47 protein-coding genes (2 of these 47 running past the window's edge) are annotated in these 57,671 nt (G+C 69.7%); 20 read left to right on the forward strand and 27 right to left on the reverse strand.

The genetic code is table 11. The features are described 5' to 3' along the window. From FBZ89_RS04735 to FBZ89_RS04775, 9 genes are all read right to left on the reverse strand, one after another. Positions 1-117, reverse strand: partial view of a GspMb/PilO family protein gene (locus FBZ89_RS04735; protein ID WP_145748853.1) — the 5' portion only. 489 nt of this gene lie to the left of the window's left edge; only the first 117 of its 606 coding nucleotides appear in the window; its start codon is at positions 115-117; its stop codon lies beyond the left edge, outside the window. 1 nt (position 118) lies between these two features. Then, positions 119-1,141 carry a PilN domain-containing protein gene (locus FBZ89_RS04740; RefSeq protein ID WP_145748854.1) on the reverse strand — a complete coding sequence of 341 codons (1,023 nt, stop codon included), beginning with the start codon at positions 1,139-1,141 and terminating at the stop codon, positions 119-121. Beyond that, positions 1,142-1,849 carry a prepilin-type N-terminal cleavage/methylation domain-containing protein gene (locus tag FBZ89_RS04745; RefSeq protein ID WP_145748855.1) on the reverse strand — a complete coding sequence of 236 codons (708 nt, stop codon included), beginning with the start codon at positions 1,847-1,849 and terminating at the stop codon, positions 1,142-1,144. Beyond that, positions 1,846-2,412 carry a type II secretion system protein gene (locus FBZ89_RS04750; protein ID WP_186457200.1) on the reverse strand — a complete coding sequence of 189 codons (567 nt, stop codon included), beginning with the start codon at positions 2,410-2,412 and terminating at the stop codon, positions 1,846-1,848. The genes FBZ89_RS04745 and FBZ89_RS04750 overlap by 4 nt, the downstream gene beginning before the upstream one ends. A gap of 27 nt (positions 2,413-2,439) precedes the next feature. Then, the gene (locus FBZ89_RS04755) at positions 2,440-2,883 is read right to left on the reverse strand and encodes a prepilin-type N-terminal cleavage/methylation domain-containing protein (RefSeq protein WP_145748857.1); all 444 of its coding nucleotides are present in this window, start codon (positions 2,881-2,883) and stop codon (positions 2,440-2,442) included. Between the two features lie 3 nt (positions 2,884-2,886). Further along, positions 2,887-3,363, reverse strand: a complete 477-nt coding sequence (gene gspG, locus FBZ89_RS04760) for a type II secretion system major pseudopilin GspG (RefSeq protein WP_186457201.1) — start codon at positions 3,361-3,363, stop codon at positions 2,887-2,889. Then, positions 3,347-4,570, reverse strand: a complete 1,224-nt coding sequence (locus FBZ89_RS04765; protein ID WP_145748858.1) for a type II secretion system F family protein — start codon at positions 4,568-4,570, stop codon at positions 3,347-3,349. The genes gspG and FBZ89_RS04765 overlap by 17 nt, the downstream gene beginning before the upstream one ends. Positions 4,571-4,575: 5 nt before the next feature. Beyond that, the gene (locus FBZ89_RS04770) at positions 4,576-6,249 is read right to left on the reverse strand and encodes a GspE/PulE family protein (RefSeq protein WP_186457202.1); all 1,674 of its coding nucleotides are present in this window, start codon (positions 6,247-6,249) and stop codon (positions 4,576-4,578) included. 590 nt (positions 6,250-6,839) lie between these two features. Further along, positions 6,840-7,355 carry a hypothetical protein gene (locus FBZ89_RS04775; RefSeq protein ID WP_145748860.1) on the reverse strand — a complete coding sequence of 172 codons (516 nt, stop codon included), beginning with the start codon at positions 7,353-7,355 and terminating at the stop codon, positions 6,840-6,842. Between the two features lie 204 nt (positions 7,356-7,559). On the opposite strand from FBZ89_RS04775, the gene FBZ89_RS30690 reads away from it, so the two are divergent. From FBZ89_RS30690 to pyk, 11 genes are all read left to right on the forward strand, one after another. Next, positions 7,560-9,338, forward strand: a complete 1,779-nt coding sequence (locus FBZ89_RS30690; protein WP_186457203.1) for a hypothetical protein — start codon at positions 7,560-7,562, stop codon at positions 9,336-9,338. Between the two features lie 148 nt (positions 9,339-9,486). After that, a complete protein-coding gene (locus FBZ89_RS04785; RefSeq protein WP_145748861.1) occupies positions 9,487-9,948 on the forward strand; it encodes an ester cyclase in 462 nt (153 codons plus the stop codon). Continuing rightward, complete coding sequence (locus FBZ89_RS04790; protein ID WP_145748862.1) at positions 9,945-11,513, forward strand: MFS transporter; 1,569 nt, start codon at positions 9,945-9,947, stop codon at positions 11,511-11,513. The genes FBZ89_RS04785 and FBZ89_RS04790 overlap by 4 nt, the downstream gene beginning before the upstream one ends. Then, positions 11,510-12,619 carry an HlyD family secretion protein gene (locus FBZ89_RS31855; protein WP_145748863.1) on the forward strand — a complete coding sequence of 370 codons (1,110 nt, stop codon included), beginning with the start codon at positions 11,510-11,512 and terminating at the stop codon, positions 12,617-12,619. Before FBZ89_RS04790 ends, FBZ89_RS31855 begins: the two co-directional genes overlap by 4 nt. After that, positions 12,616-13,983 (forward strand): efflux transporter outer membrane subunit, encoded by a 1,368-nt coding sequence (locus FBZ89_RS04800; protein ID WP_145748864.1) that lies wholly within the window; start codon positions 12,616-12,618, stop codon positions 13,981-13,983. The genes FBZ89_RS31855 and FBZ89_RS04800 overlap by 4 nt, the downstream gene beginning before the upstream one ends. A gap of 364 nt (positions 13,984-14,347) precedes the next feature. Continuing rightward, positions 14,348-16,687 (forward strand): DUF3141 domain-containing protein, encoded by a 2,340-nt coding sequence (locus FBZ89_RS04805; RefSeq protein WP_145748865.1) that lies wholly within the window; start codon positions 14,348-14,350, stop codon positions 16,685-16,687. A gap of 27 nt (positions 16,688-16,714) precedes the next feature. Then, the gene (locus tag FBZ89_RS04810) at positions 16,715-17,194 is read left to right on the forward strand and encodes a MerR family transcriptional regulator (RefSeq protein ID WP_145748866.1); all 480 of its coding nucleotides are present in this window, start codon (positions 16,715-16,717) and stop codon (positions 17,192-17,194) included. A 44-nt stretch (positions 17,195-17,238) separates the two neighbouring features. After that, positions 17,239-18,222, forward strand: a complete 984-nt coding sequence (locus FBZ89_RS04815; protein ID WP_145748867.1) for a phosphate acetyltransferase — start codon at positions 17,239-17,241, stop codon at positions 18,220-18,222. A 4-nt stretch (positions 18,223-18,226) separates the two neighbouring features. Beyond that, entirely contained in the window at positions 18,227-19,456 is a 1,230-nt protein-coding gene (locus FBZ89_RS04820; protein WP_186457204.1) for an acetate/propionate family kinase, read from the forward strand. Next, positions 19,456-20,253: an enoyl-ACP reductase FabI gene (gene fabI, locus FBZ89_RS04825; RefSeq protein ID WP_145748868.1), complete on the forward strand. Its 798-nt coding sequence runs from the start codon at positions 19,456-19,458 to the stop codon at positions 20,251-20,253. Before FBZ89_RS04820 ends, fabI begins: the two co-directional genes overlap by 1 nt. Before the next feature lie 206 nt (positions 20,254-20,459). Further along, positions 20,460-21,878 (forward strand): pyruvate kinase, encoded by a 1,419-nt coding sequence (gene pyk / locus FBZ89_RS04830; protein WP_145748869.1) that lies wholly within the window; start codon positions 20,460-20,462, stop codon positions 21,876-21,878. 104 nt (positions 21,879-21,982) lie between these two features. On the opposite strand, the gene FBZ89_RS04835 is transcribed toward pyk, so the two are convergent. The 4 genes from FBZ89_RS04835 to FBZ89_RS04850 form a co-directional block, all read right to left on the reverse strand. Next, entirely contained in the window at positions 21,983-22,366 is a 384-nt protein-coding gene (locus FBZ89_RS04835; protein ID WP_145610327.1) for a VOC family protein, read from the reverse strand. Between the two features lie 133 nt (positions 22,367-22,499). Beyond that, positions 22,500-23,789 carry an MFS transporter gene (locus FBZ89_RS04840; protein ID WP_145748870.1) on the reverse strand — a complete coding sequence of 430 codons (1,290 nt, stop codon included), beginning with the start codon at positions 23,787-23,789 and terminating at the stop codon, positions 22,500-22,502. Further along, the gene (locus FBZ89_RS04845; protein WP_145748871.1) at positions 23,786-25,279 is read right to left on the reverse strand and encodes a M81 family metallopeptidase; all 1,494 of its coding nucleotides are present in this window, start codon (positions 25,277-25,279) and stop codon (positions 23,786-23,788) included. The genes FBZ89_RS04840 and FBZ89_RS04845 overlap by 4 nt, the downstream gene beginning before the upstream one ends. Beyond that, on the reverse strand, positions 25,279-26,925 hold the full coding sequence (locus FBZ89_RS04850) for a serine hydrolase domain-containing protein (protein ID WP_186457205.1): 1,647 nt from the start codon (positions 26,923-26,925) through the stop codon (positions 25,279-25,281). Before FBZ89_RS04850 ends, FBZ89_RS04845 begins: the two co-directional genes overlap by 1 nt. 264 nt (positions 26,926-27,189) lie before the next feature. On the opposite strand from FBZ89_RS04850, the gene FBZ89_RS04855 reads away from it, so the two are divergent. From FBZ89_RS04855 to FBZ89_RS04885, 7 genes are all read left to right on the forward strand, one after another. Beyond that, positions 27,190-28,344 (forward strand): NAD(P)/FAD-dependent oxidoreductase, encoded by a 1,155-nt coding sequence (locus FBZ89_RS04855; RefSeq protein ID WP_145748873.1) that lies wholly within the window; start codon positions 27,190-27,192, stop codon positions 28,342-28,344. 30 nt (positions 28,345-28,374) lie between these two features. Next, on the forward strand, positions 28,375-29,025 hold the full coding sequence (locus FBZ89_RS04860) for a helix-turn-helix domain-containing protein (protein ID WP_145748874.1): 651 nt from the start codon (positions 28,375-28,377) through the stop codon (positions 29,023-29,025). A gap of 72 nt (positions 29,026-29,097) precedes the next feature. After that, positions 29,098-30,636 (forward strand): cation:proton antiporter, encoded by a 1,539-nt coding sequence (locus FBZ89_RS04865; protein WP_145748875.1) that lies wholly within the window; start codon positions 29,098-29,100, stop codon positions 30,634-30,636. Between the two features lie 60 nt (positions 30,637-30,696). Beyond that, complete coding sequence (locus tag FBZ89_RS04870) at positions 30,697-31,605, forward strand: alpha/beta fold hydrolase (RefSeq protein WP_145748876.1); 909 nt, start codon at positions 30,697-30,699, stop codon at positions 31,603-31,605. A 133-nt stretch (positions 31,606-31,738) separates the two neighbouring features. Continuing rightward, positions 31,739-32,374 (forward strand): TetR/AcrR family transcriptional regulator, encoded by a 636-nt coding sequence (locus FBZ89_RS04875; protein WP_145748877.1) that lies wholly within the window; start codon positions 31,739-31,741, stop codon positions 32,372-32,374. A gap of 97 nt (positions 32,375-32,471) precedes the next feature. Then, positions 32,472-33,611, forward strand: a complete 1,140-nt coding sequence (locus tag FBZ89_RS04880) for an efflux RND transporter periplasmic adaptor subunit (RefSeq protein WP_145748878.1) — start codon at positions 32,472-32,474, stop codon at positions 33,609-33,611. Then, entirely contained in the window at positions 33,608-36,715 is a 3,108-nt protein-coding gene (locus FBZ89_RS04885) for an efflux RND transporter permease subunit (protein WP_145748879.1), read from the forward strand. Before FBZ89_RS04880 ends, FBZ89_RS04885 begins: the two co-directional genes overlap by 4 nt. A gap of 69 nt (positions 36,716-36,784) precedes the next feature. On the opposite strand, the gene FBZ89_RS04890 is transcribed toward FBZ89_RS04885, so the two are convergent. The 3 genes from FBZ89_RS04890 to FBZ89_RS04900 all read right to left on the reverse strand — a co-directional run bounded on the left by FBZ89_RS04890 (position 36,785) and on the right by FBZ89_RS04900 (position 42,278). Then, positions 36,785-38,887, reverse strand: a complete 2,103-nt coding sequence (locus tag FBZ89_RS04890; protein ID WP_246172039.1) for a S9 family peptidase — start codon at positions 38,885-38,887, stop codon at positions 36,785-36,787. Between the two features lie 225 nt (positions 38,888-39,112). Then, positions 39,113-41,086, reverse strand: coding sequence for a methyl-accepting chemotaxis protein (locus FBZ89_RS04895; protein ID WP_145748880.1), 1,974 nt, complete (start codon positions 41,084-41,086; stop codon positions 39,113-39,115). Between the two features lie 253 nt (positions 41,087-41,339). Continuing rightward, positions 41,340-42,278, reverse strand: a complete 939-nt coding sequence (locus FBZ89_RS04900; protein ID WP_145748881.1) for a GlxA family transcriptional regulator — start codon at positions 42,276-42,278, stop codon at positions 41,340-41,342. 107 nt (positions 42,279-42,385) lie between these two features. Between FBZ89_RS04900 and FBZ89_RS04905 the strand changes: the two genes are divergently transcribed. After that, positions 42,386-43,078 carry a DJ-1/PfpI family protein gene (locus FBZ89_RS04905; RefSeq protein WP_145748882.1) on the forward strand — a complete coding sequence of 231 codons (693 nt, stop codon included), beginning with the start codon at positions 42,386-42,388 and terminating at the stop codon, positions 43,076-43,078. Here the strand turns inward: FBZ89_RS04905 and FBZ89_RS04910 are convergent. The 9 genes from FBZ89_RS04910 to FBZ89_RS04950 all read right to left on the reverse strand — a co-directional run bounded on the left by FBZ89_RS04910 (position 43,075) and on the right by FBZ89_RS04950 (position 55,376). Then, positions 43,075-44,442, reverse strand: coding sequence for a sensor histidine kinase (locus tag FBZ89_RS04910; protein WP_145748883.1), 1,368 nt, complete (start codon positions 44,440-44,442; stop codon positions 43,075-43,077). The two genes, FBZ89_RS04905 and FBZ89_RS04910, sit on opposite strands and share 4 nt — an antisense overlap. Position 44,443: 1 nt before the next feature. Continuing rightward, positions 44,444-45,127, reverse strand: coding sequence for a response regulator transcription factor (locus FBZ89_RS04915; protein ID WP_145748884.1), 684 nt, complete (start codon positions 45,125-45,127; stop codon positions 44,444-44,446). A gap of 27 nt (positions 45,128-45,154) precedes the next feature. Beyond that, entirely contained in the window at positions 45,155-48,289 is a 3,135-nt protein-coding gene (locus FBZ89_RS04920) for a multidrug efflux RND transporter permease subunit (RefSeq protein WP_145748885.1), read from the reverse strand. Continuing rightward, entirely contained in the window at positions 48,286-49,494 is a 1,209-nt protein-coding gene (locus FBZ89_RS04925) for an efflux RND transporter periplasmic adaptor subunit (RefSeq protein ID WP_246172040.1), read from the reverse strand. Before FBZ89_RS04925 ends, FBZ89_RS04920 begins: the two co-directional genes overlap by 4 nt. 4 nt (positions 49,495-49,498) lie before the next feature. Next, positions 49,499-50,923 carry an efflux transporter outer membrane subunit gene (locus tag FBZ89_RS04930; protein ID WP_145748886.1) on the reverse strand — a complete coding sequence of 475 codons (1,425 nt, stop codon included), beginning with the start codon at positions 50,921-50,923 and terminating at the stop codon, positions 49,499-49,501. A 230-nt stretch (positions 50,924-51,153) separates the two neighbouring features. Further along, the gene (locus tag FBZ89_RS04935) at positions 51,154-52,086 is read right to left on the reverse strand and encodes a DUF2268 domain-containing putative Zn-dependent protease (RefSeq protein WP_145748887.1); all 933 of its coding nucleotides are present in this window, start codon (positions 52,084-52,086) and stop codon (positions 51,154-51,156) included. A gap of 89 nt (positions 52,087-52,175) precedes the next feature. After that, positions 52,176-53,144, reverse strand: a complete 969-nt coding sequence (locus FBZ89_RS04940) for a sugar phosphate isomerase/epimerase family protein (RefSeq protein ID WP_145748888.1) — start codon at positions 53,142-53,144, stop codon at positions 52,176-52,178. 22 nt (positions 53,145-53,166) lie between these two features. Continuing rightward, on the reverse strand, positions 53,167-54,222 hold the full coding sequence (locus tag FBZ89_RS04945; protein ID WP_145748889.1) for a sugar phosphate isomerase/epimerase family protein: 1,056 nt from the start codon (positions 54,220-54,222) through the stop codon (positions 53,167-53,169). Positions 54,223-54,248: 26 nt separating this feature from the next. Continuing rightward, positions 54,249-55,376, reverse strand: a complete 1,128-nt coding sequence (locus tag FBZ89_RS04950) for a Gfo/Idh/MocA family protein (RefSeq protein ID WP_145748890.1) — start codon at positions 55,374-55,376, stop codon at positions 54,249-54,251. Positions 55,377-55,517: 141 nt separating this feature from the next. On the opposite strand from FBZ89_RS04950, the gene FBZ89_RS04955 reads away from it, so the two are divergent. Further along, complete coding sequence (locus FBZ89_RS04955; RefSeq protein ID WP_145748891.1) at positions 55,518-56,525, forward strand: LacI family DNA-binding transcriptional regulator; 1,008 nt, start codon at positions 55,518-55,520, stop codon at positions 56,523-56,525. Here FBZ89_RS04955 and FBZ89_RS04960 read toward each other — a convergent pair. Both FBZ89_RS04960 and FBZ89_RS04965 read right to left on the reverse strand, forming a co-directional pair. Beyond that, a complete protein-coding gene (locus FBZ89_RS04960) occupies positions 56,522-57,010 on the reverse strand; it encodes a hypothetical protein (protein ID WP_145748892.1) in 489 nt (162 codons plus the stop codon). The genes FBZ89_RS04955 and FBZ89_RS04960 overlap by 4 nt on opposite strands. Beyond that, positions 57,007-57,671, reverse strand: partial view of an FAD:protein FMN transferase gene (locus FBZ89_RS04965; protein ID WP_145748893.1) — the 3' portion only. It continues 199 nt past the right edge of the window; the window shows 665 of its 864 coding nt (coding positions 200-864); its start codon lies off the right edge, out of view; the stop codon is at positions 57,007-57,009. The genes FBZ89_RS04960 and FBZ89_RS04965 overlap by 4 nt, the downstream gene beginning before the upstream one ends.

Genomic DNA, 57,671 nt, shown 5'->3' on the forward strand with positions numbered 1-57,671 from the left:
GGTGGCAGCCTCCTGCACCCCATCCACCAGGGGCGCCAGGTAGAGGTAGGGCGGCAGCGCCAGCAGGCACAGGGCGATGGCCAGCACAAACAGGGGGCGGGGGGCGGCGGCGGCCATCTCAGGGCCTCCCCACGGCGAGGCTGGTCGTCAGCGTGAAGTCGCGCACCGGGCCGCCGGACTGGCCGGCCACGGGCGCGGCCGGCGGGGCGGCATCGGCGGGGTCGGCGAAATGCGGATCGGTGAAGGGGCCGGCCGCCCGGACGCGGGCCAGCACGTCGGGCAGGTCGGATGCCCGGCCCTGCAGGGTCACCGCCTGGGGCGTCAGCGTCACGTCCTTCAGCCAGACGCTGTCGGGCAGGGCCAGCGCCAACTCGTCCAGCACTTGGCCCCGGCCCGGCTGGGCCAGCAGCACGGCGGTCGCGGGGGCGTCGGGGCTGAGGAACAGGATGCGGTCGCGCAGGTCCTGCGCGGCCCGCGCTTCCTTGGCCACCGCCGCCAGCTTCTGCTCCACGTTGGCGGTCTGCTGGTCCAGGATCCAGATGGCGACCGCGAAGGGAATGGGCAGGGCCAGCCAGAACAGGCCGGCGACCATGGCCATCCCCAAGGCCCGCCGGCGCACACGCAGGGTATTGAAGCGGAGGAATTCCGGCGCCCGTCCGCCGGCCACCGACGCGGTGACACCGGCCAAGGTCAGGCCCGCCGCCACCGCTGAGGCCAGCGCCGCCGACAGCACCGTCCGCCGCACCATGTAGACGCGGGCAATATAGGCGGATGCGGTCCCGCCCCCGTCGCCTGGCGGCACCATCACCACGTCCCAGGCCAGCAGATCGGGGCGCAAGGGCATGAAGCGATGGGCCTGCATCTCAACGAAGCCGCGCGCGTCGACGACGGCACCGCCCAGCCCGCCTTTGGGCAAGGGCACGTCCACCGTGTGCACGTCCGACGGATCCAGGACCAGGCGCACGGGAGAGTGCCCCGCCGGCGCGGTCACGCCGGCGCCGCCGGGCGGCACGAACACGACCGGCACCTCCAGCCCCAGCGGCTGGCGCCAGCGGCGCGGCAAGGCCGCGACGACACCGTCGGCCAATCCGTCCATGGCCAGCACGGCCAGGCGTTTCAGGCGGCTGGCCAGGGTGGGCATCTAGGCCCCCCCGGGGCGGCAGCCGCCCTGCACGGGATCGTAGGCGCACAGCACCCCACCCCGCACCAGCGGAGCGGCGATCATGGGCGGCCAGGGCGCTTCCCCCCCCGCCAGCGCCACGTCCAGCCGCACCAGGGCCGGGGCCCGGGTGGCATCCGTCCAACGGTCGGTCCAGGCGTGGGCCTGCGCATCGAAATAGGACCAGGCGATGCGGGTCGCGCCGCCGACCAGCACGCCGTCGCCCGGCGGCGGGCCGTCAGGGCGCAGGGGCGCCACCCGCAGGCGCAGGGCCAGATGGCCGGCCGGCCCCTCCACCGTCAGGGCGATGCGGTAGAGACCGCCCCGGCCCAAGCCGGCGGGCAGGGGCGCCAGCACGTCGAAATGCCGGGCATCGCGTTCCAGTGGCGGCATGTCCGCCCCGGCCGCGCCCAGGTCGCCAGGCGTCAGGGCGTTGGTCACCAGGAAGCGGGTGAAGTCATGCACCCGGCCCAGGTCGGCGGCGGCGCGCTGCAGGGCGCCGCTACGGTCGGCCATGCGGTTCATCAGGGGCAGGAGGCCCACGGCCGCCACAGCCAGCATGCCCAGCAGGGCCAAGGCCACCAGCGCCTCCACCAGGGTCATGCCCTGGCGGCCGTTGGGGCGGCCGTTGGGGCGGCCGTTGAAGCAGCCGCTGGGGATATTTAGGATCGGGCGGGCCGTCGCCGTCATCGCGTGTCGTCCACCACGGCCCGGCTGGTGACGACCGCCAATACGGGCCCCTCCGTTCCCCGCGCCGTCCCAGGCGCGCCGGTGATTGTGCCTGTAATTGTCTGGGGCGGCGGGGCCATGCCGCGGACTTCTACCCGATAGTCCCGGCCGCCGGTCGGGGAAACGGCCACCGGCACAATTTTGACACGATAGGGCAGGCTCCCTTCCATCCCCTCCAGCGGCACGTCCGTGGGCCGGCCGGCCAGCGGGATGGCCACGCCCGCCTCCGCCGCCACCGACTGGGCCAGGCGCAGGGCCGCCGTCTCCCCCCACGCCTGTCGCGCCGCCCAGGCGCCGGACCAGGCGGACTGCATCAGCAGCGCCGTGCCCAGGCCGAAGATGGCCAGGGCGATGAGCATTTCCAGCAGGGTGAAGCCGGCGGCATGCGGCCTGGCCTCATGCCGCTGTAGGCCGCGACTGCGGCCGCCGCAGCGTTTTAGGGAGCGTAGCGGACTGAAACGCGGGGAAGCCGAGCCCGCGGATGCAGGCGCCCGGCGCTTGAGGGCGGCGTTTGAGCGGCGCATGGGCATTCCCGTCAATCTGGCCCCTTCCTATTCCCGGTGGACCGTGCCCAGCGGCCAGTCCACCCGCACGGTGGCGGCGCGGTCGCCCTCGCTGACGCGGATTTCGGCGCCGGGGGACCAGCCGCCGGGCAGGAAGACCACGGCGCCGGGCCGGCCGGCATCGGCGCCGTCGATGGCCAGAGTCACGGCGGCGATACGGCGCAGCCGCCGGCCGGCGGCGCCACCGGCGGGATGCTTCAAGTCATCCAGGGAAAAGGCCACCGGCTGGCCGGTCACCATGGCCTCCACCTGGCGGTTGCGCAGCTCATCCTCAAGCGCGGAAACGGCGGCGCCGAAGCGCAGGCCGGGCAGGCGGTCCTGGATACCCAGCGCCAAGGCCGCCCCCAGGATGCCCAGGATCACCAGCACGACCAGCACCTCGACCAGCGTGAAGCCGGCCGCATGCCGCGGTGGGACCTCGGCCAGCATCATGACCTACCAGCTGGTGACGTCGCGGGCGTCGCCCTCGCCGCCCGGGGCGTTGTCGCTGCCGTAGGTGAAGATATCGTAGGCGCCGTGGTCGCCCGGCACCTTGTAGCGGTAGGCGTTGCCCCAGGGGTCGATCAGGGCCTGGCGCTTGCGCAGGTAAGGCCCGCGCCAGCTGGCGTCGCCGGCGGGCGCGGTCACCAGCGCCTCCAGCCCCTCTTGCATCGTGGGATAGCGGCCGACATCGACGTAGAACAGGTCGACGGCCGCCACCAGGGTGTTGATCTGGGCCTGCGCCGCCTCCCCCTTCGCCTTGCCCAGGCGGGCGACCAGGTTGGGGGCGACCAGCAGGCCCAACAGGCCGATGATCACCAGCACCACCAGCACCTCGACCAGGGTGAACCCTCCCTGCAAACGCCCACTGGGCCTCCCGCGTTCACGACGGAAGATGGGGTTCAGGTCCAGGGTGTCAGAGGGCGATGTCATTCAGGCTGAGGATCCCCGCGATGAGGGCGGCGAAGATGCCGCCGACCATGCCGCCGAGAACAAGGGTTAGGACGGGCGTCACCAAAGACAAGGCCCTATCCAGCGCTACGCCCCTTTCGCGCTCCAACACTTTCGACAGATCCAGCAGGCCCTGGGGCAGGCTGGCGGTCTGTTCCGCCATGGCCAGCATGCGCGACAGACGGCGGGGAAACAGCGGTTCGGCCTGCACGGCGCGGCTGAGGTCGGACCCGCCGCGCACAGCGACGCGCACCCGGTCGGCGGCGCCGGCCAGCGCCCGGTTGGCGACGCAGCCGCCAGCGGTGGCCAGGGCGGAGGCCAGCGGCACCCCGCCGCTGAGCAGGCTGGCCAGCGTGCGGGTGTAGAGCGCCAGCTGGGCGTCCCCGATCAGCCGGCCCAGGGGGCCGGTGGCCACCAGCAGCATGCGGTCCATGCGCAAGCGCAACTCGGGCTGGCGGTAGGCGCGCAAGGTCGCCAGCACGGCCAGGGCGCCGCCCGCCAGCAGGCCGGGGCCGAAGCGGCCCAGCAGGTCCCCGATGGCCAAGATGGCGGCGGTGGCGGCGGGCAGCTTGGCCTTGCTGCCGGCGAACAGATCCTGGAACTGCGGCAGGACATAGCCGGCCATCAGGGCCAGGGCCGCCAGGGTCAGAAGGCCGATCAGGGCGGGGTAGGTCATGGCACTGATCAGGCGCTGGCGGAACTGGGCGCGGTCCTCTTCCAAGTTCGCCAGGTGGCCCAGGGCGGCGGCCAGGGACCCACCCTGTTCCCCCGCCGCGACCAGGCCGACGAACTCCGGCGGGAAGACCCCGCCCTGCGCGGCCAAGGCGGCCGCCAGACTGTCGCCGGCGCGGACCCGGGCGCGAATCTCACCCACCAGGGCACCGGCGGCCGGACGCTGCATCTGGTCGGCGACCAGGCCCAGGGCCGGTTCCAGGGCGAAGCCGGCGGAGACCAGGTTGGCCAGGTCCCGCACCAGGGACAGCTGTTCCGCCCGCTTGAGGCCCTTGGCGCCACCCCCGCCGAAGGCGCGCCTGGCCCCTTCCGCCTTGATCGACAGCGGCGTCAGGCCGCGCTGCATCAGTTGATCGACGGCCGCGCGGCGGTCGGCGGCCTCGATGGTGCCCCGGCTGGCGCGGCCATTGGCGTCGACGGATCGGTGGGTGAAGTTGGTCATGGCCATCGTCGTCATTTTTCTTAATCCGCCTTGGTCACGCGCAAAATTTCTTCGGGCGTGGTCACACCGTCCAACACCCGCTGCAGGCCGTCCTGATACAGGGGCACCATGCCGCCGGCCGCCACCGCCGCCGCCTCGATCTCCGCCGACGACGCCCCCTGGCGGATCAGCGCCCGCACCTGGTCGTTGATGGGAAGCCACTCGGCGATGGCGCAGCGGCCGCGATAACCCGTGCCCTTGCAGGCGGGGCAGCCCACGGCGCGGTGGACGGTGGTCGGGCGTGCCGGCAGTCCCAGCGCCGCCGCCGCATCCGCGGACAGGGCGTAGGGCTGGCGGCAGCTGGGGCACAGGGTGCGCACCAGACGCTGGGCCAGCACGCCGTTCAGGGTGGAGGCCAGCAGGTAGGGGTCCACCCCCATGTCCATCAGGCGCGGCACCGCGCCGGCGGCGTCGTTGGTGTGCAGGGTGGACAGCACCAGGTGGCCGGTCAGGGCCGCCTGCACCGCCACCTTGGTGGTTTCGCCATCGCGCATCTCGCCCACCAGGATGACGTCGGGGTCCTGGCGCAGGAAGCTGCGCAGGGCATGGGCGAAGGTCAGGCCGATGCCGGGCTTCACCTGGGTCTGGTTGATGCCGTCCAGCAAGTATTCCACCGGATCCTCGACGGTCAGGATCTTGCGGCGGGCGGCGTCCATGCCGCGCAGGCCGGCGTAGAGGGTGGTGGTCTTGCCGCTGCCGGTGGGCCCGGTCACCAGCACGATGCCGTGGGGGCGCTCCAGCTCGGCCGCCAGCGGCTCCGCCACCCAGGCCGGCAGGCCCAGGCTGTCCAGCGTCCCGCCCGCCGTCTGCTGGTCCAGGATGCGCATCACCACGTCCTCGCCATGCACAGTCGGGGTGGTGGAGACGCGGAAATCGATCTCGCGGCCCTGCAGGGTCTGGCGGATGCGCCCGTCCTGGGGCAGGCGCCGCTCGCCGATGTCCAGGCCGGCCATGACCTTGACGCGGGTGATGAAGCCGGCGGCCACCCGGCGGGGCAGCACCTCGGCCTCGCGCAGGATGCCATCGACACGGTGGCGGACGACCAGGCGGTCGGCCATGGGCTCGACATGGATGTCGGTGGCGCCGGCGGCCAGCGCCGCCTGGATGGCGTTGCCCACCAGGCGCACCACCGGCCCTTCGCTGGCCAGATCGCGCAGACGCTCGGCATCGCCCTCCAGCAGGTCGGGTATCTCATCCTGGCTGGCGGCGGCGGGGGCCGCCTCGTACAGCCGGTCCAGCGCCGCGGCGATGGCGGTTCCGGTCATGACCACGGGGCGCACCGGGCGGCCGGCCAGGAAGGCGGCGGCCGTCAGCGCCTGGGTATCCAGCGGGTCCGCCACGGCGAACACGGCCTGGGTGCCGTCGCCGGGGGTGCCGTCGCCGGGGGTGCCGCCCGCGGTCAGGGGCAGCATCAGCTTGGTCTTCAGGAAGGACAGGTTGGCCGTTTCCATCATCACCGGCGCCTCGGGCAAATGGTCGGCCGGCCACAGCGCCAGGCCCAGGGCCTGGGCGTACGCCCCCGCCATATGCTCTTCCGACACCAGACCCAGATCCACCAGCCGACGATCCACCCGGCCACCGGCCGCCTGCGCGCGCGCCACGGCGCCATTGGCCAACTGGCCCTGCGCCGCCAGCGCGGACAGGACGCGTGTCAAGGGATCGTCCTGATGGCCGGGCCGCTGCATGGTAACGGTAACAGCACAGACAGCTGAGTGTTGATGGGCGGTCACGTAGTATACCTTTAAAACTGAATGCGGAATATGCCGGGTGCCTTGCTAGGGAATAGTTCTAGGTCGTAAAGGTTAATATATCGCGAAGGGCCTAGGTCTCTACGCCTATCTCTAAGGGGGTAGTTCCGGTCCATGAATCAGGGACGATTCCCTCATCACCTTGGAAATTCTATATAAATCAGGCGATAACGGCCTGTGAACAGGTGCAATAAGCTGCTGTTTCGGCCCCCACCTACGCCTTTCATCTAGGCATGGCCCAGGTCTCGGCAAGGCATCTTGCTTAACAACAAAGACAATATTCGTAAAATTTTAGATTTAATGTCGGCGGCACATTTACCAAAATCCGTCGATAGGTACTTGAATCGTTTCGGATTTTCTTGAACGCCTAATTTATAGACACGTCCATTTAGGCGCGTTGCCAGTCAAAGCCCACAATAAAACGTTGCTGATCCTTCCTGTGGGAAGACCACCCTTGAACTGAACGCATTGCAGAACGAATTTTATGAGATCGTATCCTAAATACGATCCAAGCTATCCAGCAGCGTGCGCGACCGGGCCAGCAGGTCGATGAACGCGGCATCCTGGATCTTGGCCAGCCGCACGGCGAAAGCCACAGCCTCCGGGTCGCGTTGGCCGGAAAGCTCATGCAGGGCCCGCGCCCGCTCCAGCCCCGCCGCCAAGCTGGTGTACCAGGAAACCAGCTCGCGCGGCAGCGGCGTGGGCAGGTAACCCACCGTGCTGCCCAGGGCACGGAACACGGGCATGTAGTCGCGGTCACCGCGGAAGGCGTGATGCACGACCGATGGCGCGTCGCCGCAGGCCTGTAGGTCGGCGCGCAGCATCGACAGGTAATTCTCCTCGATATGCTGCGACAGGGCGCCGATCTCGCCAATCAGGGCACAGGCGATGTTGCGCTTGGCCCGCAGGCGCACGCGCCGCTCATGAAAGGTATTGGCGACAAAGCCCGAGAAACCGCCGACCACCCCACCGGCGACGGCGCCCGATATCTGCAACCACGGCAACTCCACCATCGCATCCCCCTTTGCGCCCGCCCCGCCGGACAATAGCGGTTCACAAGGCCCAAGCACCGTTAGCCCGCGCCCGCTAACCGTTATACCAACCTGTGAGACTGGGCGCCCGCCTTGACCGGCCCCGGCGGCGCCCTTCATAAATTGCGTGATATCCAAATTTTCAGCCAGATTTTCAGGCCAAATTTTCAGAAGGACAGGGCCCTCGTGGATCCCACCAAGACGCCGTCGCCCTGGGCCGTGCGCGAACAGATCGACCGGCTGCGGGCCAGCCCCCAGTTTGCCGGGTCGGAACGGCTGCTGGCCTTCCTGCATTTCATCGTCGAGGAAACGCTGAAGGACGGTGGCGCCACCTTGAGGGAGGCGGTGATCGGCAACGCCGTCTATGGCCGCGAACCGCCCTACGACCCCCGCATCGACAGCACCGTGCGGGTGGAGGCGCGGCGCCTGCGCCGCAAGCTGGAGGATCACTACGCCGGCCCCGGCCAAAGCGACCCTGTGGTGATCACCCTGCCCACGGGCGGCTATGTCCCGCACTTCGCCCTGAACACCACGCCGCCGGCTGTGGAGACGGACGCCCCGACACCCCTGGCGGAGGGTCCGACCTACACCCCCGGTTTCGGTGCCGCCGTGGCCGTCATGCCGCTGCGGGCGCTGAGCCGTGCGCCGGGGGATGAAAGCTTCGCCGACGGCCTGACGGATGAATTGATCTACGCCCTGGGGCGGGCACAGGGCCTGCGCGTCACCTCGCGCGCGGTCGCCTTCCAGGCCCACGACCGGGGCTGGACCGTACCGGCGCTGGCGCGGGAGCTGGGCGTGGACGCCGTGTTGCAGGGCACGGTGCGCCGGCAGGACGGCATGCTGCGGGTGACGGTGGAGGTATCGAACCCCAAGGGCTTCGTCATCTGGTCCGACCGTTTCGACGCGCCGGACCACGAACATCTGCGCCTGCAGGAACGCATCGCCGCCACGGTGCTGAGCCGGGTGCGCCTGGACCACAGCGCCATGCGCGCCGCCCGCGTCAGCCCCGGCCCGGTGGCGCTGGAGGGGCATGCCCGCATCTATCGCGCCCGCCAGTTGCTGGACCAGCAGACGCCCGCCGCCCTGTATGAGGCGCAGGAGATCTTCCAGCGGGTGGCGGAGGGGGCGGCTGACTTCGCCCGGGGCCATTCGGGTGTGGCCGACTGCCAATGCGACCTGTTCCGCCTGGGCCTGGTCGATCATAGCGAGGCCAAGGCCACGGCGGAGGCCGCCGTGCGGCGCGCGCTGGAGATCGACGCGCACTCGGTCGAGGCGCTGACCGCCCGCGCCACCGTCTTTGCCTGGCTGGACCGTGACGCCGAGGCGGCGGAGGTGGACTTCGCCCGCGCCCTGCGGCTGGGCGACCATGCCCGGGCGACCCGTCTTTACGGCGTCTTCCTGACCATCCTCGGCCGGCATGACGAGGCGGAGCACCTGTTCCGCGAGGCCCGCGCCATCGAGCCCTTCTCCGTGCAGCAGGACATCGCGGAGGCCACCAGCCACTATCAGGCCCGACGCCATGCCCAGCTGATCGCCGCCGGGCCCCAGGCGGGGGAGGCGGCGGAGGTGCTGGTCTGCCGCGCCCTGGCCCATGTCTTCGGAGGGGAGCCCGAGGGCGCCCGCGCCCTGGTCGGCGCCATCGAGCGGGCCAGCGCCAAGCACCCCGGCCTGGCCTACGCCCGGGCGGAGATCGAGGCCTGGCTGGGTGAGCCGGAACGGGGCTGGCGCCTGCTGGCCACGGCCGACACGGTGCCGGCCACCGCCTTCGCCCGCGCCACCCTGGCCGCCGCCCTGAACGACGAGGTGCAGGGCCTGGCGGCCCTGAACCGCGCCATCGACCGCCGGGAGCTATCGACCGTGTGGCTGCGCACCGACAGCCGTTTCGACGCCTGGCGTGACCGACCCGCCTTCCAGGCGGTGATGGACCGGCTGCGGCCGCCCAAGCCGGCGGCCCAAGCGGGCTAACCGTAAGCGCCGGACGGCTCACTCCATCCCCACCCGACCCCGCCCCTAGCATTGGCCCCCGGGACGCGACCCGGGGGGACGGCCCGCGGGATGGGGGTGGTGATGGGGTTGAGGCTTGGGATATCACAGCGCCCGCCGCGGGCCTGACATGGCGGTACGCCGCACGCTCGATCGGATGCGCGCCCTGGACCGCGCCTGGAACGACCGGCGCTGGCACGACTATGCCGAATTCCTGGGTGAGGATTTGGTGGCGCACGGCGATGGCGCGACACCGCCCCTGCACAAGCGCGCGCACATCGACCAGGCCATCCGCTTCTGCGCCGCCTTTCCCGACGCCCGCATCCATGTCGATCCCTACCTGGAATTGTTCAGCAGCCACGATGGCCACCGCAGCTGTGCCGTGGCGCGTCTGACCGGCACCGCCAGCGGGGGCCTGACTCTGCCGGCCGACCTGTTGGACGGCCCGGACACCGCCCCGCTCAAGCGCGCTTTCGACGTGCCCCGCCTGGCCGTCTGCCGGTGGGAGCGGGGCTGGATCGTCGACTACCGCGTCCACCTGGACACCGCGCTGATGCTGCACCAACTGCGCGATCCGGGGGCGGCGCCATGACGGTCGCCGGTGACGACTATGCGTTCCAGCCGGAGGAGCGGCCGACCTTCGTCGGCTCGCCCGCCGCGCCGGCGCACCCGCTGGGCCGCCGGCTGGGCTATGCCGCCGTCGCCGTGCTGGTGGGGGTGGCGGCCACCCTGGGCAACGCGCTGGTCAACGTGAACCTGGCCAACCTGTCCGGCGCGCTGGGCGCTTATATCGACCAGGCCAGCTGGCTGCCCGCCCTCTACGTCGCCTTCAACGCCGGCGCCAACCTGATGCTGGTGAAGGCGCGCATGCAGTTCGGCATTCCGGCGGTGACCTGCACCCTGTTGATCGCCTACGCCATGGCCGGCCTATTGCAGTTCGTCGTCCCCGGCTTCGCCGCCGCCGCCGTCATCCGCGCCGTCAGCGGCATGACGGCGGCCGGCCTGACCACCATGACCATCTACAACCTGCTGCAGGTGTTTCCCGGCCGCCTGCGGCCCCTGGCCCTGGTCATCGGCATCGGCCTGACCCAGCTGGGCACGCCGCTGGCCCGCTTGGTGCCGGTGGAGATGCTGGCGCTGCATGAATGGCAGGGCCTGCATCTGATGGAGATCGGCATCGCGCTGGCGGTGCTGGCCGCCATCACCGCCCTGCCCCTGCCGCCCAGCGACCGCGCGCCCGCCTTCCAGCCGCTGGACTTCGCCGTCATCGGCCTGATGCTGCCCTGCCTGGTGCTGGTCTGCGGCGTGCTGGGCCAGGGCCGTCTGCTGTGGTGGGTGGACACGCCTTGGCTGGGCTGGGCGCTGGCGGCGGCTGTGCCCCTGTTCACCCTGGCCTGGCTGATCGAGCGGCGGCGGGACCGGCCGCTGATCCGCGTCCACTGGCTGACCACGCTGGACATGGCCCGCTTCGCCGCCGCCGCGTTGCTGGTGCGGGTGTCATTGGCGGAGCAGACCTATGGCGCCGTCGGCCTGCTGACGGCGGGCGGCCTGATCAACGATCAGTTGCACCCCCTGTTCGCCATCGTGGTCCTGGCCATGCTGGGCGGCACGCTGACGGCCGCCTTGACCTTGTCGGAACGGCGCCTGCCCTACCAGATCATCGCGGCGTCGCTGCTGATCGCCGCCGGCGCCTGGCTCGACAGCGACGCCACCAGCCTGGTGCGTCCGCCGCAGCTGTATCTCAGTCAGGCGCTGATCGCCTTCGGCACCACGCTGTTCATCGGGCCGGCCCTGGTGCTGGGCTTCCTGCGCATGGTGGCCAAAGGGCCGGACCACCTGGTCACCTTCATGGTGCTGTTCAGCATCACCCAGAACGTGGGCGGGCTGGCCGGGTCCGCCCTGTTGGGCAGCCTGCAGGTGGCCTCATCCCATTGGCATGCCCAAACCCTGTCGGAACACCTGGTGGCGTCCGACCCGCAGGTGGTGGCCCGCCTGACGATGGGCGGCGGCCCGCTGGCCCAGGCCCTGGGGCGCGAGGCCGCCGTGCTGGCCTTCAACGATGTCTTCCTGTTCGTGGCCGGCCTGGCGCTGCTGAACGCGCTCTATGTCAGCTACGTCGTCCTGTTCACCACCCTGCGCCGGAGACGCGGATCATGAGCGCCCCCGATACCCACCCTTACTGGCATCCACCCCGGCGCGGCCGGCTGACCGCCCTGGCCATCCTGGGCGTCGCCGTCGGCGCCGTCCTGGCCCTGCTGGCCGCCTGGCGGCTACCGCCCTTCGCCGGCACGGTGGAGGCGACCGAGAACGCCTACATCCGGGGCCGCACCACGGTGATCGCCCCGCAGGTCAGCGGCTATGTCGTGGCGGTGCTGGTCGGCGACTACGCCCACGTCAAGGCTGGCCAGGTGCTGGCCCGCATCGACGACCGCATTTACCGCGCCCGGGTTGACCAGGCCCGGGCCAACCTGGCGGCGCAGCGCGCGGCCCTGGCCAACAGCGCGCAGGCCCATGCCGCCCGCACCGCCGGCCTGGCGGGACAAACGGCCAACCTGGCCAACGCCCGCGCCCAGTTGGCCCGCGCCAAGGCCGACATGGCCCGCGTCACCGATCTGGTGCGCGACGGCTCCGTCTCCATCCGGGAACGCGACCAGACCCAGGCCGCCCTGGCCCAGGCGGAGGCGCAGGTGCGCCAGGCCGAGGCGGGCGGCGAGATCGCCCGCCAGGACGTGCGCACGGTGGACGTGGGCCGCGACGGGCTGCAGGCCCAGGTGGAAGCGGCCCAGGCGCAACTGGCCCTGGCGGAGATCGATTTGGACCATACGGTGATCCATGCCCCCGAGGACGGCCAGGTGGGCGAGGTCGGCGTGCGCCTGGGCCAGTACGTCACCAACGGCACCCAGTTCCTGTCCCTGGTACCGGACGATCGCTGGATCATCGCCAATTACAAGGAGGCGCAGACCGCCCGCATCGCCGTGGGCCAGCCGGCGCGTTTCACCGTCGACGCGCTGGATGGGGCCGAACTGACGGGCACGGTGGAGATGCTGTCGCCGGCCGCCGGTTCCGAATTCGCGGTGCTGAAGCCCGACAACGCCACCGGCAACTTCATCAAGGTGCCGCAGCGCATCGGCGTGCGCATCGCCATCACCCCCGGCCAGCCCCTGGCCGACCGCCTGCGCCCCGGCATGTCGGTGGAGACGCGGGTGGATACCGCCGGCGGGGCCAAGGCGGCTGGGGCCGCGCCCGATGGGGCCCCGAGATGAGGCGGCTGGCCCCTCCCCTGGCGCTTCTCCTCCTGTGCGCCTGTACCGGTCCCAGGCCGGAGGCGCCGCTGACCGCCACCGTGGGTCCGCCGCCCGTCTGGCGCGGTGGCGATACCGCCGATGGCGCCGTGGAGGCCGCCTGGTGGCGGGCCTTCGGCGACCCGGTGCTGACCCGCATCGTCGACCAGGCCCTGGCCAACAACACCGACGTGATGGTGGGCGCTGCCCATGTGGCGGAGGCGCGGGCGCAATACCGCCTGGCGGAGGCACAGCGCCTGCCCAACGTGGCCTTCGCCGCCGGCGGCGGCCGGCAGCGCGATGTAAGCCCCTTTGGTCAGCCGCGCCAGCAGACGGCCGGGCAGTGGCAGGCCACCGCCGCCTATGACCTGGACCTGTTCGGCCGCCTGGAAGAGACCAGCGAGGCCGCCCGCGCCGCCCTGCTGGCGACGGAGGCGGCGCATGACAGCGTGCGCCTGGCCGTCGCCGCCTCGGCCGCCGCCGGCTATGTCGGGCTGCGGGCGCTGGACGCCCGGCTGGATGTGCTGAAACGCACCCTGGCGGCGCGCGAGGCCTCCTTGCACCTGGCCCGGCGGCGGGCGGAGACGGGTTACGCCGCCCAGCTGGACCTGGCGCAGGCGCAAGCCGAATATGAGGCCACGGCCCAGCTCATCCCCGCCACCGAACTGTCCATCACCCGGCAGGAGGATGGCCTGAGCCTGCTGCTGGGCGAGAACCCGCGCGCCATCGAGCGCGGGCTGGACTTGACCGGCCTGACGCCACCGCGGGTGCCGGCGGGCCTGCCAGCCGACCTGCTGCGCCGCCGTCCGGACATCGCGCAGGCGGAACAGCAACTGGTGGCGGCCGACCACAGCCTGGACGCGGCGCGCGCCGCCTTTCTGCCCGACGTGCAGCTGAGTGCCACCGGCGGCACCGTGGTCAGCAGCCTGATCGATCCAGTCAACGTCTTCACCCTGGGCGGCAGCATCCTGGCGCCCCTGTTCGACAGCGGTCGCCTGCGGGCCCAGGCCGACGGCGCGGCGGCCCGGCGGGACGCGGCCGCCTTCGGCTATCGCAAGGCGGCCCTGACCGCCCTCCGCGAGGTGGAGGATGGGCTGGCCACCGTGCAGCGCAGCGGGGAGCAGGAGGCGGTACTGCTGCGCCAGCGTGATGCCCTGTCCCGCACCCTGGCCATCGCCACCAGCCGCTACCGCGCCGGTTATTCCCCTTATCTGGAGCAACTGGATGCGGAGCGCGGCCTGCTGTCGGCGGAGCTGGCCCTGGTGCAGTCACGCGCCGACCGGCTGGCCGCCGCCATCACCCTGGCCCAGGCGCTGGGCGGTGGCTGGCGCCCCACCTCACCGTGAGCCGGCACACCGTTCAGGTGTTAGCTGTAAATACTGTTGCAGCGACGCGTTAACGGTGTGGGCGGCGTGCCCATGCCATAAGCGTCGCCCGCTTTTGTTAGATCATTGGTAACGTTCAATAATCTCTGGATTAGCTCTCTATTTTGAACTCTTCGCGAGAGTCAATCAGTAATACCAAACTACCCATATGGAATAATTTGAGCCCTACGCACTATGGCGGAAGCGTAAATTGTTAAATTTATACCGACATCAATTAACGTAAATAGTTCCGTTAGCAAACTAACGGGCCATGCCGAATGATTCTCCTTATATTTCATCTTTTCTTTCTATAAATGTTGCTCTGCAGCATTCTGGAGATGACCTGATGGATACGGCCCTGGCGGAGACCGCGACGGAACATTCCCAGCCGGGGGCGCCGCCCCTGCTGCCCTGGCTAGCCCCCTGGGCATCGGCCTTCAGCCTGGCGCAAAAGGCGCAGGAGTATGTCATCGACGCCGGCCAGCGATCGCTGCTGTTCCTGGACGTGCTGCGCCAGCGGGGCAACGACCATTTCCAACATATGGCCCAGCCTTGGCCCAACGTCCTGAGCTTCCAGTATGAACTGGTGATGGATGGGCGCACGCTGGCCCGGCCGGTCAACTACTGCCTGTTTCGCATCTTGCCGCCGGCCGACAGGCCCACAGACCCGCGCCAGCGGCCTTTCGTCGTCTTCGACCCCCGCGCCGGCCACGGCCCCGGCATCGGCGGCATGAAGCATGACAGCGAGATCGGGGTGGCCTTGGACGAAGGTCATCCCTGCTACTTCGTGGGTTTCCTGCCCACGCCGGTGCCGGGCCAGACGGTGGAAGACGTTTGCCGGGCGGAGGCCGCCTTCGTGGAGAAGGTGGCCGCCCTGCATCCGGAAGCGGACGGCAAGCCCTGCCTGATCGGCAATTGCCAGGCCGGCTGGCAGGTTATGATGATGGCCGCCATTCGGCCGGATCTGACGGGGCCCATCGTGCTCGCGGGCTCGCCGCTGTCCTACTGGGCGGGCGTGCATGAGAAGAACCCGCTGCGCTATCTCGGCGGCCTGCTGGGCGGCACCTGGCTGACAACGCTGAGCGGTGACCTGGGCCATGGCATCTTCGATGGCGCCGCCCTAATCGCCAACTTTGAAAGCATGAACCCGGCCAATACCCTGTGGAAGAAGAACTACGCCGTCTATTCCAAGGTCGATACGGAAGGGGAGCGCTTCCTGGAGTTCGAGCGCTGGTGGGGCAGCCCCGTGCTGCTGAACGCGGAGGAGATGCAGTACATCGCCGATGAACTGTTCCTGGGCAACCGCCTGACCCATGGCGGCATGACCATGGCGGACGGCACCAAGGTGGATCTGCGGTCCGTCAAGTCGCCCATCATCGTCTTCTGCTCCTGGGGGGACGACATCACCCCGCCGCAGCAGGCGCTGGACTGGATCCTGGACCTTTACGATACCGATGAGGCCCTGGCGGCCAGCGGCCAGACCATCGTCTACTCCCTGCACCAGACCATCGGGCACCTGGGCATCTTCGTCTCCGCCAAGGTCGCGACCAAGGAGCATGACGAGTTCGCCCGGACCATGGACCTGATCGACATCCTGCCACCGGGCCTGTATGAGGCTGTGTTCACCCAGAAGGACGGCGTGGCCCATGCCGACCTGGTGTCCGGCCGCTACCTGACCCGGTTCGAGCGGCGCGGCCTGGCCGATATCCGCGCCCTGGGCGGCAACGACGCCCGCGACGACAGCCGCTTCGCCACCGTGGCCCGCGTCTCGGACATCAACCGCGATCTCTACGACCGCACCCTGCGACCGTTGGTCAAGCGCCTGGCGACGCCGGAAAGCGCCGAGTGGTTGCGCCGTATGCATCCCAACCGCTTGCGCTTCGAGGTGTTCTCGGACAAGAACCCGGCCATGCTGCCCGTCGCCCGGTTGGCGGAGGCCGCCCGCGCCCATCGCCAGCCGGTGCCCCCCGACAACCCCTTCCTGAAGGCGCAGGACGCCATGTCGGACAGCATCGTCCACGCCCTGAACACCTGGCGGGACCTGCGTGACCGGGCGACCGAGACCTTCTTCCTGACCATCTACGGCTCCGCCCTGTTGCAGACGGCCGTGGGTGTCGGCGCCACGGCCCCCGCCCAGGTGGGACCGGCCCAAGTGGCGCCGGCCCAGGTGGCACCGGCAGCGCCGCCGCCGGATGCAGCCACGCCGGATGCGGTCACCCCGGAGACGGCGGAGCGCCTGCGCCAGGGCGGCGTGCCGGCGGCGCTGATCCGTGCGCTGCTGCACGTTATCGCCGCCGACCCCCATCCCGCCGCGGACGAGCGGCGTTTCGCGGCCCTGCGCCACCTGCGCGAAAAGGCCCCGGCCGGCATGCGGCTGACCCAGGCGCAATTCAAGGCGCTGGTGCGCGAGCAATCGGACCTGCTGTACCGGAACGAGGCGGCCTCACTGGCCACCCTGCCGGAGCTACTGCCGGCGGATCCGGCGCAACGGGCCGGTCTAGTCCAGGCCCTGCACCAGGTCGCGGAGGCGGGCGATCCACCCACGCCGGCCATGGCCGCACGGCTGGAACAGGTGGCGCAGTTGTTCCTGGGGGCCCTTCCGCCGCCTCCCCCTTCCCCGGCCACCCCCTCCGAGGCCTCGGCATCCCGAACCAGGCAGCCACGGTTGCGCGCGGCCACCACCTGAAACACCCGACCGACGGAGATTGCCCGCATGCCCCACGCCCCGACGCCGTCACCCACCCCATCCGAAACCCTGCCCCTTCTGCCAACGGCGGCCGACATCCGTCGCCTGGTGGAAAACAAGAGCGCCGCCCGGATGGAGGAGCTGCGTCGCCGCCAGGCCGTGATTGAGGAGGAGGAAAAACAGCGCCGCGCCGCCTTCATGGAACGCACGCTGACGCCCGGCTTCATCGGCACGGTCATGACCCGCGTGCAGCACGCGGCGGAGATTGGGGAGAAGCGTCTGTTGCTGGGGCAATTCCCCTGCGACTGGTGCACCGACGGCGGGCGCAAGATCAATGTCATGGAAAATGACTGGCCGGGCACACTGCAAGGCTTTGCCCGGATGCTGTACGATTTCTGGGTGGCCGAGCTGAAGCCTCGCGGCTTCGGCCTGTCGGTCGAGGTCGTCAGCTTCAAGGAAGGCGGCATCCCCGGCGACATCGGCGCCTTCCTTTCCTGGAAAGGCTGACCTTCCCGCTCTCGCGACCGACGATTCCGCCAATGGAGACCGCCATGGACAGCCCAACCGCCGCGACCACCCCCCGGGTGCAGGCCGACATCGCCCGCCACAAGAAGTACCAGCGCCTGATCGCCGCCGCGCATCAGGCCGGCCCGCCGCCCACGGCCGTGGCCCATCCCTGCGACCTGAGCGCGCTGGAGGGCGCGGTGGACGGCGCCCGCCTGGGCCTGATCGCCCCCATCCTGGTGGGACCGGAGGCGCGCATCCGGGCGGTGGCGGAGCAGGCGGGCCTGGACATCGGGACCCTGCCCATCGTCGACACACCGCACAGCGTGGCCTCCGCCCAGCGGGCGGTGGAACTGGTGCGCGAAGGTAAGGCGGAGGCCCTGATGAAGGGCAGCCTGCACACCGATGAGCTGATGGGCGCCGTGGTCAAGACGGATACGGGCCTGCGCACCGCCCGGCGGCTCAGTCATTGCTTCGTCATGGACATTCCGGGCCATGACGATCCGCTGATCATCACCGACGCCGCCGTCAACATCGCACCCACGCTGGCGGAGAAGGTGGACATCGTCCAGAACGCCATCGACCTGGCCCTGATCCTGGGCTTCGGCGACGTGCGCGTGGCCATCCTGTCGGCGGTGGAGACGGTGAACCCCAAGATCCCGTCCACCATCGAAGCGGCCGCCCTGTGCAAGATGGCGGAGCGTGGGCAGATCACCGGCGCCATCCTGGACGGCCCCCTGGCCCTGGACAACGCCATCAGCCCCGAAGCCGCCACCATCAAGCACCTGACCTCCCCCGTCGCCGGCCATGCCAACGTCATCCTGGTGCCGGACCTGGAGGCGGGGAACATGCTGGCCAAAAGCCTGACCTTCCTGGCCGGGGCGGATGCCGCCGGCATCGTGCTGGGCGCCCGCGTGCCCATCATCCTGACCAGCCGGGCCGACAGCGTGCCGGCGCGCCTGGCCTCCTGCGCCGTGGCGGCCCTGATCGCCCGGCATCGCCGCACCGTCTCGGCCATGGCGGTGGGGTGAGCCCATGCGCCGCAGAAAGATCAGCAACGCCATCATCGTCATCAACGCCGGCTCCTCCAGCATCAAGTTCTCGCTGTTCGCGGATGAGACCCGGCAGCTGGAACTGTTCCTGAAGGGCCAGATCGAGGGGCTGCGCACCGACAATGCCCACTTCATCGCCCGGCACCCCGCCGGCGACGTGGTGGGGGAACGGCGGTGGACCGGTGCGGAGGCCGGCGCCTTCGACCATGACGCCGCCACGCGCTTCCTGATGGGGTTCATCAACACCCATCTGGAAGGCCACACGGTGGAGGCGGTGGGCCATCGCATCGTCCACGGCGGCGGCGACTTCACCGCCCCGGCGGCACTGGACGCCGCCGTGCTGGACCGGTTGGCCACCTTCGTGCCCCTAGCGCCCCTGCACCAACGGCACAACCTGGCACCGGCGCGCAGCATCCTGGCCAGCACGCCCGGCCTGTTCCAGGTGGGCTGCTTCGACACCGCCTTCCACGCCACACAGCCGCCCCTGGCCCAAGCCTTCGCCCTGCCGGCGGAGATTACCGACCGGGGCGTGCGCCGCTACGGCTTCCACGGCCTGTCCTACGAGTACATCGCGGGGCAGCTGCCGGCCCTGGGACTTGGTGGCGCCAAGGTCGTCGTCGCCCACCTGGGCAACGGCGCCAGCCTGTGCGCCATCGACGCCGGACGCAGCGTGGCCAGCACCATGGGCTTCACGGCGGTGGAGGGGCTGCCCATGGGAACCCGCAGCGGCACCCTGGACCCCGGCGTGCTGCTATACCTGATGGATGAGATGCATATGGGGCCGCGGGAGCTGGAGAAATTGCTCTACCAGCGGTCCGGCCTGCTGGGCGTCTCCGGCATTTCAAGCGACATGCGCACGCTGGAAACCTCGCCCGAGCCCCGGGCCAAGCTGGCAGTGGACCTGTTCACCTATCGCATCGGGCGGGAGATCGGCTCGCTGGCGGCGGCGCTGGGCGGGCTGGACGCCCTGGTTTTCACCGCCGGCATCGGGGAACACAGCGCCGGCGTGCGCGAGGCGGTCTGCCATCACGCCGCCTGGCTGGGGGTGGAGCTGGACGGGGCGGCGAACGCCCGGCCCGAGGATGCCCGGCCCGAAGACGGCGCCACCCGGATCAGCGCGCCCGGCAGCCGCGTGGCCGCCTGGATCGTGCCCACGGATGAGGAACAGATGATCGCCCGCCACACGCGGCGCCTGCTGACGGGAGCGACCTGATGAGCACCGAGACATCCAATCTGCCCACCCCCCACCGCATCCTGGCCGGCAAGCGCGCCCTGGTAGTGGGCATCGCCAACGACCAGTCCATCGCCTATGGCTGCGCCAAGGCCTTTCACGAGGTGGGGGCGGACCTGGCCTTGACCTATCTGAACGACAAGGCCAAGCCGCATGTGGAGCCCCTGGCGCGGGAACTGGGCACCCGCATGTTCCTGCCGCTGGACGTGACGGCGCCGGGACAGCTGGAGGCGGTGTTCGACGCGGTGCGCGAAACCTGGGGTGGGCTGGACATCCTGGTGCATTCCATTGCCTACGCGCCCAAGGAAGATCTGAAGGGCGGCCTGCTGGACTGCTCGGCGGAAGGCTTCGCCCGCGCCATGGACATCTCCTGCCATTCCTTCATCCGCATGGCCAAGCTGGCGGCCCCCCTGATGACCGACGGCGGCGCCATGTTCGCCATGAGCTATCTGGGTGCCGACCGCGTGGTACCCAATTACAACGTCATGGGGCCGGTCAAGGCGGCGCTGGAGGCGTCCTGCCGCTATCTGGCACATGAGCTGGGACCACAGCGCATCCGCGTGCACGCCCTGTCGCCCGGCCCGCTGATGACCCGTGCGGCATCCGGTCTCAAGGACTTCAACCGTTTGCTGAACGACGCCATAAGCCGCGCGCCGGTTGGGGAATTGGTCGATATCATGGATGTCGGCTACACCTGCGCCTACCTGGCCAGCCCCTTCGCCCGACGCCTGACCGGCAGTACCCTTTATATCGATGGGGGTGCCAACATCGTGGCATGACCGGCCCGGCGCACCCGTCTGTCATGTAGTAAAATTACCTCCTTTAACCGGAATTTCGCATATCCCCATGTTGTTGTCGGCGGGCGAAGCGGTTACCATCGCCGCCAACCGGACCGGGCAACCGTTGGCCATGCCGACGATGCGCCCGGGCACCGTTTCCAACCGGCCTTCACTTCTGGGGCGGCCCGCCAGGGCCGAAAACAACAATGCGTCGCCACCGCCGTGCCAAGATCGTCGCCACCGTCGGACCCGCCAGCAACTCGCCCGAGATGCTGAAGGCGCTGTTCCTGGCGGGCGTGGACACCTTTCGCCTGAACTTCAGCCACGGCACCCACGAGGACCACGCCAAGGTCCACGCCCACATCCGCGCGCTGGAGAAGGAGGTGGGCCGGCCCATCGGCATCCTGCAGGACCTGCAGGGCCCCAAGATCCGCGTCGGCAACATCAAGGACGGCAAGATCACGGTGGCCAAGGGCGACACCATCCGCTTCGTGCTGAAGGGCCAGGACGGCGACCGCGACGCCATCCCCCTGCCGCATCCCGAGATTTTCGCCGCCGTCCTGCCGGGCCACCACCTGCTGATCGATGACGGCCGCGTGCGCGTGAAGGTGACCAGCCTGGGCGATGACGCCATGACGGCCGAGGTCATCTTCGGCGGCGTGATCTCCAACCGCAAGGGCGTCAACCTGCCCGGCACCCTGCTGAACCTGTCGCCGCTGACCGCCAAGGACCGCGCCGACCTGGAATTCGGCCTCAGCCTGGGCGTGGACTGGGTGGCGCTGTCCTTCGTGCAGAAGCCCAGCGACATGATCGAGGCGCGCGGCCTGATCGGCGACCGCGCCGGCCTGATGGCCAAGATCGAGAAGCCCCAGGCCCTGGACCAGATCGACGACATCATCCGCCTGTCGGACGCCATCATGGTGGCCCGTGGCGACCTGGGTGTGGAGATCCCGCAGGAGGAGGTGCCCGGCCGTCAGAAGGAACTGGTGCGCGCCTGCCGCCTGGCGGTGAAGCCGGTCATCGTCGCCACCCAGATGCTGGACAGCATGGTGGCCGCCCCCACCCCCACCCGCGCCGAGGCGTCGGACGTGGCCACCGCCATCTATGACGGCGCCGACGCCGTCATGCTGTCGGCGGAATCGGCCAGCGGTTCCTACCCGCTGGAAGCGGTGTCCATGATGGACCGCATCATCGCCACCACCGAGCGGCACAAGCTGTACCACTCCCTCATCCGCGCGTCGGATCCGGCGGAGGAACAGACGCCGCCGCACGCCGTGGCCGCCGCCGCCGCCGACCTGGCGGAGGCCGTGCGCGCCCCGGTCATCGTGGCCTTCACCTCCAGCGGCACCACCGCCGCCCGTATCGCCCGCAAGCGCCCGGAAGTGGCCATCCTGGCCATCACCGCCGACCAGGCCGTGTCGCGCCGCCTGTGCCTGTTGTGGGGCACGCACAGCGCCCTGTCGGAGGACATCCACTCCTACGAGCAGATGGTGGATGTCGCCACCGCCGTGTCGCAGAGTGCCGAGTTCGCCAAGCTGCACGACCAGATCATCGTCGTGGCCGGCATTCCCTTCGCCCAGGCCGGCACCACCAACAATCTGCGCATGCTGCAGATCGGGGGGTAAGGGCTTCCCAGGGCGCCGGACGCGATCGCGTCCGGCGGCACGCGTGCAAAGACAAACGGCGCCGCAGCGATGCGGCGCCGTTTTCATTTGCCTTGAAGGGCGGCTTATTCCGGCTTGAAGCAATAGGCGGCCAGCTTGTTGCCGTCCAGGTCGCGGGCGTAGGCGGCGTAGGCGTTGGGCGCCCAGCCGCGGGGGCCCGGCTTGCCTTCGCACACGCCGCCCTTGGCCAAGGCCTCGGCATGGAAGGCATCGACCATGGCGCGGTTGGGCGCCTCGAAACTCACGGTCACGCCGTTGCCAACGGTGGCGGGCTGGCCGTTTGCCGGCTTCAGCACGAAGAAGGACGGTTTGTCCTCACCCCAGATGGAACCGTTGTCGCCCAGGTCGGCCACCCGTTTCAGGCCCAGCTTGCCCAGCACGTCGTCATAGAAGCCTCGCGCCTTGGCCAGGTCGTTGGTGCCGACGGAAACGTGGGTGTAGATCGCCATAGTCTTCCTCCCCTTAATTCTTCGCGGAATGGGTGGGATGACTATAGACAGGCGGGAAAACTCAACAATGCTGCCATATGAGGATTGACTTTTTCCCTTAAAAAACAATTCAAGGGCTTATTGTCCGTTGTCCTTAAGAACGAGCCGCGCGCAGGGCCCGCCGGAAGGTCAGCACCCCCACCAGGCTGGCCACCACCCCCTCCAGCGCCAGGGCCAGGGGCAGGTGTTCCTCGCCGCCCAGGGCCTGGGCCAGCAGACTGACGATGCTGGGCGCCAGACCCAGGCTGATGAAGACCCCCAGCGCGCTCATGAGGCCCAGGCACAGGCCGCGCAGATGGTTGGGCACCAGCAAGGTGATGGCCGACGCCACGCCCACGGCCACGATGGCGCCCGCCACCATCAGCAGCGCCAGCAGCAGCGCGAAAAGCGGCACGCCGGGCGCCAGGGCGAACAGCGCGGCCGGCACCGACAGCGCGGCACCGCCCAAAGCGCCCCACAAGATGCCGCCCCTGGCATTCCGCTTGTGCCCCCAATCGGCGACCAGGCCACCCAGGACCGTGCCGCCCGCCCCCGACAGACCCAGCAGCACGCCCATCCAGCCACCGAAGTCCGCCGGCTGCAGGCCGAAGGATCGCGTCAGCACCGGCACCGCCCAGACGGTGGCGGCGGCGTCGCCCATGTTGACGGTGATCATGCCGGCCATCAGGGGCGCCACCAGGCGGCGCAGGCGCCATAGTTCGGCCAGGGCGGGCCCCAGCCGGGGCGCTACCTCCGGTCGCGCATCGGCCGTCCCTTCCTGTCGGGCGGGCTCGGCCAACCAGACCAGCAAAGCCGTGGGCGCCAGCATCATCAGCGCCACCAACAGCATCGTGGCGCGCCAGGCGGTCAATCCCAGGGGCAGCCCCGCCGCCGGCGTCAACGCTCCCACCAGGGCCCCGCCCCCGGCGAAGGCCGCCGCCATGCCCGCCGCCTGGCCGATCACCATGACCATGACGGCCCGGCCCCGCCGTTCCGGCGTGGACAGGTCGGCGGTCAGTGACAGGATGGCCGGGACGGCACCGGCGGCCCCCAGCCCCACCAGCATGCGACCCACGAACAGGCTGGCGAAATCCCAGGCCAGGCCCGACAGGATGGTGCCCGCGATCCACAGCGCGGACAGGGCCAGCAGCAAGGTCACCCGCCGGGTGCGGTCCACCAGTCGGCCGATGGGCACCGCCAGCACCGCCACGGGCAGCGCCAGCGCCATGCCCTGGATCAGGCCCATCTGGTTGTCGGACAGGCCCATGTCGGCCTTGGCCAGTTCCTGCACCGGCGACAGCAGCGTGCGGGCCACCATCCCCGCCAGCATGGCCAGCGCCAGGACCATCAGGGCGCGGAGGCGCCCCCTGGAAGCTGCCGGCATGGGCACCGCCGCGTCGGTCACGACACGGGGTCCAAGGGCCAGATGGGCCGGCGCAGATGGCGGTAGGGCAGCGCCCCCAGGTTCATGTTCAAGGACCCCGGCGCGTCGCAATAGACGGTGGCCGACGAGATGGCGTCGAAGGTGGCGCGGAAATGCTGGGTGGACTTCACCACCACCAGGGCCTTGGCCGAGAGGTCGATGCCCAAGTCGGTGAAACAGCCGGGGGCGAAGGTCTGCTGCCGCGTGCTGTTCAGCACGATGTCCCAGGTGCCGGCGCGCAGGGCCACGGCCAGGCCGATGGGGTCGTCGCCGTCCGTGGCCAGGCCGCGCTGGCGGATGTCGTCGCGCACCGCCGTCACCGTGACCTGCAGATCGACCGGGTCGCCGGACAGGGGCCCGACCTTGCCGCCGATGCGCAGGGGCAGCTTGGCGCCCACGCCGGCATCGGCGGCGATCAAGGCCGCCTGCGGGTCCCAGATCATGCCCAGCGCCACGTCCTGGACGCCCCGGTCCAGCAGCGCGCGCAGGACGAAGGTGCTGTCGCAGGCGGCCCCGCCGCCGGGATTGTCGGAACTGTCGGCCAGGACCACCGGCTTGCCGGACCCCATGAGGCTCACGGCCCTGTCCACCGCCTGGTCCAGGGGCAGGCGCTCCTGCAGGGGGGCCGCCGTGACGATCGCCTGGAAGTCGGCGGCGATAGCGGCCAGCACACGATCGACGGCGGCAAGGTCGCTGCCGTCCGATACCGCCAGGACGGCGGCGCCGGTATGTTCGGTGTCGGACCAGATGAAGCCGTGCATCATGGAGACGGACAGCACGCTGTCCCGCCCCTCATAGCCCGCCAGCCGGTCGACGAAGCCCCGCATGGGCTGCTCCGTCGTGCCGAACAGGCCCATGACCGGCACCTTGCGGATATGGGTCCGGGCCTTGGCGCCACCGCGCGCCATGGCGGAGAGGATGGCGTACAACTCCTCCATGCGGGCCAGGAAATCGACGTGCGGATATTCCTTGCAGGCGATGATGACGGCGCCGCTGTCCACCATGGCCTGGGTGGCGTTGCCGTGCAGATCCAGGGTCACGCCCACCGGCATGTCCGGGCCGACCAGGGCCCGAACATGGGTCAGCAGGTCGCCTTCGCAGTCGGGATAGTCCTGCGCCACCATGGCGCCGTGCAGGGTCAGCACCACCATGTCCACCCGCTCGGCCGCCATGGCCGCCTTCAGGTCGGCCAGCAGGGCGTCGCGCAGGGCCTCATACACGACCCTCGGCGCGGGACCGGACGGCTGGGCCCCCGCGGTCGGGCCGTCGATCACCCGGTCGCCGTGCCTTTCCGCCACCGTGAACAGGTCGCCATAGGCCGGCAGCACCCGCGCCCGCGCCAGGGTGGCGGGATCGCCCCCCACGTGCCGCAGGTCGTTGGTGAAGGACCGCATGGACGTGGGTAGGGGGGAGAAGCTGTTGGTCTCGTGCACCAGGCCGGCGACGAAAACCGTGAGGGGACCGGTACGCATCAGGACACCTTGCGGAAGCGCAGCCGGCGGGTGCGGCCGCTGTTGAAGGTAAAGCCCTGGCTGTCGAAGGCGATCAGGCCGCCGACGATGGGCAGGGGCAGATCCAGGGGCTTGGCGTCCCACAGGCCGGGCGCCAGGTTCGCCAGCCGGTGGCGCAGGGTGCCATGACGGCCCGTGAGGACCAGGCGTCCAGTCCGGCCATCCCCGTCCGGCTCCACCACCGCCGTCGTGCCGGAGGCGGCGGCGGCGTAGCGGCCGGCCTGGGGCCGCAGATCGGCCGCGGGGTCCGGTTCCAGCAGCACCAAGTCACGCTCCACCCCGAACTCCACGGCGCGCAGCGTCTTGGGCGGCACTTCCGTTTCCGGCACGTCCAGGCCCATGTGGAAGACGGCGACGTTGGGGCGCAGCAGGCCATCCGGCGTCCGCACCAAGGGCAAGCCCATGCCGCCCATGGTGATGATGGCCTTGCCCTCGTGTCGCGCCAGGCCGAAGGTGCCGCCGTTGTGCGGGTTGTAATAGGTGCCGGTGGGGATGGTCCCCTCATGGGGCTCCAGCTTCGGGCCCAGGGTCGGCACGCAGGCGTCGATGACCCGGGCAGCCAGATCCATGGGGTCCAGACCGGCGCGGTTGGCCATGACGATGATGTCCAGCCCATGGTCGGGCAGGGTGATCATCTGGCTGGACCCGCCCATGACCCCGCCGGCGTGATGCACCGTGCGCACCCCGCGATAGGGCGTATCCATCAGGCCCAGGCCGTAGCCGGTGACATAGCCGTTGGCCAGCACCGCCGGCTCCACCATGCGGCGCCAGGTCTCGGCGCTGCCCACCGTCGGCCGGCCGGCCAGGGCGACGCGCAGGTGGGCCAGCCAGCGCAGCATGTCATCGACGGTGGAAACGATGCCGCCCTCGGCCGCGATCTCCGCCCCGATGGGCTGGCGGTAATAGCCGCCCTTGCCGTCCACCATGTGCAGGGACGCGCTGTTGGGCACATAGTCGGTATCGACCCGGCGCAGCAGTGTGTCGTTCATGCCCAGGGGGCGGAACAGGCGGTCGCGGAAGAAGTCTTCCAGACCCATCCCCGACAGCCGCTCGATGGCCAGCGATAGCAGGACATAGCCGCCGTTGTTGTAGCACCACTCCTCCCCCGCCGGGAAATTCACGTCGTCATCATCGGCCATCAGCCGCATGCAGCCGGCGGTGGACAGGTATTGCCCGGGGCCGCTGAGTTGCAGCGCCAGTTCCAGGCTGCAGCGCAGGCCGCTGACATGGGTCATCAGCTGGCGCATGGTGATGCCGGCCGCCGCCCGCGCCATCTCCGGCACATGCCGGGCCACCGGATCGTCCAGCCCGGCCAGCCCCGCCTCCACCAGCAGCATGTAGGCCAGAGCGCCGAAATGCTTGGTGGTGGAACCGATGCGCATGCGGATGCTGGGCGACAGGGTGACCGGCAGCTCCAGGCTGGCCAGGCCGAAGCCCTTGCGATAGAGGGGCACGCCATCCAGCGCCACCCCCACCGCCACCCCCGGCAGATGGGTCGTGTCCAGGGCCGCGAAGATCGCGTCCACGGCGGCCCCGTCTACGCCCGCCTTCGCCTCTCGCGTCGCGACCGGGACCAAGCCCGCGCCGTCGCCCGTTTCCTTGCCCATCGCTGCCCTCCCGCCGTTGAGGGGATAGTTCGCGACGGCTTCGTTTCCTGTCAAGAGATTGTTTCTCCATATCGAGAACAATTCCCGAAATCCGGCGCCGACATATACAGCCAATTCATTGATAATTCTATTATTTATGGTGTTTCTATTGGGAAACATTCCTTGAAACATCACGACCAAGAAGCCGGATTGACCCTGGACAGCAACACCGCCCCATGCCACATCTTTCTCTAATCGGAGAATATCGCCGGCTTGGAGATTGAATTGGACAGGTACGACGTCATCATCATCGGTGCCGGCATGGGCGGGGCCGCCCTGGCGGCAGAGGTGAGCCCCCACGCGCGGGTCCTGGTGCTGGAGGCGGAGGCGCGGCCGGGCGTGCATGCCACCGGGCGGTCGGCCGCCCTTTACGCCGCCGCCTATGGCGGGCCGGACGTGCGGGCCCTGACCCGGGCCAGCCGGGCCTTTTTCGATGCGCCGCCCGAGGGCTTCGCCGACCATCCGCTGCTGTCCCCGCGCGGCCTGCTGTACGTCGCCACGGCAGAGCAGGCGCCCCGCCTGGCCGACTTCCTGGCGGAAATCGGCGACAGTGTGCGGACGATATCCGTGGCCGACGCCATCGCCCAGGTGCCGCTGTTGCGGCCCGATTATGTGGCCATGGCCGCCCTGGCGCGGCCGGGCAGCGCCATGGACATCGACGTCGATGCCCTGCACCAGGGCTATCTGCGCCTGGCCAAGCGCCGGGGCGCCACCCTGCTGACCGACGCGCCGGCGGCCGACCCGCGCCGCGAGGGCGACCTGTGGGTGCTGCGCGTGGGCGACCGGGATGTGGCAGCGCCCAAGGTGGTGAACGCCGCCGGCGCCTGGGCGGAACGGGTGGGCCAGGCCTTCGGCGCGGCGCCCCTGGGCCTGACGCCGCTGAAGCGCACCGCCCTGCTGGTCGATCCGCCGCCGGGCCACGACACCGACCACTGGCCCGGCGTCTTCGACACCGATGAGCAGTTCTACGTGAAGCCCGACGCCGGCAAGCTGCTGCTGTCCCCGGCGGACGAAACCCCCAGCGAACCCTGCGACGCCCAGCCGGATGAGCTGGACGTGGCCATCGCCGTCGACCGGGTGCAGCAGGCGCTGGACCTGCCGGTGCGCCGCGTCACCCATAGCTGGGCCGGTCTGCGCACCTTCGCGCCCGACCGCCAGCCGGTGGTGGGTCCGGATGCCGCCGTGCCCGGCCTCTACTGGTGCGCCGGCCAGGGCGGCTACGGCATCCAGATGGCGCCGGCCCTGGCGCGGCTGGCGGCCGGCCTGGTGCTGGACCGCCCCGTGCCGGACGACATCCTGGCCGAGGGGCTGGTGCTGGCCAACGTGCTGCCGTCCCGGCTGGACCGCGCCGCTTGCGAACCGGCCGTCCCGCTGGAATAAAGGCGGGTCACGCCCCCCATGGACAGCCGGATGAAGAAGAACGCCACCCTGGGCCAGTTGATCGGCGCGCTGCGCCAGCGCAACGGCTGGACCCTGAAACAGATGAGCGAGAAGGTGGGCATCCCCTTGTCCACCCTGGCCAAGGTGGAAGGCGACAAGCTGTCGCTGAGCTATGACAAGCTGGAGCAATTCACCGGCCGACTGGGCCTGAGCATGGCCGAATTCCTGGCCCAGGACCGGGGCCCCGGCGCCACCGCCAAGGACGGCCCGCCCGTCGTCACCGGCCGGCGCAGCCTGACCGGCGACAGCAATTCCGTACGCATCCACACCGGCGCCTACGACTACGAATACCTCTGCACCGACCTGCGGCGGAAGCGGATGGTGCCCATCCTGACCCAGGTGCTGGCCCACACCCTGGCGGAGTTCGGCGACCTGGTCCGCCACCAGGGGGAAGAGTTCATCTATGTGGTCGAGGGCACCATCGAGGTGCACCTGGAATTCTACGCCCCCGTCACCCTGCGCCAGGGCCAGGGCATCTATATCGACAGCATGATGGGCCACGCCTACCTGGCCAAGGATTGCGAACGCGCGCTGGTGCTGGGCGTCTGTTCCAGCGACGATGGCAACCTGCAGGGCGACCTGATCACCCTGGCCGAAGAATCCGCCGAACGCCCCGCCTGACGGCTGCCCTTACGCCGGCGAAATGCTAGGTTGCCCCGGCTTGGGGAAGGCGGGGGGAAGGCGGGGACCGACGTGGCGCTGTTTGAAAGCATGTTGACGCTGGTGGTGGTCGCCATCCTGCTGTTGCAGGTGTCACGCCGCCTGGCCGTGCCCTACCCCGCCCTGCTGGCCCTGGCCGGCGGGCTGGTGGCGGCCCTGCCCTGGTCGCCCCAGATCAGCATGGACCCGCGCCTGGCGTTGACCCTGTTCATCGCCCCTACCCTGCTGGACGCCGCCTACGACCTGCCGCCGCGATCCCTGCGGCCCTTGTGGATTCCGCTGGTGGCGCTGGCGGGCCTGGCCGTGGTGCTGACCACGGCCGCCGTCGCCTGGGCCGGCGTGGCCCTGGCGGGCATGCCCCTGGTGGCGGCCGTGGCCCTGGGCGCCATCGTCGCCCCGCCGGACGCGGCGGCGGCCAGCACCATGCTGGGCCGCTTCAGCCTGCCCCGCCGCACCGTCACGGTGCTGAAGGGCGAAAGCCTGCTGAACGACGCCGTGGCCCTGCTGATCTTCGCCACAGCGGTAGGTTGGGCGCAGGACGGAAGCCTGGAGAAGCTGGCGCCGGAGGTGGCGCTGGCCGTGCCCGGCGGCCTGCTGCTGGGATACCTGACGGCGCGCGCCTACATCGTGCTGTCGCGGCCGCTGGAAGGCACGCTGGGCGGGACCATCGCCAGCTTCGCCGGTACCTTCACCGTCTGGGTCATCGCCGACCGGCTGCACCTGTCCGCCATCCTGGCCGTGGTTGCCAACGCCATGACCCTGGCCCACCACGTGCCCTATCGCCAGCGGGCCCGCGACCGCGTCAACACTTACGCCGTGTGGGGCACGGTGGTTTTCCTGCTGAACGTCCTGGCCTTCCTGCTGACCGGCTTGCAGGCCCGCACCATCCTGAGCCACCTAGGCGACGGCCAGCTGAACCGCGCCCTGGCATTCGCCGGCACGGTGCTGGCGGTGGTGGTGGGCGTGCGGCTGGCCTGGGTCATGCTGTACAACCGCATGGTCAACCTGATCGCCCGTTGGGGCTGGTACGACCAGCCGCCCAGCCTGGCCCAGGGGCTGGTCGTGTCCTGGTGCGGCATGCGCGGGCTGGTGACCCTGGCGACGGCGCTGGCCCTGCCGGAGGGTTTCCCCGAGCGCGACCTGATCGTCCTGTGCGCCCTGGCCGTGGTGCTGGGCACCCTGGTGGCGCAGGGCCTGACCCTGGGGCCGCTGATCCGTCTGCTGCGCTTTCCGGCGGACGATAGCCTGAGCCACGACCTGACGTTCGCCCGCGGCGCCCTGCTGGACGCGGCCCTGGCCAGCCTGGCGGACAAGGACGGCGACGGCGCGCGCCTGATGCGCGAAATCTATGAGCGCGACCGCGCCGCCATATCCAGCGGCCGGCACCCGCGCGAGGCCAGCGAAACCGCCCAGCTGCGCCGCGAGACCATCGCCGCCAAGCGCCACGCCCTGGCCGGCCTGCGGCGCGGTGGGCGGATCGACGACGACGTGTTCCACACCCTGGAGCAAGAGCTGGACTGGGCCGAGCTGGCAGCCGCCCTGCCCGATGAACTGGAGTTGGCCGAGAGCTGAGCATCGGCTTATGCAAAGCTTGCATCACCCTTGGCAGCCACGTGAAGGCATGCTGGTGGCATGAACGCGATCCTTGTCGAGCGGGGCCCCAGCCCCTTCCTGGCCGGCTTCCGCCTGGCCGATGTCACCGTTGGCACCGGCGTCACCCTGCGGGCGGCCGTCGGCGGTGACGGCCCGCCCCTGTTGCTGCTGCACGGCCATCCGCAGACCCATGTCACCTGGCGCAAGATCGCCCCGGCCCTGGCGCGGCGCTTCACCGTGGTGGCCGCCGACCTGCGCGGCTATGGCGACAGCGGCAAGCCGGAAAGCGACGCCGCGCACGCCCCCTATTCGAAGCGTGCCATGGCCTTGGACCTGGTGCTGCTGATGCGGGCGCTGGGGCATGGGCGCTTCGCCGTCGCCGGTCATGACCGGGGCGGGCGGGTGGCGCACCGCATGGCGCTGGACCATGCGGATGCGGTCAGCCGCCTGGCCCTGCTGGACGTGGCGCCCACCGCCACCATGTACGCCCGGACCAACCAGGAATTCGCCACCCGGTATTTCTGGTGGTTCTTCCTGATCCAGCCGGCGCCCCTGCCGGAACGTCTGATCGCCGCCGATCCGGAATTCTTCCTGCGCAGCCATATCGACCGCCAGAACAAGACCGCCGACGCCACCGAACCGGCGGCCTTCGCCGAGTATCTGCGCTGCTACCGGGATCCCGCCACCCGCCACGCCATCTGCGAGGATTACCGCGCCGCCGCCACCATCGACCTGGCGCACGACGCGGCCGACGCCGACCAGCGGGTGACGGCGCCGCTGCTGGCCCTATGGGGCGCGCACGGCACGGTGGGCCAGCTGTACGACGTGCTGGCCACCTGGCGGGAGAAGGCCGACGATGTGCGCGGCCGCGCGCTGGACTGCGGCCACACCCTGCAGGAGGAGCGGCCGGATGAAGTGCTGGCCGCCTTCCTGGACTTCTTCGCCTGACCGTTTCGATTGGATGCGCGTGGCCATTTGGCGCACTCTATGAGTGACGATATTGTCAATGTGTCATTTATCACATACATAAGGGGCGGCGGACCGGTCCGCCTGGATCTCATCATTTGAAGGTCGCACGCCCATGACCACCGCAGCGCGCCCCACCCCCGTCAGCCCGGCCTCCGCCGGCCAGCGCGGCCCCCTCGACCATGAGCGCCGCGCCCAGATCGTCGAGGCCGCCGACCAGCATTTCCGTCACTACGGCTATCACAAGACCACGGTGGCGGACCTGGCCAAGGCCATCGGCCTGTCCACCGCCTACATCTACAAGTTCTTCAGCAGCAAGCAGGCCATCGGCGAGGCCATCTGCGCGCGCTGCCTGGGCGAGATCACCACCCAGCTGCGCGCCATCATGGCCGAGCCCCTCTCTGCGGGGGAACGCCTGCGCCGCGTCTATCCCACCCTGGCGCGGGCCGGTGCCGACCTGTTTTTCGAGGAACGCCGGCTGCATGACATCGTCGTCACTGCCGTCACCGAGAACTGGCACGCCGGCACAACGTATGAGGAAGAGCTGCGGGACATGGTGCGCGCCTTGGTCGTCGCCGGGCGCGAGGCGGGGGAGTTCGAGCGTGAAACCCCGCTGGACGAGGTGTGCCTGGCGATCGAGGAGACGCTGTGGCCCTTCGCCCACCCCCTGATGCTGGAAGAGAAGCTGGACATGCTGGATGCCGCCACGGCGGCGGTGGCCGGCCTGGTATTGCGCAGCTTGCGTCCCTGACATGTGATAAGTAACGGATGAAGCATTACGAGTGACGGATTGACGAAATCATCACTCGTGCGTATGTTCGAAGCTCCTTCAGGGATGGAGCTTCGCCATGCGGCACCCCGTATCTTCCCGCCTGCTGACCCTGGCCATCCTGGCCCTGGCCGGCACCTCGCTTTCCGCCTGTGACAAGCCTGCCCCCGACCCGCGCACGGCCGAGCGCCTGGTGCGCGTCGCCACGGCCCAGCCGGCGGTGCGTGATGAACGCGCCTACGTTGGCGTCGTCACCGCCAAGGTGCAGAGCGGCCTGGGCTTCCGCGTGGCCGGCAAGGTCACCCAGCGCCTGGTGGACCCCGGCCAGTCGGTGAAGGCCGGCCAGCCGCTGATGCGCATGGACAACACCGACTACGCCCACGCCATCACCACGCAGCAAGGCCAGGTCGCCATGGCCAAGGCCACCCTGACCCAGGCCCGCGCGGATGAGGCGCGCTACCGCGCCCTGGTGGGCAGCGGCGCCGTCTCCCCCTCCGCCTATGACCAGAAGAAGGCCGCCGCCGACAGCGCCCAGGCGCAGTTGGACGCGGCGCAAGCCCAGTTGCGCGTGGCGCAGGATGACAGCGCCTACACCACCCTGGTGGCCGACGCCGACGGCACGGTCATGGACACGCTGGCCGAGCCGGGCCAGGTGGTCACCGCCGGCCAGATCGTGGTGCGCCTGGCCCATGCCGGCCCGCGCGAGGCGGCGGTGAACCTGCCGGAAACGGTGCGGCCGGCCGTGGGGTCCCACGCTATCGCCACCCTCTACGGCAGCGCCGTGCGCGCCCCCGCCACCTTGCGCCAGCTGTCGGATGCCGCCGATACCCAGACCCGCACCTATGAGGCGCGCTACGTCCTGGATGGCGCCGCTGCCCAGGCCCCCCTGGGCGCCACGGTGACGGTGCGCCTGTCCCAGACCGGCGACGACGCCCCGCCCGTCTCCGTGCCGCTGGGCGCCCTGAATGACGAGGGCAAAGGCCCTGGCGTCTGGGTGCTGACACCCGAAGCCGGCGGCGACGCGGTCACTGGTGATCGGGCCACCGTCGCCTTCCGCCCGGTGACGGTGGGCCAGTTGGGCGCCGAGGAAGCCACCCTGCTGGGCGGCATCAAGGCCGGCGAGCGGGTGGTGGCCCTGGGCGGCCACTTCCTGCGTGAGGGCGAAAAGGTGCGCGTGGCCCAGGCCAGCGGGGCTTCGGCCCAGGCGGTGCTTAAATGAGCGGCTTCAACCTGTCCGCCCTGGCGGTCCGCGAACGCGCCATCACCCTGTTCCTGCTGGTCGCCATCACCCTGTCCGGCGTCTACGCCTTCCTCAAGCTGGGCCGCGCCGAGGACCCCGCCTTCACCATCAAGGTCCTGACCGTCAGCGCCGTCTGGCCCGGCGCCACGGCGCAGGAGATGCAGGACCTGGTGGCCGAGCCCCTGGAAAAGCGGCTGCAGGAACTGCGCTGGTACGACAAGGTGGAGACCTTCACCCGGCCGGGCATGGTGCTGATGACCCTGTCCCTGCAGGACAAGACGCCGCCGTCGGCCGTGCCGGAACAATTCTACCAGGCCCGCAAGAAGCTGGGGGACGAGGCCCGTACCCTGCCCACCGGCGCCCTGGGCCCCTTCGTCAACGACGAGTATTCCGACACCGACTTCGCCGTCTACGCCGTGAAAGCGCCCGGCATGCCCGCCCGCCAGCTGACGCGCGAGGCGGAAACCCTGCGCCAGCGCCTGCTGCACGTGCCGGGTGTGAAGAAGGTGGACATCCTGGGCGAGCGGCCAGAGCGCATCTTCGTCGACTTCACCTACGCCCGCCTGGCCACCCTGGGCATCGGCGCCCGCGACATCTTCGATGCCCTGGCCCGCCAGAACACGGTCACGCCGGCCGGGTCCATCGATACCGATGGCCCCCAAGTCTACATCCGCCTGGACGGCGCCTACGACGACCTGGAGAAGATCCGCGAGACCCCCATCGTCGCCGGCGGCCGCACCTTCAAGCTATCGGACGTGGCGGAGGTGAAACGCGGGTATGAAGACCCGCCCACCTACCTGATCCGCCACGACGGCGACCCGGCCCTGGCCCTGGGCGTGGTCATGCAGGACGGCTGGAACGGGCTGGAGCTGGGCAAGGCGCTGGACGCGGAAGAGAAAAAGATCGCCGCCGAACTGCCGGTGGGCCTGACCCTCAGCAAGGTCAGCGACCAGGCGGTGAACATCCACGAGGCCGTGGGTGAGTTCATGCTGAAGTTCTTCGTGGCCCTGGGCGTGGTGATGTTCGTCAGCCTGGCCAGCCTGGGCTGGCGCGTGGGCATCGTCGTGGCCGCCGCCGTGCCGCTGACCCTGGCCGCCGTCTTCGTCATCATGCAGGTCACCGGCCGCGCCTTCGACCGCATCACGCTGGGCGCCCTGATCATCTCGCTGGGCCTGCTGGTGGACGACGCCATCATCGCCATCGAGATCATGGTGGTGAAGCTGGAGGAGGGCTACGACCGCATCAAGGCCGCCGCCTACGCCTGGAGCCATACGGCCGCCCCCATGCTGTCCGGCACCTTGGTCACCATCATCGGCTTCACGCCCGTGGGCTTCGCCAAGTCCACGGCGGGCGAGTATGCCGGCAACATCTTCTGGATCGTGGGCTTCGCCCTCATCACCTCCTGGGTGGTGGCGGTGGTGTTCACGCCCTACCTGGGCGTCCGGCTGCTGCCCAACATCCGGCCCATCCCCGGCGGGCACGCGGCGATTTACGCCACCCCGCGCTATCAGCGCCTGCGCCGCCTGATCACCTGGGCGGTGGACCACCGCGGCCGGGTGGCCCTGGCCGTGGTCGGCACCTTCCTGCTGGCCGGCGTGGGCATGGGCTTCGTCAAGCAGCAGTTCTTCCCCACCTCCGACCGGCCGGAGATCATGGCGGAGGTGCAGATGCCCGAGGGCACCAGCATCGAGGCCACCAGCGCCGCCGCCAAGAAGGTGGAGGACTGGCTGCGCCGGCAGCCGGAGGCCAAGATCGTCTCCACCTATGTCGGCCAGGGCGCGCCCCGCTTCTTCCTGTCCTACAACCCCGAGCTGCCCGACCCGTCCTTCGCCAAGATGATCGTCCTGACCCCGGACGACAAGGCGCGCGACCGGCTGAAGGACAACCTGCGCCAGGCCATCGCCGACGGCCTGGTGCCGGAGGCCCGGGTGCGCGTCACACAGCTGGTGTTCGGCCCGCCCTCGCGCTTTCCCGTCATGTTCCGCGTCAGCGGGCCCGATGTGGCGGTGCTGCGCGGCATCGCGGATCAGGTGCAGGCCGTCATGCGGGCCAACCCCGACACCCGCCTGGTGAACCAGGATTGGGGCGAGCGGGCGCCCACTCTGCACTTCGTGCTGGACCAGGACCGCCTGCGCCTGATCGGCCTGAACCCCACCGACGCCGCCCAGCAGCTGCAGTTCCTGTTGACCGGCGCGCCGGTGACCCAGGTGCGCGAGGACATCCGCGTGGTGCAGGTGACGGCGCGCAGCGCCGGGCCCGACCGCCTGGACCCCGCCCGCCTGGGCGACATGACCCTGACCAGCGCCGATGGCCGCCTGGTGCCGCTGAGCCAGATCGGCCATGTGGAAGTGCGGGCGGAGGAGCCCATCCTGCGCCGCCGCGACCGCGTGCCCACCATCACCGTGCAGGCCGACATCGACGACGCGCTGCAGCCGCCCCAGGTGTCCATGGCCATCGAGAAGGCACTGGCCCCCATCATCGCCAAGCTGCCCGCCGGCTATCATATCCAGATGGGCGGCAACATCGAGGAAGCTGGCAAGGCCAACGCCGCGCTGGCGCCCATGTTCCCCATCATGGCGGCCCTGATCCTGCTGGTGCTGGTGTTGCAGACCCGGTCCCTGTCGGCCATGGCCATGGTGTTCCTGACGGGGCCCCTGGGCCTGGTCGGCGCCGTGCCCGTCCTGCTGATCTTCCACCAGCCCTTCGGCTTCAACGCCATCCTGGGCCTGATCGGCCTGTCAGGCATCCTGATGCGCAACACCCTGATCCTGATCGGCCAGATCCACACCAACCAGCAGGAAGGGCTGTCGCCCTACCACGCGGTGATCGAGGCCACGGTGCAGCGGGCGCGGCCCGTCATCCTGACGGCCCTGGCCGCCGTGCTGGCCTTCATCCCCTTGACCCAGTCGGTGTTCTGGGGCTCCATGGCCTATGTGCTGATCGGCGGCACGGCCGTGGGCACGGTGCTGATCCTGGTCTTCCTGCCCGCCCTTTACGCCCTGTGGTTCCGGGTGAAGGCGGACGGTGCCGCGGCGGCACCGGCGGAGGCGCCCCATTACCCAAGGGCGGTGCCGGCGGAGTGACGCCGATGCTGTGAAAAACCCCGGCCGGGTCGCCCCTGGCCGGGGTTTTTGTTAGCTAATACAAACCGCTTACTTGGCCTCACCATCCGTCCGGTACTTCTTGAACCAGGCCAGGATGGCGTTGGTCTCGCCCACCAGTTGCGACGGGCGTTCGGCCAGGCCACCGTGGCTGGCGCCGGGCACGCGGATCAGGGCGGTGGGGATGCTGCGCAGCTGCAGGGCGGCGTAGTACTGCTCCGCCTCGCTGGGGGGCGTGCGGTGGTCTTCCTCGCCCACCATGACGGCCGTCGGCGTCTTGACGTTGCCCACCAGGCTGAGCGGCGAGCGGCGCCAGTACTGCTCCTGATCCTCCCACGGCATCTTGCCGAACCAGTACTTGGCCATGAAGGTGTAGCCGTCGACGGTCAGCACCTCGCTGGTCCAGTTGATCACCGGCTTCTGCGTCACCGCCGCCTTGAAGCGGTCGGTCTTGCCGACGATCCAGGCCGTCAGCACGCCGCCGCCGGACCCGCCGGTGACGAACAGGTTGTTGGGATTGACCGAGCCCTTGGCGATGGCGGCGTCCACCACGCTCATCAGGTCGTCGAAATCCTGGCTGGGATAGTTGTGGTGGATCTGGTTGGCGAAGCTTTCGCCATAGGATGTCGATCCGCGCGGGTTGGCGTAGACCACGATATAGCCGGCGGCGGCGTACAGCTGGTCCTGCGTCGACCACACGGGGCCGTAGCTGGCGAAGGGGCCGCCGTGGATTTCCAACACCAGCGGGTATTTCTTGGCGGGATTGAAGTCGGGCGGCGTCACCATCCAGGCGTCGATGGGCAGGCCGCCGGCGCTGGAGGTGGTGGGGAGATGCTGCACCTTGGCCAGGGTCTTGCCGGCGAACAGGCTGGCGTTAAGGGTGGTCAGGCGCTTTTGCTCCCCCGGGCCGGTGCTGACGCCGACATCGGCCGGGTGGGTGGGGTCGCCCCAGGGGAAAGCGACCACGCCTTCCTTGGACACGCTGAAGCCGCCGCCGGAATAGGGGCGATCCAACTCGCTGCCGGCCAGGCCCTCGGCCACCGTGGTGATCTTGCCGTCCAGGGTGACGCGGGCCACCTTGGTGACGCCGTGGTCGGTGTAGAGGGCATAGATGGACCGGCCGTCCGCCGCCCAGCGCGGGCTGCCCAGGTCGCGGTCGAAGCCGGCGGTCAGGGCCCGCACCTCGCTGCCGTCGGCGTTCATGACCGACAGCACGCTGTTCTGGTAGCCCAGTTCCTTGTCGTCGAAGCCGACGTAGGCGATGTGCTTGCCATCCGGCGACGCCACCGGTTCCTGGTCGGGACCGTGGCGCGTGGTCAGCTGGGTCAGGCCGCCGGTGGTGGTGTCGACGGAGAAGACGTCGGAGTTCAGGGGATCGCGTTCCCAATCCTTGCCGTGGTTGGTGCTGAACACGATGTGGCGGCCGTCGGGCATCCACGACAGGGCGCCACCGTCGTCATACTGGCCGTTGGTCAGCTGGCGCGGCGCGCCGCCATCGGCGGGCACCACGAAGATGTGGTTGAAACCGGGACGGACGTAGCCCTCGCCATCCTCGCGATAGTTGATGGTGGTGATGACCTTGATGGGGTCCGCCCACTTCGCCCCCTCCGGCGCCGCCAGGGAGGACCCGAGGCTGCTGCCCTCTTCCGGCACGAACATGCTGAAGCCGATCTGCTTGCCGTCCGGCGACCAGGCGATATCGGACGGACCTTCCGGCAGGGCGGTGATGGCCGCGCTGTTCCCGCTGCCCGCGCCACTCAGCCAGCGTACCCAGATTTGCGGCTTGTCGCCCGGGCCCTTGGCCACATAGGCCAGACGGGTACCGTCCGGCGACCAGCGCGCCCGGCTGCTGCCCGGGACGCCCAGCGGAGTCTGCTGGCCGCTGGCGACATCCACCAGCCAGATCTCGCTGCGGGCGTTGTCGGTCATGATGTCTTCGGACGAACGGGTATAGGCGATGCGCTTGCCGTCCGGGCTGATCTGCACGTCCTTGGCCTGCGACAGGGCGAAGGCGTCGCGCGGCGTCAGGGTATGGGCGGGGGCCACCGCCTCGGGCGTGGTGGCGGCGGGGGCAGCGGCATGCGCCAGCGCGCAGGGCGCGACGCCCAGCGTAAGGGCCAGCGCGAACGCCGCCCGGTGCAAACGTATGGTCATGTGGGTCCCATCTGCATTGTTCTTCTGTCGGCCCGGGCCCCGCTCCCGGTGCAGGCGCACAGCCTGTCACGTTTGCGGGGCCGCCGCCAGACGGGACCTATGGCCCGGTGGCTATCCGCCGCCCACCGGCGTCACCACCCGGCCGGTGCCGCCGCATCCTCCGTCCGGTGGGGGTTGGGTCGCATTCGGACCACAACCCCCGACCGGCGGATTGGATGCGTTCCGTCACGCCGCGCGTACCGCCGTGACGAAGCGGCTGACCTGTTCGTCCAGGGTCTTCAGCTGCTGCGCCAACTCCCCGGCCGTGCCCAGCACGTGGCTGGCGCGGTCGGCGCTGTCCACCACCACGTCGCTGACGGCGTGGATGTTGGTGGTGACGGCGCGGGTGCCGCGGGCAACGATGCTGGCGTTCTGCGAGATTTCCCGCGTCGCCGCCCCCTGCTGCTCCACGGCCGAGGCGATGTTGGCCGCCACCTCCTGCGCCCGGGCCGACACCTCCGCGATGGTGCGCACCTCGGCCACCGCCCGGCCGCTGGCCTGCTGCGTCGCCTCGATCTGGGCGGTGATGTCCTCGGTCGCCTTGGCCGTCTGATTGGCCAGGTTCTTCACCTCCGACGCCACGACGGCGAAACCCTTGCCGGCCTCCCCCGCCCGCGCCGCCTCGATGGTGGCGTTGAGGGCCAGCAGGTTGGTCTGGCTGGCGATCTGGGTGATCAGGTTCACGATCTCCGTGATCTTTTCCATCTGGCCGGCCAGGTGCTCGATGGTCTGGCGCGCCGTCTCCGCCCGGGAGGCGGTGTCGGTCGCGATCTCGGCGCTCTGGGTCACGCGGGTCGCGATCTCGCCGATGGAGGCGGACAGCTGTTCCGCCGCCACCGCCACCGTCTCCACGCTGGTGGACGTCTCGTCCGTGGCCACGCGCACGGCGTCGCTGCTGCGCCGCGCGTCGGCCAGGCCGGCCGCCAGATGGTTGCTTTGCGCGTCCACCTGGCCGCTGGCCTGCGCCACCAGCTTCAGGACGGAGGAGACGTTGGCCTCGAAGTCGTTGGCCAGCCGTTCCGCCGTGGCGCGGCGCTCCCGCTCCGCCGTCTCCTGCAGCTGCGTGCGCTCCTGGTGCAGCTTCGTCACCTCGGCCGCGTTGCGCTTGAACACCTCCAGCGCGCGGGCCATGGCGCCGATCTCGTCGCGCCGGTCCACCGCCGGCGTGGGCACATCGACGGCGCCCTCGCTCAGCGCGATCATGGTGCCGGTGATCTCATCGATGGGCCGCGCCACCAGGCGGTAGGTCACCGCCCCCAGCAACAGCACCAGCACCGCCACCGTGACGCCCGTGGCCACCATGATCAGCATGCCCAGGGAGCGCAGGGGCCCGAAGGCCTTGGTCGCGTCCATGGTCACGCCCACGTACCAATGGGCCGAGGGCAGATCCTTGATGGGATAGAAGGAGGTGAGGGTGTTGCCCGCCTGCTCCGGCGTGCGGCCCAGGTGCTGCTGGATGTCGAAGCCCTCGGCCAGCTTCTTCATCACCCGGTCCTTGTCGGGGTGGACCAGCACGGTGCCATCGCCGTCGATCAGGAACACCTGGCCGTTGCCGCCCAGGTCGAAGGACTTCAGGAAGGTCTTGACCATGTCCAGGTCCAGGTCGCCCGCCGCCACGCCCAGCAGCGTCCCGCCCTTCATCACCGGCGTGGCGATGGTCAGCACCAGGTTGCCGCCCGACGCGCTGACGTAGGGCTGGGTCATGAAGGTCTGGCGGGCGGCGTCCGCGCCCTTGTACCAGCCGCGCTGCCGCGGGTCGTAGCCGGGCGGCAGATCCATGGCGGGGAACATGGTGAAGACGCCGGCGGTGTCGCCCAGGTAAACGGGATTGAAGGTGCCGCTGAGCGTGGATCCCGCCAGCAGGTCCTTCACATGGCCGCCGTCGCTGACCGCGATGTCGTCGGCCAAATTGCGCACCAGCGAGACACGGCCCATCAGCCATTTCTGGATGCCATCGGCGGCCGACTCGCCCGTCGATTTGATTTGTGTATTGATCTGCGCCGTTAAAGTGTCACTTGATACAGAGTAGATGACATATCCAAGTACGCTGAAGGCCAGCGCCACAAATACTGCGGTGAAAGCGACAATTCTGTAGACGAACTTCGTTCTCTTGCCCGACTGCTCAATTGAGCGCATGCCAGCATACGGTCTGGAGTTCATTGCCCCCTCGCACTGTCATGTCTGTTTATAGGGGCGGTCAAGGCCAGCCCCGTTAAGCAACAGACTAGATCAGATTTCAAAGCGGTTAAACGCCAAATTTTTGCATGTGCGAGAAGTTTTCCGCATCTGCACCTTTAAAGGGCAACCGCCTCCGTCCAGGGCAGCGAACGCCCATAAAATCCGCCCTCGGCATGAACCCTTGCCTGTCCGGCGCCATCCCGCAACCCGGTGCTTGCCCCGCCTCAAGGCCGGACTAGGCCGACCTGCGAATGGATTGGGGCGGCGCGCCGAAGGTGCGGATGAAGGCCCGCCGCATGCGCTCAGTATCACCGAAACCCGTTTCAACGGCGATACGATCCAGCGAAGCCGGGCTTTCCTCCACCAGGTCCCGCGCCACCTCCAGCCGCAGCTGCTCCACCGCCTTGGCCGGGGTCATGCCCTGCTCGGCGGCGAAGGCGCGGGCGAAGTTGCGCGGGCTCATGGCCGCCTGGGCCGCCAGTTCCTCCACCGTCAGGGGCCGGGCCAGATTGTCCCTTACCCAGGCCAGCAGGTCGCCGAAGCGGCGGCTGGTTCCCTGCATCTCCAGCAGGGTGGAGAATTGCGACTGTCCGCCCTGGCGGCGGTAGGGCACGACCAGCTGACGGGCGGTGCGCCGGGCGATGGCCTCCCCCTGGTCCTCCGCCACCAGGGCCAGCGCCAGGTCGATGCCGGCGGTGATGCCCGCCGAGGTCCAATAGGCGCCGTCGCGGATGAAGATGCGGTCAGCCTCCAGCCGCACCTGGGGGAAGCGCCGGGCGAAAGAGCTGGTGCGGTACCAGTGGGTGGTGACCCGCCGCCCGTCCAGCAGGCCGGCCGCCGCCAGCAGGAAGGTGCCGGAACAGACGCTGGTCACCCGCCGGGCGTGTCTCGCCACGGCACGGGCGTAGTCCAGCAAGGCGGGCACGGCGCTGGCGGCGTTGACCCCCTCGCCGCCCGCCACCACCAGCGTGTCCACCTGCGCCGGGTCCACCAGCGGCCCCGCCATCAGCAGGGCGCCGGAGGAGCTGGCGACCGGCCCGGCCTCCAGCGCCATGACGCGGATGTCATAGGGCTGCCGGGCGTAGCGGCCCGCGATCTCGAACGCCGCCAGGGGTCCGGTGACGTCCAGGATCTGAAACCCGGGATAAGCCAGGAAGGCGATGGTGCGGGCCATGGGCGCTGTACCGTCATTGGCAGGAAAGGTGGGATTTATGGCATTGCTGCCAGAACCTGTCGAGAGCACCGTTGGCTCCGCCCTCTCCGCCAGCCTGGAGCTTTCCCATGAACCAGACCGCCTTCACCGTCGTGGAAGTCGTCTTCCCCCTGATGACCCAACTGGACTTCACCGCCCCGCACCAGGTGTTCAGCCGCCTGCCCGGCATCACCACCCGCGTGGCGTCCGCCACCGGCGGCACCATCGCCTCACACGAAGGCCTGCGGTTCGAGGGGACGGAGCGGCTGGCCGACATTCCGGCCTGCGACCTGCTGTTCATCCCCGGTGGCATGGGTATCGCCGCTGTGCTGAACGATGCCGAGACCATGGGGCAGGTCCGCCGCCTGGCCGAGGGCGCCCGCTATCTGACCTCGGTCTGCACCGGGTCGCTGGTCCTGGCCGGGGCCGGCCTGCTGAAGGGCAAGCGGGCGGCCTGCCACTGGGCCTGGCGCGGCCAGCTGGCCCGGTTCGGCGCCGTTCCCGACGCCGGCCGCGTGGTGCGCGACGGCGACATCATCACCGGCGGCGGCGTCACCGCCGGCCTGGACTTCGCCTTCACCGTGGCCGCCGAGATCGTGGGGCCCGACGCGACGGAGGCCCTGTTGCTGATGCTGGAATACGCGCCCGAGCCACCCTTCGCCGGCGGCCGCCCGGAACTGGCACGGCCGGAGGTGAAGCGGCGGGTGGATGAGATCTACGGCGCCACCCTGCCCAAGCGCATGGCGGAGGTGGAGGAGTACGCCCGCCGCATGTCGCCCTAAGCCAACCGCATCCTGGCCCTGAGCCCCGGATGATTGTCCGCCAGGTCGAAGGCGCCGCCGTGCAGCTTGGCGACGGCGCTGACCAGGCTGAGGCCCAGGCCCACGCCGGGGGTGCCACGGCCCATGTCGCCGCGGTAGAAGCGTTCCGTCACCCGGGGCTTTTCGTCATCGGGGATGCCGGGGCCGTTGTCGCTCACCGACAGCTCGACCTTGCCATCCGCGCCGCCGCCCACCTCCACCACGATGGCGCCGCCCTCGGGCGTGAACTTCAGGGCGTTGTCGATCAGGTTGCCCACGGCCTGGGCCAGCAGGATGGGATCGCCCAGGATGGTCATCATCCCCTGCTCCCCCTGGAAGGTCAGGGCGACACCCTTCAGCTCCGCCGCCGGCAGGTAGAATTCCACGGCCCCGGCCGCCACCTCCGCCACGTTGACCTCGGCGAAGCCGGAGCGGCGGGCGCCGGTATCGATCTCCGCCAGACGCAGCAGGGCATTGAAGATGCCGATGACGCGGTCGACATCGGCCACCGCCCCATCCACCTCGGCATAGGTCTCGGCCAGGGGCGGGCGGGTGACGCTCACCTCTTCCAGCCGCGACCGCAGCTCCGCCAACGGTGTGCGCAAGTCATGGGCGATGGCGTTGGAGACGTTGCGCACGCCGTGCACCAGCTGCTCGATCTGGTCCAGCATGCCGTTGATGGTGCGGGACAGGGTGTTGAACTCGTCCTGGCCCCGGGTGGTGGGCAGACGGCGCGACAGGTCGCCCTGGACGATGCCGGTGGCGGTGCGGCTGAGATCGTCGATGCGGCGCAGCACCGCCCGGCGGATGAGGAAGCCGCCCAGCATGCCCAGCAGCAGCAGCACGCCCATGGCCGCCAGCAGGCTGTACCAGAAGCGCTGTTCCAGGGGGCGGAAATGGGCCATGTCGCGCGCCACCACCAAGTGATAGCCGCCGGGCAGCACGACGTGCACCAAGCGCGCCTGCACCGTCCGGCCGTTCAGCTTGATGGGGGCGTTGTAGACGCCCTGCCGGTCGGGGAAGTCGCCGGGCCAGGCCGGGAGGTTGCCCGCCAGCACGGTGTGCGCCGCATCCGTCAGCAGCAGAAGGCGCTCCGCCGCGATCTGCATGCTCATGCGCTCGTTCAGGAAGGCCACCAGCCCGTCGGGCCCGCGCTGGCGGAACACCTCGGTGAAGCGCTGCGCGTCCTCCTGCAGGATCTCGGTGCGGCCGTCGTCGATGGTGACCCGCCAGGCATAGCCCAGGGGGGCGGCGAACAGCACCAGCGTCACCAGCCCCAGCAACACGTAGCTGAGCGCCAGGGTGTAGGCGGAGGAGCGCAAGGGCGAGGCGGGGGCCGGCGCCATGTCAGCCGCCCGCCGTCATCATGTAGCCGGCGTTGCGCACCGTGCGCAGCAGCGGCGGCTCCCCCTCCCCCTCGATCTTCTGGCGCAACTTGCTGATGTGCACATCGACCACGTTGGTCTGGGGGTCGAAGTGATACCCCCACACCCCTTCCAGCAGCATGGTGCGGGTCACCACCTGGTCGACGTGGCGCATCAGGTACTCCAGCAGCTTAAACTCCTGGTTCTGCAGGGTGATGACCCGTTCGCCCCGGGTCACCTTGCGCGACAGCAGGTTCATGCGCAGGTCCCCCACCGCCAGGCTGGTTTCCGGCGCGGCGCCGGTGGGCGACCGGCGCATCAGCGCGTCCAGCCGCGCCAGCAGCTCGCCGAAGGCGAAGGGTTTGGTCAGGTAGTCGTCGCCGCCGCTGCGCAGGCCCTTGATGCGCTCATCCACGCTGCTGAGCGCGCTGAGGATCAGGACGGGCGTCTGCGTGCCCATCTTGCGCAGGGTCTCGATGATGGTCAGGCCATCGATGTCGCCCGGGAGCATGCGGTCCATGACGATGACGTCGAAGGGTTCGCCGGTCGCCAGGAACATGCCGTCCCGCCCGTTGTCGACGTGCTCCACGGTGTGTCCCGCCTCGCGCAGTCCCTTCACGACGAAGCGCGACACCCGTTCGTTATCCTCGACCAATAACACCTTCATGGCAGCACCTTCATGGCGCGTCCCCCCTCAATCGCCCGTGCCCAGGGCCGCGTGCGGCCGGGCGTGACCTTCATGCGCCGCCTTGGCCTTGCCCCGGCGGTTCAGCCAGTCGTTCACCCGGTCCAGGTAGAGATAGACTACCGGCGTGGTGAACAGGGTCAGGATCTGGCTCAGGATCAGGCCGCCCACCATGGTGATGCCCAGCGGCTTGCGCAGTTCGGAGCCCGTGCCGTTCTCCAGCATCAGCGGCAGGGCGCCCAGCAGGGCCGCCATGGTGGTCATCATGATGGGGCGGAAGCGCAGCAGGCAGGCCTGGCGGATGGACTCGATGGGCGCCATGTGCTGTTCCCGTTCCGCCTGGATGGCGAAGTCCACCATCATGATGCCGTTCTTCTTCACGATGCCGATCAGCAGGATGATGCCGATGAGCGCGATGACCGACAGGTCGTAGTGGAAGATCATGAGCATCAGCAGGGCCCCCACGCCCGCCGACGGCAAGGTGGACAGGATGGTCAGCGGGTGGATGTAGCTTTCATACAGCATGCCCAGGATGATGTAGACGGCCACCAGCGCCGCGGCGATCAGGTAGGGCTGGGTCGCCAGCGAGGCCTGGAAGGCCTGGGCCGTGCCCTGGAAGGTGCCGTTGACCGAGGAGGGCATGCCCATCTCCGCCTGGGCCTGCTGGATGACCTGCACCGCCTCGCCCAGGGACACGCCGGGGGCCAGGTTGAACGACAGGGTCACCGCCGGGAACTGGCCCAGGTGGTTGATGGACAGGAAGTTCACATGGTTGGTGTCGTACTTCACGAAGGTGGACAGGGGCACCTGCTGACCGGTCACGGGTGACTTGATGTACAGCTTGTTCAGGGTGTCGGGGTTGGACTGCAACTCCGGCGTGATTTCCAGCACCACGTGATAGCTGTTCAGCTGGGTGAAGTACTGGGTCACCTGGCGCTGGCCGAAGGCGTCATAAAGCGTGCTGTCGATCAGCGAGGGCTGGATGCCGAACCGGGCGGCCTGGTCGCGGTCGATCACCAGGTTCAGGGTGGTGCCATTGGTCTGCTGGTCGGTGGCGACGTCGCGCAGCTGTGGCAGGCCCTGCAGCTTGGCCAGCAGCTTGGGCGCCCAGTCGTTCAGTTCGCCCAAATCGGCATCCTGCAGGGTGTATTGGTACTGCGTGCGGGCCAGCCGGCCACCCACGTTCAGATCCTGGCTGGCCTGCAGGAACAGGGTCGCGCCCTTGACCTTGGCCAGCTTGGGCCGCAGCCGGGCGATGATCTGGTCGGCCGAGGCGGTGCGCTGGTCGCGCGGCTTCAGGCCGATGACGATGAAGCCGTTGTTGATGGGCCGCCCGCCGCCGCCGACGGATGTGGCCCAGGCGGCCACATCCGGATCCTGGGCGACGATGTCGGTCAGCTGGTGCTGCAGCCGCACCATCTCGTTGAAGGACACGTCCTGCGAGGCGTCGGCCAGGCCGGCGATGATGCCGGTGTCCTGCTGGGGGAAGAAGCCCTTGGGAATGGCGACGTACAGCACCCCGGTGGCCGCCACCGTGGCGAAGAACACCATCAGGGTCAGGCGCTGGTGCCGCAGCACGAAGTCCAGGCCCCGGCCGTACTTGGCCACCAACCAGTCGAAGCAGCCCTCGATGAACAGGTAGGCCCTGCCGTGGCGGGCGTGCTTCTCATCCTTCAGGAACAAGGCGCTCATCATCGGCGACAGGGTCAGCGAGACGAAGGCGGAGACGGCGATGGTCATGGTGACGGTGATGGCGAACTCGCGCATCAGCCGGCCGACGATGCCGCCCATCAGCAGCAGGGGAATGAACACGGCCACCAGCGACACGCTGATGGACATGATGGTGAAACCGATCTCCCCGGCACCCTTCAGCGCCGCCTCCTTGGGCGACATCCCCTCCTCGATGTGGCGGTAGATGTTCTCCACCATCACGATGGCGTCATCGACGACGAAGCCCACGGCGATGGTCAGGCCCATCAGCGACAGGTTGTCCAGGCTGAAACCCAGCAGGTACATCAGCGCCGCGGTGCCGAACAGGGCCAGCGGCACGGTCACGCCGGGGATCAGCGTGGCCCACAGGTTGCGCAGGAACAGGAAGATGACCATGACCACCAGGAAGATGGTCAGCAGCAGGGTGAACTGGACGTCCTCCACCGAGGCCTTGATGGTGGTGGTGCGGTCGATGACCTTGTCCATCTTCACGCCCGGGGGCACCGCCGCCATCACCTGGGGCAGCATGGCCTCCACCTTCGACACGATGTCGATGATGTTGGCGCCGGGCTGCTTGAACACCTGCAGGATGATGCCGGGGCCGTTGTTCTGCCAGGCCAGCAGCTGGGTGTTTTCCGGCCCGTCCACCGCCACGCCGATGTCGCGGATGCGCACGGGCGCCCCGTTCTTATAAGCGACGATGACGTCGTTCCACGGCTCCGCCTTCAACAGCTGGTCGTTGTTGTAGATGACGAAGTTGTGGCTGACGCCGTTGATGGAACCCTTGGGCGCGTTGATGGTGGCCGTGGGGATGACCGCCGCGATGTCCTCAAGCTGCAGCCCCAGGGCCGCGATCTTGGCCGGATCGACCTGCACGCGCACGGCCGGCTTTTGCTGGCCGCCGATGGAGACCTGGCCCACGCCCGGGATCTGCGACAGGCGCTGGGCGATGACGTTCTCGGCGAAGTCGTCGACCGTGGTCAGGGGCAGGTTGTCGGAGTGGACCGAGTACACCAGGATGGAGCTGTCGGCCGGGTTGATCTTGCGGTAGGTCGGCGGCGACGGCAGGTTCTTGGGCAACTGGCCGCCGGCGGCGTCGATGGCGGTCTGCACGTCCTGCGCCGCGGCATCGATGTTGCGGTTCAGGTCGAACTGCAAGGTCACCTGGGTGCTGCCCAGGGTGCTGGTCGACGTCATCTGGCTGACGCCGGGGATGGCGGCGAATTGGGTTTCCAACGGCTGCGCCACGCTGGACGCCATGGTTTCCGGACTGGCGCCCGGCAGGTTGGCCGAGACCTGGATGGTGGGGAAGTCCACCTGCGGCAGCGGCGCCACCGGCAGCAGCGGATAGGCCACCATGCCCACCAGCAGCACGCCCAGCATCAGCAGCGAGGTGGCGATGGGCCGGGTGATGAAGGGGCTGGAGAGGCTCATGGCTGCTTGCCTTCCGTATTATTGGGGGTGGCGTCGGCCGTCTTGGCCTCGCCGGCCACCGTCACCTTGACGCCCGGTTGCAGGCGATAGGCGTTGCTGGTCGTGACGCGCTCACCGGCCTGCAGACCCTTGGCCACGACGACCATGTCGCCGGTGGTCTCGGCCGTTTCGATGGGCCGCATCTCCACGGTGGAATCCGGCTTCACGACATAGGCGTACAGGCCGTTGGGTCCGCGCTGCAGGGCGGCGCTGGGGATGGTCAGCGCGCCGCGGCGCGTCTGCTTCAGCAGCTTCACGTTCACGAACTGGCCCGGCCACAGGTGCTCATCGGTGTTGGGGAACTGGGCCTTCAGCCGCACGGTGCCGGTGGTGGGATCGATCTGGTTGTCCACCAGCATGACGGTGCCGCTGGCCAGGTCCGTCTTGCCGTCGCGCGACACGGCGGTGACGGTCAGGGGCCCCTGGGCCATGGCCTGGCTGACGGCCAAGCGGTCCTCCTCCGGCAGGGTGAAGATGACGGAGATGGGCTGCATCTGCGTCACCACCACGATGCCGGTGCCGCTGGCCGCGTGCAGGTTGTTGCCGGGATCGACCTGGCGGATGCCCGTCCGCCCCTGGATGGGGGAGGTGATGCGGGTGTAGTCCAGCTGGGTCCTGGCGTTGTCGATGGCGGCCTGGTCGCTCTTGATCTGGGCCTGCAGCTGATCGACCTGGGCCCTGGCCGTGTCCACCGTCTGCTTGCTGGCCAGGTTCTGTGGCGCCAGGCGGGTATAGCGTTCCAGGTCGGCGCGGGCGTTGGCCAGCTGCGCCTCGTCCTTGGCCTTGGTGGCCAGCGCCTGATCGTACGCCGCCTGGTACAGGCGCGGGTCGATCTGCGCCAGCAGGTCGCCCGGCTTCACCGTCTGCCCCTCGGTGAAGGCGACCTTGTCCAGCGCGCCATCGACGCGCGTCGTGACCGTCACCGTGTTCAGCGATTGGACGGAGCCCAGGCCCGCCAGGTAGACGGGGGCGTCGGCCGGGGTGGCCACGGCCGTATCCACGGCGACGGCGCCGCCGCCCTTGGCTGTCGGGGGGGCGGCCTTGCCGGTGGTGCTGGGCAACAGCTCGGCACCGGCGGCGGCGAGGATGAAGACGCCGCCCAGGCCGGCCATGACGGCGCGGGTGCGGCTGATGCGGATAGGCTTCAAGATGGGGTTCTCGCTCATGATGTCAGCTCTGCTTCCAGCCGCCGCCCAGGGCGTTGTACAAACCGACCAAGGCCTGCAGGCGGGCGAAGCGGGCCTGGACCAAGGCATCGTTGGCGGTGAACAAGGCGGTTTCGGTGTTCAGCACCGTCAGGACGGTGATGGTCCCGGCGGCCATCTGGGCCTGCGCCAGTTCATAAGCATGGCGCGCCGTGGCGGTCGCCTGTTCCTGCCGCGCCAGCTGTTCCGTCGTTTCGCGCACAGCGGTCAGCGCGTCCTCCACATTTCCGAAGGCGGCGCGGACGGACTTGCGATATGTCGCCACCAGTTCGTCATAGCGGGCCTGGGCGTTGGCGTACTGCCCTTCCAGCGCCCCCCCTTCGAAGATGGGCTGGGTCAGCCCGGCGGCCAGGGAGAACAAGGCGCTGCCCGGATCGAACAGGTGTGACAGGGCGTTGCTGGCATAGCCGCCGGAGGCCGTCAGGTCGATGCTGGGGAAGAAGGCGGCGCGGGCCACGGTGATGTTGGCGTTGGCCGCCTTCAGCAGCGCCTCCGCCTGGGCCACGTCGGGCCGGCGGGCCAGCAGTTCGGAGGGCAGGCCCGGCGTCACCTGGGGCAGCGCCAGCTTGGCCAGGGTATCGTCTTCCGACAGCTCCACCGCCTCCGGCATCCGGCCCAGCAGGATGGCCAGGGCGTGCACCGACTGGCGGTACTGCTGGCGCAGGGGCGGCAGCTTGGCGCTCAGGGTGGAAACGGTGGTTTCCTGCTGCGCCACGTCCAGCGCCGTGGCGATGCCGGCGTCCGCCTGGCGGCGCAACCCGTCCAGCGTGGCCTGGCCGTTGGCCAGGTTGTTCTCCGCCACCCGCACCTGCTCCCGCAGTTCCAGGGACTGGAAATAGCTGGTGGCCACGCTGCTCAGCACCGACAGGCGCACCGTCTCCAGATCGTAGCGGCTGGCATCCGCCGTGGCCAGGGCGGCGCTGGCCGTCGCCCGGTTCTTGCCCCAGAAGTCCAGCTCATAACTGGCGTTCAGGCCCACGCTGTGGGCGGTGGCGGTCTGGGCGGCACCCGCGCTTTTGGCCCGCTGGTGATCGACATCGGCGCTGGCGCCCACCGACGGCAGCAGGGCGGCACCCGCCACCTGCGCCTGGGCATCGGCCTCGCGCACCCGCGCCATGGCGGCGGCCAGGTCGTCGTTGGCCGTCTGCGCCTGGGCGATGTAGGCGTCCAGTTGGGCGGAGCCGAAACCCTTCCACCAGTCGGCCACCGGCCAGGCGGGGGCGTCCGCCTTCGGCGCGCCTTCCTGCCATGCCGCCGGCGGCGGGGTGTCGGGGCGCTGGTAATCCGGCCCCACGGAACAGCCGGCCAGCGCCAGCGCGGCAGCACCCGCCAGCCAGCACCGCGTGAGGGCGCGGAACCGGGGGGCGCGATAAGAGAGGGGGGAAGACATCGGCAGCATCGTCCAGATCGGGGGCATGTCGCGGAGGGCCAAGGGGCGCAAGGCCAAGGGTTGGTGCACCTTGGGCGGGACGCTAACGCCGGCGGGGTTTAGCCAGCGTGGGCGATTTATTAACTCCGCTTAATCTGGCCCCGCCTCATCCCCTACTTAGGTTTGCCCGTCCCCCAACCGAGGGGTGCACCCACCGCCATGGCAAGTGGCGGGAGCTGACGGATGAGGCATCAGGGGCTGGGCAGCGCCACCTTGTCCGGCAGGGCCATGCCGGGCGTCCAGCCGCTGTCGGCCAAGAAGGCCTTCGCGGTATCGGCGTCGATGGTCAGGATGCGGGCGATGGCCGCCCGCTTGTCCTTGGCGTGGACGTAGTAGGCCTTGGTGATGCGGTAGCCGACCCAATAGGCGAGATCCCCGGGCCGCTCCTCCGTGCCGACGCCGTTGTACAGCCACGGCTTCATGTTGGCCGTGTCCATGTCGGCGGCGAACTGGGTCTCCACCTCCGTCTCCCGGCCTTTGGTCCAGGCCTTGAGGCGGACATAGCCGACATTGCCGGAGATCAGTTCCGCCAGGAACTCCGCCCCGCCCTCGATCAGGCCGGGGAACAGCAGGATCGGGTGTCCCGGTTCCGCCTGGGCCGCCGGCTGCTGCACATGGATGTATTCGTGCGCCACCAGATGGACGAAGCGGTCCTCGGCATTCGGGTCCATCCAGCCGGCGCCGCACAGCGCCTCTAGCCCCACCAGCACGCCGGACGCGCTGGTGGTGCCGCCGGTGTTGCCCTGGCCCACCAGGATGGTGATGGGCGGGAATTTGGCCTGGGGATAGATCTGGCCCAAGCGAGGCAAGGCCTGAGCCAGGCGCCGCTTCACCGCTGGCAGCACGTCCAGGCAGGTCTTGGCGTCGGCGAACATCTGGGGGTGCCTTTCCATGGCAGCGGCCATGGATTCGCCCGTCAGGTGGCGCAGGCCGGTGAACTGCCGCAGCCCGTCGCTGCCATGGTCGAGATAGCCCTGCAAGGCCGCCGCCGTGGGCGCACCCCGGCCGGCGTCATACACGCGATAGAAGTCGATGACATCCTGGATGCGGATTTCAGGTGCGGCCGCCGACGCCGTGCCGCCCAGGGCGAATAGCCCGACCAATGCCAATCGCCAGGACCGCATTCCCACCCCCTGCCTTCGTTGCGGGGAATGATGGGTGGCGGCGGCGTGGCGCGCAAGCCTCACGGCACGCCGGGCCCGACGCGGCGGGGCTATACCGCCAGCTTGCCCAGGTACTCGGCGCTGAGGCGCGCCGCCTCCAGCCGGGGCCGGGCGAAGGGTGGTTCCTGCTCGACATAGAAATGGTTGATGCCGGCGGCGTGGGCGGCGGGCAGAATGCGGTGCCAGTCCAGTGTCCCGCCGCCGACCTCCGTCGGGTCCATCTTCAGCCGGGTGTTGGGGGCCGTGCCGGCCTTCAGATCCTTCACATGCATCAGGCGGAAGCGGCCGGGATGGGCCTGCAACAGCGCCACGGGATCCAAGCCGGCGGCGGCTACCCAGCCGGCATCCATCTCCATCTTCACCAGGTCCGGATCGGTTTCGGCCAGCAGGATATCGTAGCCGGTGGCCGTGCCGCCGGCTATGGCCGCGAATTCCGGATTGTGGTTGTGGTAGGCCAACTGCAGCCCGGCTTTCTTCAGGGCTGCCCCTTTCTCGTTGAGGAAGGCGGCCTGGGCCTTCCAATCGTCGGCGGTGAACTGCGACGCGACCCGGGCCAGGAAATCACCGAAGCCTTCGCCCGCCTGCAGCCCGCCCAGGCGCGCCGGGACGGTGAACATGGGCATGACGATGAACGTCAGCCCGATGGCGTGGGCATCGCGCACCAGCGCGTCCAGGTCACCGGATAGGCTGGGCGCCGGGCCCCTGCCCTGCGCATTGATATGGGCGCTTTCGCACACCAGGCCGGCGGCCTTCAGCGCCGCCGCCAAGTCGCCCGCCGTGTGGCCGTAGAAGCCCGGCAATTCCACCGCGCGATAGCCCATGTCCGCCACCGCCCTCAACGTGCCGGCCAGGTCCTTCTGCGCCAGGTCGCCCAGGGTATAGAGCTGCAGGCCGATGGGCAGGCCGTTGCCCTTGAAGAAGGGTATGGGGGCGGCGGTGGACAGCCGCGCCAAGCCCAGGCCGGCCAAGGCGGCGGCACCGCCGATGAAGGCGCGGCGGCTGGTTCGTATCGTGATCATGGGGCGTTTCCTCAGCTTGTTTTTATGATAGGCCCAGCAGGGCGCGGTTGCGGGCCGTGTCCACCCCGCTGGCGGCGAAATCGTCAAAGGCGCGTTCCGTCACCCGGATGATGTGGTCGCGGATGAAGGGCGCCCCTTCCCGGGCCCCATCCTCGGGATGCTTCAGGGCGCATTCCCATTCCAGCACGGCCCAGCCGGGGTAGTCGTACTGCGCCAGCTTGGCGAAGATGGCGCCGAAATCCACCTGCCCATCGCCTAAGGAGCGGAAGCGGCCCGGCCGTTCCACCCAGGGCAGATAGCCGCCATAGACGCCGGCGCGGCCATCGGGCCGGAATTCCGCGTCCTTCACATGGAAGGCGCGGATGCGGGAATGGTAGCGGTCGATGAAATCCAGGTAGTCCAGCTGCTGCAGGACGAAATGGCTGGGGTCGTACAGGATGGCGGCGCGGGGGTGGTGGTCCACCACGTCCAGGAAACGTTCGAAGGTGGCGCCGTCGAACAGATCCTCGCCGGGATGCAGCTCGAAGCAGAGATCGACGCCGGCGGCGTCGAAGGCGTCCAGGATGGGGCGCCAGCGGCGGCCCAGCTCGGCGAACGCCTCCTCCACCAATCCGGCGGGGCGCTGCGGCCAGGGATACATGTAGGGCCAGGCCAGGGCGCCGGAGAAGGTGGCGTGCGCCGTCAGACCCAGGTTGCGACTGACACGGGCCGCCAGCATCAGCTGGTTCACCGCCCAATCCCGCCGCGCATCCGGCCGGCCGCGCACCTGGGGCGGGGCGAAGCCGTCGAACAGGGTGTCATAGGCCGGGTGCACCGCCACCAGCTGGCCCTGCAGGTGGGTCGACAGCTCCGTCACCGCCACGCCGTTTTCCGCCAGCGTGCCGGCGAATTCCTGGGCATAGTCGACACTGTCCGCCGCCTTCTCCAAATCCAGCAGGCCGGTCGGCCCGGTGGGCACCTGCACGCCCTGGTATCCCAGGGAGGAGGCCCAGCCGGCCAGGCCGGCCACGGTGTCGAAGGGCGGGGTGTCGCCCGCGAACTGCGCCAGGAATATGCCCGGGCCCTTGATCGTTCTCATCGTGTGAATCCCCGCCGGAGTCCCTGTTACAGCTGAACCCACCCGGCGCCGTTGGCGGCCACGGCGCGGGCGACGAAGGCCATGCCGCGCAGCCCGTCCCGGATGGTGGGCACTTGCGTACCTTCAAGATCGCCGCCAGAGGCGATGGCGGCGGCGAAGTCGCGATAGATGTTGGCGAAGGCCTCGATGAAACCCTCGGGATGGCCGGTGGGCAGGCGTGCCGGCCCCCGCCCCGCCGGGCCCAGATAGGGTGCTGCCGCGTGCAGCGTCTGGGTGGGCCGGTCCAGCCAGTTGAGGGTCAGCACGTCCGGCCGTTCGTGGCACCAGTCCAGCCCGCCCCGAGTGCCATAGACGCGCAGGCGCAAGCCGTTGCGGTCCCCCGCCGCCACCTGGCTGGCCACCAGCACACCCGGCACGTCCTCACCGAACCGCAGCAGGATGTTGCAGTCGTCGTCCAACCGGCGGCCGGGCACCAGGCTGTTGAGGTCGGCGTTGAGGCGCGTCACGGCCAATCCGCTGACGAATTCCGCCGCGTTAAAGGCGTGCACGCCGATGTCGCCGATGCAGCCGCCCAGGCCCGATTGCGCCGGGTCCGCCCGCCAGGCGGCCTGGGCGTTGTCCGTCTTCTCCACCGCCTGCGCCAGCCAGCCCTGGGAATATTCCACCACCACCTTGCGGATGGCGCCCAGGTCGCCCCGCCGTACGATGGCCCGCGCCTCGCGCACCAGGGGATAGCCGGTGTAGGTGTAGGTCAGGCCGTAGAGGCGGCCGGTATCCGCCACCACCCGGGCCAGATCCTCCGCCTCTTCCAAGGTCGCGGTCGCAGGCTTGTCGCTCAACACGGAAAAGCCCGCCTCCAGCGCCGCCTTGGCCACCGGGAAATGCAAATGGTTGGGGGTGACGATGGCCACGAATTGCGCACCGTCGGGCCGCGCCGCCTCGGCCGCCAGCATCCGGCGATAGTCGCCATGGGCGCGGGCCGGGTCTATGCCATAGCCTGTGGCGGCGGCCTTGGACTTGGCCTCATCCCGGCTGAAGGCGCCGGCCACGAGGCGGATGCGGCCGTCCAGTTCGGCCGCCATGCGGTGCACCGGCCCGATGAAGGAACCGGGACCGCCGCCCACCATCGCCATGCGGATCACCGCGTCAGACATCACCCATCCCCCCTGACCATCCCATTCACCATCCCATTGAAGCGCGGCACCAATGGTGAAATCGATTACATGATCCTAGCAGTGAAGCCATGCCCTCGCAACTCTTGCAGGCAAGGCGGATCGAAAGCACCCTCCCATCCCATGCCGACCATCCAAGACGTGGCCCGCCGGGCCCGGGTTTCCACCGCCACCGTTTCCCGTGTCCTGAGCACCCCCGGGGTGGTCAGCGAGGCGACGCGCGAACGGGTCATGGCCGCCGTCGATGCCCTGGGCTATGAGCCCAACTACGCGGCCAAAAGCCTGCGCACCCTGCGCACGGCCAAGATCGTCGTGACGGTGCCCGACATCTCCAACCCCTTCTTCTCCAGCGTCATTCGCGGCGCGGAGGAGGCGGCGCAGGCCGCCGGCTATTCCGTGCTGCTGGGCGACACCCGCCACAGCACGGAGCGGGAGGAGCAGTACGCCGGCATGCTGCGCCGGAAAGAGGCGGACGGCCTGATCTTCCTGGGCCACCGCCTGCCCAACACCTTGGCCGAACTGATCGGCCGCCAGGGCGCCAGGGCGCCGGTGGTCAACGGCTGCGAGTTCAGCCCCGACCTGGGCGTGTCCAGCGCCCACATCGACAACGCGGCCGCGGCGGCGGAGGCCATGGACCTGCTGTACGGTCTGGGCCACCGGATCATCGGCGTCATCACCGGCCCCCTGGCCAGCCCCATCAGCCGCGACCGCCTGGAAGGCGTGCGGGCCTCCGCCGGCCGCCATGGCGCCGAGACCACCCTGCGCATCGCCACCGGCGACTTCTCCGTGGAATCGGGGGAGCGGGAGGCGCAGGGGCTGCTGGCCGGCGGCGACACGCCGACCGCCCTGTTCTGCTTCAGCGATGAGATGGCCATGGGCGCCCTGGCCGCCGCGCGCCGGGCAGGCCGCCGCTGCCCGGACGACCTGTCGCTGGTCGGCTTCGACGACATCCGCTTCGCCCGCTACCTGGACCCGGCGCTGACCACCGTCAGCCAGCCGATGGAGGAGCTGGGCCGGACGGCGGTGGCCCTGCTGCTGGATATCCTCGCCGGCCGCCAGACCGCCGCGCGCTCCGTCACCCTGCCGCATCACCTGGCGGTGCGCGGCAGCACAGGCCCGGCGCGGCGTTAGCGCGCGGCTTTGCGGCCAGGGCGCAGATGGATGAGGCAGGCGAGCACGGCAACGGCCGCCAGCACCTGGTGACCCCAGCTGGCATAGTCGTGCCAGTCCTCATCCCCCAGGTAGTAAAGGCCGTAGCCCGTCGCCACCAGGCTCAACACGGCGGTGATGAGGCCGCCGCCCGACAGACGGTGACGCCGCGCCCGCCAGGCCAGGCGCACGTGGTGCGGCAGGACGGAGCCGAAGGCCACCAGGGCCGCCATGACGGCCGCGCCGTGCAGCTTCATGCACCACGCCTCCACCGACCGCGCGGCGTGACCGTCCACCCCAATCAGGCCGTGGCCATAGTGCAGAACCATCCACGCCAGGCCGGTCAGGGCCACGGCCAGCATGGCGCGGTGCAGCCACCGCCGGTGCCCCCGGCTGAGGCCGAAGGCGGCCCCCCGAACGGTGTGGGCGGGCGATGGCGGAAAAACGGCCCCCGATTGCAGGGTCATGCGGCCACCCTTCCCTCCAGGCGCACGGCCTGGGCGCCGAAATCCTGGAGCCAGGCGGGCGATGGTGTGCCGGACAGCATCACCGCCTTGGTCAGCGCGTCCGCCGTGGCGCATTCATCGGCCAACACGGTGACGCTGGGGCCCACCGCCACGGCGCGGTTGTCACGCGGATCGATGATGGGCATGACCAGCCCATCCGCCGTGGAGCGCGCGGCGTAATAACCGGCGCTGGTGGCGATGGCGATATCCCGGAACTCCCCCAGGGACCAGTGCCGGGCGGGGTCGACCGGATCGCGCACCACCACCGGCTGGGGCGTGGCGCCGAACAGGCGCAGATCACCGCCGGCGTTTACCGCCCCGGCGCGCACGCCCCGCATCCGCAGGGCGTCCACCGCCCGGTCGACGGCATAGCCCTTGGCGATGCCACCCAGGTCCAGCCACAGCGGCCGGACGCCGCACGCGACGCCGTCCCCCACCACCAGATCGGCGATGCTGCCGCCCCGGGGGGCCGCCGCCAGGGGGGCGGGCAGGAAATCCAGGGCCGCCAGGGCGGGCGCCACCGCCGGATCGAACAGGCCGCCCGTCGCCCGGTGCAGGGCCTGGGCCCGGCGTAGGACGTCCGCCGTCCAGGGATGCAGGCTGACCGGCAGGCGATGGCCCA

The sequence above is a fragment of the Nitrospirillum amazonense genome (assembly GCF_007828045.1).
GTDB lineage: Bacteria > Pseudomonadota > Alphaproteobacteria > Azospirillales > Azospirillaceae > Nitrospirillum > Nitrospirillum amazonense_C.

Excerpts from the sequence above, each read along its gene's own strand:
- FBZ89_RS04740 (WP_145748854.1), bottom strand. The coding sequence starts at position 1,141 with ATGCCCACCCTGGCCAGCCGCCTGAAACGCCTGGCCGTGCTGGCCATG.
- FBZ89_RS04745 (WP_145748855.1), bottom strand. The coding sequence starts at position 1,849 with ATGACGGCGACGGCCCGCCCGATCCTAAATATCCCCAGCGGCTGCTTC.
- FBZ89_RS04750 (WP_186457200.1), bottom strand. The coding sequence starts at position 2,412 with ATGCGCCGCTCAAACGCCGCCCTCAAGCGCCGGGCGCCTGCATCCGCG.
- FBZ89_RS04755 (WP_145748857.1), bottom strand. The coding sequence starts at position 2,883 with ATGATGCTGGCCGAGGTCCCACCGCGGCATGCGGCCGGCTTCACGCTG.
- gspG (WP_186457201.1), bottom strand. The coding sequence starts at position 3,363 with ATGACATCGCCCTCTGACACCCTGGACCTGAACCCCATCTTCCGTCGT.
- FBZ89_RS04765 (WP_145748858.1), bottom strand. The coding sequence starts at position 4,570 with ATGACGACGATGGCCATGACCAACTTCACCCACCGATCCGTCGACGCC.
- FBZ89_RS04775 (WP_145748860.1), bottom strand. The coding sequence starts at position 7,355 with ATGGTGGAGTTGCCGTGGTTGCAGATATCGGGCGCCGTCGCCGGTGGG.
- FBZ89_RS04785 (WP_145748861.1), top strand. The coding sequence starts at position 9,487 with ATGGCGGTACGCCGCACGCTCGATCGGATGCGCGCCCTGGACCGCGCC.
- FBZ89_RS04790 (WP_145748862.1), top strand. The coding sequence starts at position 9,945 with ATGACGGTCGCCGGTGACGACTATGCGTTCCAGCCGGAGGAGCGGCCG.
- FBZ89_RS31855 (WP_145748863.1), top strand. The coding sequence starts at position 11,510 with ATGAGCGCCCCCGATACCCACCCTTACTGGCATCCACCCCGGCGCGGC.
- FBZ89_RS04800 (WP_145748864.1), top strand. The coding sequence starts at position 12,616 with ATGAGGCGGCTGGCCCCTCCCCTGGCGCTTCTCCTCCTGTGCGCCTGT.
- FBZ89_RS04805 (WP_145748865.1), top strand. The coding sequence starts at position 14,348 with ATGGATACGGCCCTGGCGGAGACCGCGACGGAACATTCCCAGCCGGGG.
- FBZ89_RS04810 (WP_145748866.1), top strand. The coding sequence starts at position 16,715 with ATGCCCCACGCCCCGACGCCGTCACCCACCCCATCCGAAACCCTGCCC.
- FBZ89_RS04815 (WP_145748867.1), top strand. The coding sequence starts at position 17,239 with ATGGACAGCCCAACCGCCGCGACCACCCCCCGGGTGCAGGCCGACATC.
- FBZ89_RS04820 (WP_186457204.1), top strand. The coding sequence starts at position 18,227 with ATGCGCCGCAGAAAGATCAGCAACGCCATCATCGTCATCAACGCCGGC.
- fabI (WP_145748868.1), top strand. The coding sequence starts at position 19,456 with ATGAGCACCGAGACATCCAATCTGCCCACCCCCCACCGCATCCTGGCC.
- pyk (WP_145748869.1), top strand. The coding sequence starts at position 20,460 with ATGCGTCGCCACCGCCGTGCCAAGATCGTCGCCACCGTCGGACCCGCC.
- FBZ89_RS04835 (WP_145610327.1), bottom strand. The coding sequence starts at position 22,366 with ATGGCGATCTACACCCACGTTTCCGTCGGCACCAACGACCTGGCCAAG.
- FBZ89_RS04845 (WP_145748871.1), bottom strand. The coding sequence starts at position 25,279 with ATGCGTACCGGTCCCCTCACGGTTTTCGTCGCCGGCCTGGTGCACGAG.
- FBZ89_RS04850 (WP_186457205.1), bottom strand. The coding sequence starts at position 26,925 with ATGGGCAAGGAAACGGGCGACGGCGCGGGCTTGGTCCCGGTCGCGACG.
- FBZ89_RS04860 (WP_145748874.1), top strand. The coding sequence starts at position 28,375 with ATGAAGAAGAACGCCACCCTGGGCCAGTTGATCGGCGCGCTGCGCCAG.
- FBZ89_RS04870 (WP_145748876.1), top strand. The coding sequence starts at position 30,697 with ATGAACGCGATCCTTGTCGAGCGGGGCCCCAGCCCCTTCCTGGCCGGC.
- FBZ89_RS04875 (WP_145748877.1), top strand. The coding sequence starts at position 31,739 with ATGACCACCGCAGCGCGCCCCACCCCCGTCAGCCCGGCCTCCGCCGGC.
- FBZ89_RS04880 (WP_145748878.1), top strand. The coding sequence starts at position 32,472 with ATGCGGCACCCCGTATCTTCCCGCCTGCTGACCCTGGCCATCCTGGCC.
- FBZ89_RS04885 (WP_145748879.1), top strand. The coding sequence starts at position 33,608 with ATGAGCGGCTTCAACCTGTCCGCCCTGGCGGTCCGCGAACGCGCCATC.
- FBZ89_RS04890 (WP_246172039.1), bottom strand. The coding sequence starts at position 38,887 with ATGACCATACGTTTGCACCGGGCGGCGTTCGCGCTGGCCCTTACGCTG.
- FBZ89_RS04895 (WP_145748880.1), bottom strand. The coding sequence starts at position 41,086 with ATGAACTCCAGACCGTATGCTGGCATGCGCTCAATTGAGCAGTCGGGC.
- FBZ89_RS04900 (WP_145748881.1), bottom strand. The coding sequence starts at position 42,278 with ATGGCCCGCACCATCGCCTTCCTGGCTTATCCCGGGTTTCAGATCCTG.
- FBZ89_RS04905 (WP_145748882.1), top strand. The coding sequence starts at position 42,386 with ATGAACCAGACCGCCTTCACCGTCGTGGAAGTCGTCTTCCCCCTGATG.
- FBZ89_RS04910 (WP_145748883.1), bottom strand. The coding sequence starts at position 44,442 with ATGGCGCCGGCCCCCGCCTCGCCCTTGCGCTCCTCCGCCTACACCCTG.
- FBZ89_RS04915 (WP_145748884.1), bottom strand. The coding sequence starts at position 45,127 with ATGAAGGTGTTATTGGTCGAGGATAACGAACGGGTGTCGCGCTTCGTC.
- FBZ89_RS04920 (WP_145748885.1), bottom strand. The coding sequence starts at position 48,289 with ATGAGCCTCTCCAGCCCCTTCATCACCCGGCCCATCGCCACCTCGCTG.
- FBZ89_RS04925 (WP_246172040.1), bottom strand. The coding sequence starts at position 49,494 with ATGAGCGAGAACCCCATCTTGAAGCCTATCCGCATCAGCCGCACCCGC.
- FBZ89_RS04930 (WP_145748886.1), bottom strand. The coding sequence starts at position 50,923 with ATGTCTTCCCCCCTCTCTTATCGCGCCCCCCGGTTCCGCGCCCTCACG.
- FBZ89_RS04935 (WP_145748887.1), bottom strand. The coding sequence starts at position 52,086 with ATGCGGTCCTGGCGATTGGCATTGGTCGGGCTATTCGCCCTGGGCGGC.
- FBZ89_RS04940 (WP_145748888.1), bottom strand. The coding sequence starts at position 53,144 with ATGATCACGATACGAACCAGCCGCCGCGCCTTCATCGGCGGTGCCGCC.
- FBZ89_RS04945 (WP_145748889.1), bottom strand. The coding sequence starts at position 54,222 with ATGAGAACGATCAAGGGCCCGGGCATATTCCTGGCGCAGTTCGCGGGC.
- FBZ89_RS04950 (WP_145748890.1), bottom strand. The coding sequence starts at position 55,376 with ATGTCTGACGCGGTGATCCGCATGGCGATGGTGGGCGGCGGTCCCGGT.
- FBZ89_RS04955 (WP_145748891.1), top strand. The coding sequence starts at position 55,518 with ATGCCGACCATCCAAGACGTGGCCCGCCGGGCCCGGGTTTCCACCGCC.
- FBZ89_RS04960 (WP_145748892.1), bottom strand. The coding sequence starts at position 57,010 with ATGACCCTGCAATCGGGGGCCGTTTTTCCGCCATCGCCCGCCCACACC.